The sequence below is a fragment of the Microbacterium sp. CFH 31415 genome (genome assembly GCF_022538185.1).
Lineage (GTDB): Bacteria > Actinomycetota > Actinomycetes > Actinomycetales > Microbacteriaceae > Microbacterium.
The window spans coordinates 1-56126 of record NZ_JAKYXC010000017.1; the positions used below are offsets into that span (position 1 = coordinate 1).

General features: G+C 70.4%; 56 protein-coding genes (1 of these 56 running past the window's edge). 9 read left to right on the plus strand and 47 right to left on the minus strand.

Features of this window, described 5'->3' with window-relative positions:
- Positions 1-459: 459 nt before the first annotated feature.
- From MK786_RS14955 to MK786_RS14965, 3 genes are read right to left on the minus strand one after another with little or no spacing between them, the layout of a single operon-like run.
- On the minus strand, positions 460-1302 hold the full coding sequence (locus tag MK786_RS14955) for a DUF4184 family protein (protein ID WP_241113038.1): 843 nt from the start codon (positions 1300-1302) through the stop codon (positions 460-462).
- Between the two features lie 12 nt (positions 1303-1314).
- Positions 1315-2616 (minus strand): tyrosine--tRNA ligase, encoded by a 1302-nt coding sequence (tyrS, locus tag MK786_RS14960; RefSeq protein ID WP_241113039.1) that lies wholly within the window; start codon positions 2614-2616, stop codon positions 1315-1317.
- 38 nt (positions 2617-2654) lie between these two features.
- Complete coding sequence (locus tag MK786_RS14965) at positions 2655-3602, minus strand: aldo/keto reductase (RefSeq protein ID WP_241113040.1); 948 nt, start codon at positions 3600-3602, stop codon at positions 2655-2657.
- A gap of 112 nt (positions 3603-3714) precedes the next feature.
- Here MK786_RS14965 and MK786_RS14970 point away from each other — a divergent pair, with 112 nt between their 5' ends.
- Complete coding sequence (locus MK786_RS14970) at positions 3715-3867, plus strand: hypothetical protein (RefSeq protein WP_241113041.1); 153 nt, start codon at positions 3715-3717, stop codon at positions 3865-3867.
- On the opposite strand, the gene MK786_RS14975 is transcribed toward MK786_RS14970, so the two are convergent.
- Positions 3843-4193 carry a VOC family protein gene (locus tag MK786_RS14975; protein ID WP_241113042.1) on the minus strand — a complete coding sequence of 117 codons (351 nt, stop codon included), beginning with the start codon at positions 4191-4193 and terminating at the stop codon, positions 3843-3845. The genes MK786_RS14970 and MK786_RS14975 overlap by 25 nt on opposite strands.
- 156 nt (positions 4194-4349) lie before the next feature.
- Here MK786_RS14975 and MK786_RS14980 point away from each other — a divergent pair, with 156 nt between their 5' ends.
- Complete coding sequence (locus tag MK786_RS14980; protein ID WP_241113043.1) at positions 4350-4946, plus strand: SatD family protein; 597 nt, start codon at positions 4350-4352, stop codon at positions 4944-4946.
- A gap of 134 nt (positions 4947-5080) precedes the next feature.
- Positions 5081-5680, plus strand: coding sequence for a hypothetical protein (locus tag MK786_RS14985; protein ID WP_241113044.1), 600 nt, complete (start codon positions 5081-5083; stop codon positions 5678-5680).
- Between the two features lie 16 nt (positions 5681-5696).
- On the opposite strand, the gene argH is transcribed toward MK786_RS14985, so the two are convergent.
- The 8 genes from argH to MK786_RS15025 form a co-directional block, all read right to left on the minus strand.
- Positions 5697-7127 carry an argininosuccinate lyase gene (gene argH / locus MK786_RS14990; protein WP_241113045.1) on the minus strand — a complete coding sequence of 477 codons (1431 nt, stop codon included), beginning with the start codon at positions 7125-7127 and terminating at the stop codon, positions 5697-5699.
- Between the two features lie 9 nt (positions 7128-7136).
- Entirely contained in the window at positions 7137-8237 is a 1101-nt protein-coding gene (locus MK786_RS14995; RefSeq protein WP_241113046.1) for a heparan-alpha-glucosaminide N-acetyltransferase domain-containing protein, read from the minus strand.
- A gap of 112 nt (positions 8238-8349) precedes the next feature.
- A complete protein-coding gene (gene argF / locus MK786_RS15000; protein WP_241113047.1) occupies positions 8350-9273 on the minus strand; it encodes an ornithine carbamoyltransferase in 924 nt (307 codons plus the stop codon).
- Positions 9270-10484, minus strand: a complete 1215-nt coding sequence (locus MK786_RS15005) for an acetylornithine transaminase (RefSeq protein WP_241113048.1) — start codon at positions 10482-10484, stop codon at positions 9270-9272. The genes argF and MK786_RS15005 overlap by 4 nt, the downstream gene beginning before the upstream one ends.
- A complete protein-coding gene (gene argB, locus MK786_RS15010) occupies positions 10481-11380 on the minus strand; it encodes an acetylglutamate kinase (RefSeq protein ID WP_241113049.1) in 900 nt (299 codons plus the stop codon). The genes MK786_RS15005 and argB overlap by 4 nt, the downstream gene beginning before the upstream one ends.
- Complete coding sequence (gene argJ / locus MK786_RS15015) at positions 11377-12534, minus strand: bifunctional glutamate N-acetyltransferase/amino-acid acetyltransferase ArgJ (protein ID WP_241113050.1); 1158 nt, start codon at positions 12532-12534, stop codon at positions 11377-11379. Before argJ ends, argB begins: the two co-directional genes overlap by 4 nt.
- 55 nt (positions 12535-12589) lie before the next feature.
- Positions 12590-13639, minus strand: a complete 1050-nt coding sequence (gene argC, locus MK786_RS15020; protein ID WP_241113051.1) for an N-acetyl-gamma-glutamyl-phosphate reductase — start codon at positions 13637-13639, stop codon at positions 12590-12592.
- A gap of 347 nt (positions 13640-13986) precedes the next feature.
- A complete protein-coding gene (locus MK786_RS15025) occupies positions 13987-14964 on the minus strand; it encodes an NAD-dependent epimerase/dehydratase family protein (RefSeq protein WP_241113052.1) in 978 nt (325 codons plus the stop codon).
- Between the two features lie 249 nt (positions 14965-15213).
- Here MK786_RS15025 and MK786_RS15030 point away from each other — a divergent pair, with 249 nt between their 5' ends.
- Positions 15214-16344 carry an AAA family ATPase gene (locus MK786_RS15030; RefSeq protein ID WP_241113053.1) on the plus strand — a complete coding sequence of 377 codons (1131 nt, stop codon included), beginning with the start codon at positions 15214-15216 and terminating at the stop codon, positions 16342-16344.
- A 71-nt stretch (positions 16345-16415) separates the two neighbouring features.
- Here the strand turns inward: MK786_RS15030 and pheT are convergent, their stop codons facing one another.
- The 10 genes from pheT to infC form a co-directional block, all read right to left on the minus strand.
- Positions 16416-18947: a phenylalanine--tRNA ligase subunit beta gene (gene pheT / locus MK786_RS15035; RefSeq protein ID WP_241113054.1), complete on the minus strand. Its 2532-nt coding sequence runs from the start codon at positions 18945-18947 to the stop codon at positions 16416-16418.
- The gene (gene pheS / locus MK786_RS15040) at positions 18947-19987 is read right to left on the minus strand and encodes a phenylalanine--tRNA ligase subunit alpha (protein ID WP_241113055.1); all 1041 of its coding nucleotides are present in this window, start codon (positions 19985-19987) and stop codon (positions 18947-18949) included. The genes pheT and pheS overlap by 1 nt, the downstream gene beginning before the upstream one ends.
- A 46-nt stretch (positions 19988-20033) precedes the next feature.
- Entirely contained in the window at positions 20034-20972 is a 939-nt protein-coding gene (locus MK786_RS15045) for an amino acid ABC transporter permease (protein WP_241113056.1), read from the minus strand.
- Positions 20969-21616, minus strand: coding sequence for an amino acid ABC transporter permease (locus MK786_RS15050; protein ID WP_241113057.1), 648 nt, complete (start codon positions 21614-21616; stop codon positions 20969-20971). Before MK786_RS15050 ends, MK786_RS15045 begins: the two co-directional genes overlap by 4 nt.
- A 77-nt stretch (positions 21617-21693) precedes the next feature.
- Positions 21694-22605: a glutamate ABC transporter substrate-binding protein gene (locus MK786_RS15055; protein WP_241113058.1), complete on the minus strand. Its 912-nt coding sequence runs from the start codon at positions 22603-22605 to the stop codon at positions 21694-21696.
- Between the two features lie 122 nt (positions 22606-22727).
- Complete coding sequence (locus MK786_RS15060; RefSeq protein ID WP_374200491.1) at positions 22728-23519, minus strand: amino acid ABC transporter ATP-binding protein; 792 nt, start codon at positions 23517-23519, stop codon at positions 22728-22730.
- 88 nt (positions 23520-23607) lie between these two features.
- Positions 23608-24408: an RNA methyltransferase gene (locus MK786_RS15065; RefSeq protein WP_241113059.1), complete on the minus strand. Its 801-nt coding sequence runs from the start codon at positions 24406-24408 to the stop codon at positions 23608-23610.
- A 200-nt stretch (positions 24409-24608) separates the two neighbouring features.
- On the minus strand, positions 24609-24992 hold the full coding sequence (gene rplT / locus MK786_RS15070; protein WP_191763017.1) for a 50S ribosomal protein L20: 384 nt from the start codon (positions 24990-24992) through the stop codon (positions 24609-24611).
- 29 nt (positions 24993-25021) lie between these two features.
- Positions 25022-25216: a 50S ribosomal protein L35 gene (gene rpmI / locus MK786_RS15075; protein WP_191763019.1), complete on the minus strand. Its 195-nt coding sequence runs from the start codon at positions 25214-25216 to the stop codon at positions 25022-25024.
- A gap of 68 nt (positions 25217-25284) precedes the next feature.
- Positions 25285-25992 carry a translation initiation factor IF-3 gene (gene infC / locus MK786_RS15080; RefSeq protein WP_241113060.1) on the minus strand — a complete coding sequence of 236 codons (708 nt, stop codon included), beginning with the start codon at positions 25990-25992 and terminating at the stop codon, positions 25285-25287.
- A 204-nt stretch (positions 25993-26196) separates the two neighbouring features.
- Here infC and MK786_RS15085 point away from each other — a divergent pair, with 204 nt between their 5' ends.
- Positions 26197-26574, plus strand: a complete 378-nt coding sequence (locus tag MK786_RS15085) for a DUF1844 domain-containing protein (protein WP_374200493.1) — start codon at positions 26197-26199, stop codon at positions 26572-26574.
- A 16-nt stretch (positions 26575-26590) separates the two neighbouring features.
- Here MK786_RS15085 and MK786_RS15090 read toward each other — a convergent pair whose 3' ends face one another.
- From MK786_RS15090 to MK786_RS15120, 7 genes are all read right to left on the minus strand, one after another.
- Positions 26591-27979 carry a pyridoxal-dependent decarboxylase gene (locus tag MK786_RS15090; protein ID WP_241113062.1) on the minus strand — a complete coding sequence of 463 codons (1389 nt, stop codon included), beginning with the start codon at positions 27977-27979 and terminating at the stop codon, positions 26591-26593.
- A 79-nt stretch (positions 27980-28058) separates the two neighbouring features.
- Positions 28059-28862 carry an SseB family protein gene (locus MK786_RS15095; protein ID WP_241113063.1) on the minus strand — a complete coding sequence of 268 codons (804 nt, stop codon included), beginning with the start codon at positions 28860-28862 and terminating at the stop codon, positions 28059-28061.
- Positions 28846-29592: a bifunctional 1-(5-phosphoribosyl)-5-((5-phosphoribosylamino)methylideneamino)imidazole-4-carboxamide isomerase/phosphoribosylanthranilate isomerase PriA gene (priA, locus tag MK786_RS15100; RefSeq protein ID WP_241113064.1), complete on the minus strand. Its 747-nt coding sequence runs from the start codon at positions 29590-29592 to the stop codon at positions 28846-28848. The genes MK786_RS15095 and priA overlap by 17 nt, the downstream gene beginning before the upstream one ends.
- A gap of 55 nt (positions 29593-29647) precedes the next feature.
- Positions 29648-30298: an imidazole glycerol phosphate synthase subunit HisH gene (gene hisH, locus MK786_RS15105; protein WP_241113065.1), complete on the minus strand. Its 651-nt coding sequence runs from the start codon at positions 30296-30298 to the stop codon at positions 29648-29650.
- Complete coding sequence (gene hisB / locus MK786_RS15110) at positions 30295-30903, minus strand: imidazoleglycerol-phosphate dehydratase HisB (protein ID WP_241113066.1); 609 nt, start codon at positions 30901-30903, stop codon at positions 30295-30297. Before hisB ends, hisH begins: the two co-directional genes overlap by 4 nt.
- Positions 30900-31994: a histidinol-phosphate transaminase gene (locus MK786_RS15115; RefSeq protein WP_241113067.1), complete on the minus strand. Its 1095-nt coding sequence runs from the start codon at positions 31992-31994 to the stop codon at positions 30900-30902. Before MK786_RS15115 ends, hisB begins: the two co-directional genes overlap by 4 nt.
- A 106-nt stretch (positions 31995-32100) precedes the next feature.
- Positions 32101-32487, minus strand: a complete 387-nt coding sequence (locus MK786_RS15120; protein ID WP_241113068.1) for a LysM peptidoglycan-binding domain-containing protein — start codon at positions 32485-32487, stop codon at positions 32101-32103.
- Between the two features lie 272 nt (positions 32488-32759).
- On the opposite strand from MK786_RS15120, the gene lexA reads away from it, so the two are divergent.
- Together lexA and MK786_RS15130 are read left to right on the plus strand one after the other, a co-directional pair.
- Positions 32760-33440 (plus strand): transcriptional repressor LexA, encoded by a 681-nt coding sequence (gene lexA / locus MK786_RS15125; protein ID WP_241113069.1) that lies wholly within the window; start codon positions 32760-32762, stop codon positions 33438-33440.
- A 57-nt stretch (positions 33441-33497) separates the two neighbouring features.
- Positions 33498-34928, plus strand: a complete 1431-nt coding sequence (locus tag MK786_RS15130; protein ID WP_241113070.1) for a hypothetical protein — start codon at positions 33498-33500, stop codon at positions 34926-34928.
- Here MK786_RS15130 and metE read toward each other — a convergent pair.
- Together metE and MK786_RS15140 are read right to left on the minus strand one after the other, a co-directional pair.
- The gene (metE, locus tag MK786_RS15135) at positions 34925-37261 is read right to left on the minus strand and encodes a 5-methyltetrahydropteroyltriglutamate--homocysteine S-methyltransferase (RefSeq protein WP_241113071.1); all 2337 of its coding nucleotides are present in this window, start codon (positions 37259-37261) and stop codon (positions 34925-34927) included. The two genes, MK786_RS15130 and metE, sit on opposite strands and share 4 nt — an antisense overlap.
- A complete protein-coding gene (locus MK786_RS15140; protein WP_241113072.1) occupies positions 37258-38217 on the minus strand; it encodes a methylenetetrahydrofolate reductase in 960 nt (319 codons plus the stop codon). Before MK786_RS15140 ends, metE begins: the two co-directional genes overlap by 4 nt.
- Positions 38218-38464: 247 nt before the next feature.
- Here MK786_RS15140 and MK786_RS15145 point away from each other — a divergent pair, with 247 nt between their 5' ends.
- Positions 38465-40387, plus strand: a complete 1923-nt coding sequence (locus tag MK786_RS15145) for a prolyl oligopeptidase family serine peptidase (RefSeq protein ID WP_241113073.1) — start codon at positions 38465-38467, stop codon at positions 40385-40387.
- A gap of 62 nt (positions 40388-40449) precedes the next feature.
- Here the strand turns inward: MK786_RS15145 and hflX are convergent, their stop codons facing one another.
- A complete protein-coding gene (hflX, locus tag MK786_RS15150; protein ID WP_241113074.1) occupies positions 40450-41967 on the minus strand; it encodes a GTPase HflX in 1518 nt (505 codons plus the stop codon).
- Between the two features lie 91 nt (positions 41968-42058).
- Here hflX and MK786_RS15155 point away from each other — a divergent pair, with 91 nt between their 5' ends.
- A complete protein-coding gene (locus MK786_RS15155; protein WP_241113075.1) occupies positions 42059-42700 on the plus strand; it encodes a class I SAM-dependent methyltransferase in 642 nt (213 codons plus the stop codon).
- Between the two features lie 6 nt (positions 42701-42706).
- On the opposite strand, the gene dapF is transcribed toward MK786_RS15155, so the two are convergent.
- From dapF to MK786_RS15230, 15 genes are all read right to left on the minus strand, one after another.
- Positions 42707-43618 (minus strand): diaminopimelate epimerase, encoded by a 912-nt coding sequence (gene dapF, locus MK786_RS15160; RefSeq protein WP_241113076.1) that lies wholly within the window; start codon positions 43616-43618, stop codon positions 42707-42709.
- A gap of 30 nt (positions 43619-43648) precedes the next feature.
- Positions 43649-44071, minus strand: a complete 423-nt coding sequence (locus MK786_RS15165; RefSeq protein ID WP_191763057.1) for a GNAT family acetyltransferase — start codon at positions 44069-44071, stop codon at positions 43649-43651.
- The gene (gene miaA, locus MK786_RS15170; protein ID WP_241113077.1) at positions 44068-45003 is read right to left on the minus strand and encodes a tRNA (adenosine(37)-N6)-dimethylallyltransferase MiaA; all 936 of its coding nucleotides are present in this window, start codon (positions 45001-45003) and stop codon (positions 44068-44070) included. Before miaA ends, MK786_RS15165 begins: the two co-directional genes overlap by 4 nt.
- Positions 45000-46550: a tRNA (N6-isopentenyl adenosine(37)-C2)-methylthiotransferase MiaB gene (gene miaB / locus MK786_RS15175; protein WP_241113078.1), complete on the minus strand. Its 1551-nt coding sequence runs from the start codon at positions 46548-46550 to the stop codon at positions 45000-45002. Before miaB ends, miaA begins: the two co-directional genes overlap by 4 nt.
- 60 nt (positions 46551-46610) lie before the next feature.
- The gene (locus MK786_RS15180) at positions 46611-47489 is read right to left on the minus strand and encodes an ABC transporter permease (RefSeq protein WP_241113079.1); all 879 of its coding nucleotides are present in this window, start codon (positions 47487-47489) and stop codon (positions 46611-46613) included.
- On the minus strand, positions 47486-48406 hold the full coding sequence (locus MK786_RS15185; RefSeq protein WP_241113080.1) for an ABC transporter ATP-binding protein: 921 nt from the start codon (positions 48404-48406) through the stop codon (positions 47486-47488). The genes MK786_RS15180 and MK786_RS15185 overlap by 4 nt, the downstream gene beginning before the upstream one ends.
- Positions 48407-48504: 98 nt before the next feature.
- Positions 48505-49107 carry a regulatory protein RecX gene (locus MK786_RS15190; protein ID WP_241113081.1) on the minus strand — a complete coding sequence of 201 codons (603 nt, stop codon included), beginning with the start codon at positions 49105-49107 and terminating at the stop codon, positions 48505-48507.
- Positions 49108-49237: 130 nt separating this feature from the next.
- Positions 49238-50287 carry a recombinase RecA gene (recA, locus tag MK786_RS15195; RefSeq protein ID WP_191763067.1) on the minus strand — a complete coding sequence of 350 codons (1050 nt, stop codon included), beginning with the start codon at positions 50285-50287 and terminating at the stop codon, positions 49238-49240.
- 245 nt (positions 50288-50532) lie between these two features.
- Positions 50533-50757 carry a DUF3046 domain-containing protein gene (locus MK786_RS15200; RefSeq protein ID WP_241113082.1) on the minus strand — a complete coding sequence of 75 codons (225 nt, stop codon included), beginning with the start codon at positions 50755-50757 and terminating at the stop codon, positions 50533-50535.
- 21 nt (positions 50758-50778) lie between these two features.
- Entirely contained in the window at positions 50779-51087 is a 309-nt protein-coding gene (locus tag MK786_RS15205; protein ID WP_191763071.1) for a helix-turn-helix domain-containing protein, read from the minus strand.
- 144 nt (positions 51088-51231) lie between these two features.
- Positions 51232-51714 carry a CinA family protein gene (locus tag MK786_RS15210; RefSeq protein ID WP_374200494.1) on the minus strand — a complete coding sequence of 161 codons (483 nt, stop codon included), beginning with the start codon at positions 51712-51714 and terminating at the stop codon, positions 51232-51234.
- Positions 51705-52277 carry a CDP-diacylglycerol--glycerol-3-phosphate 3-phosphatidyltransferase gene (gene pgsA, locus MK786_RS15215; RefSeq protein ID WP_241113084.1) on the minus strand — a complete coding sequence of 191 codons (573 nt, stop codon included), beginning with the start codon at positions 52275-52277 and terminating at the stop codon, positions 51705-51707. Before pgsA ends, MK786_RS15210 begins: the two co-directional genes overlap by 10 nt.
- Positions 52278-52330: 53 nt before the next feature.
- Positions 52331-55024, minus strand: coding sequence for a DNA translocase FtsK (locus MK786_RS15220; RefSeq protein ID WP_241113085.1), 2694 nt, complete (start codon positions 55022-55024; stop codon positions 52331-52333).
- A 64-nt stretch (positions 55025-55088) separates the two neighbouring features.
- Positions 55089-55586 carry a GNAT family N-acetyltransferase gene (locus tag MK786_RS15225; protein WP_241113086.1) on the minus strand — a complete coding sequence of 166 codons (498 nt, stop codon included), beginning with the start codon at positions 55584-55586 and terminating at the stop codon, positions 55089-55091.
- 74 nt (positions 55587-55660) lie between these two features.
- Positions 55661-56126, minus strand: partial view of a ribonuclease J gene (locus MK786_RS15230; protein ID WP_241113087.1) — the final stretch only. It continues 1211 nt past the right edge of the window; 466 of the gene's 1677 nt are visible here — the last part of the coding sequence; its start codon lies off the right edge, out of view; it ends in the stop codon at positions 55661-55663.

Genomic DNA, 56126 nt, shown 5'->3' on the forward strand with positions numbered 1-56126 from the left:
CATACGCCAACCCCAAAAAGAGGCTGGACTTGATCCAAAGGAATCTCAAACGATCAAAAAATGACCGACGAGGTTAATTGGCATTTGACAAGTGCACGCTGTTGAGTTCTCAAGGATCGGACGCTCCAGCGCACGACGGATCTCTGACCCGCCGCACCAACTGGGCAACTTCACAATCTTATCTCGCCGTCGCGATCGCGTCAACTTGACAGGATCCCTCGGAGCGAGGCTCCCACCGGTCCGGCGAGCCGGAGATCTGCCGAAGCGGATCATGGTGGTGGGGGTGGTTCGCTGCTTGAGGGGAGCCAGGCCTTCCGGCCTTCCGCTCTACCCTTTGGGGCGAACAACAAGAACATTACGCGAGCCCCGCCCGCACGTCGAATCGGCGGCGCAGCCCGGGCGTGTCGCGCGTGGACGCGCTCACGTGCGCGCGAGAAGAACCCCTGATCGCCCGGCGGTTCAGTTCGGGACGGCCGAACGACGGCGCCGTGCTCGCCCCAGCTGAACCACCACGCAGAGCACGACGGTCAGCACCCCCCACACCGCACACGCCGGCGGCAGCACCCGGTACGCCAGGTGCTGCATCGTGAACTCCGTCGTGAGTGGTCCGAGCATTGCGAGTCCGGCGAACCACGCGCCGACGAGCACGATCGGAAGCGAGGCCCACCACGTCGCCCGCAGCCATGACGGCAGCGCGCGATCGACCGCGGGCGCGGCATCCGCTCTCTTCAGCCAGAGCAGTCCCCACACACCGATGATCGAGAGCCCCACGACGCTCGATCCGTGCTGGAGCCACTTGAGCCCGAGCAGCGGGCCCCACTGCTCGGCGAGCGCGGGGATCGCCGCCACTCCCCCGCGTCCTTCGTGGGTGAACAGGTCCCACACGATGTGGGTCACCACGCCGATGACCAGCGACAGCACGAGGAGCAGGATGCCGGCCCAGCGCACCCGCCAGCGCGCCCCGCGGGCGTCGGAGTCCACCCGCGTCACAGCGAACGTCTCGCGAACGCCGTCGAGCGCGCCCCGATCCCACACCGCGGGCAGACGCGAGGCGAGCCCACCCGGCGAGAGCTCACGCGCTGCCGGCCGCAGCACCGATCGCCAGACCAGCAGCAGAAAGAGCGCGAGCAGCACCGTCGCCGGGAGCCACATGAGGTCGTGCGTCACGCCGTAGTGGAGCGGCAGCCCGCGCACGAAGAGCGGCAGGTCGGGTGCCATCGCACCGATCGCGATCGCGGCCGGCACCAGCGGCGTGCGGATGAACGGCAGCGCGACGACCGCATGGCTCGGCGTGAAGGGCATGCCGCTGCGGGATCAGCCGTTCACGAAGACGCCGGCGAGCGTCTTCTTGCCGCGGCGCAGCACCGACACCCCGCCGGGCAGGTCACCGGTCACGAGAGCCGACTCGTCGACCTTCACACCGTCGAGCGACACGCCGCCCTGGGCGATCGCCCGCCGCCCTTCGGAGAGGCTCGAGACGAGTCCGGTGTCGACGAGTGCCTGCAGCACGCCGGTGCCCGATGCGACCGTGGCGTTCGGCAGCTCCTCGAGCGCCTCGCGCAGCGTCCCGGCGTCGAGAACCGTCAGGTCGCCTTGACCGAACAGCGCCTCGGATGCCGCGATGACCGCGGCTGCGGCATCCACTCCGTGAACGAACGTCGTGACCTCGCGGGCCAGGCGGCGCTGAGCCTCGCGCCGGAACGGCTCGGCCGCGACCAGTCGCTCGTACTCCTCGATCTCGTCGCGCGTGAGGAACGTGAAGATCTTGAGCCGCGCGATCACGTCGGCGTCGTCGGTGTTCAACCAGAACTGGTACATCCGGTACGGGCTGCACATCGCGGGGTCGAGCCAGATGGCGTTGCCCTCGCTCTTGCCGAACTTGGTGCCGTCGCTGTTCGTGATCAGCGGCGTGCCGATCGCGTGGACGTGCACGCCCTCGACGCGATGGATCAGGTCGGTCCCGCTCGTGAGGTTGCCCCACTGGTCGCTGCCGCCGGTCTGCAGCACGCAGCCGTACTGACGGTACAGCTCGAGGTAGTCCATGCCCTGCAGGATCTGGTAGCTGAACTCGGTGTAGCTGATGCCGGCCTCGGAGTTGAGGCGTGCGGCCACGGCGTCCTTCTTGATCATCGTGCCGACGCGGTAGTGCTTGCCGATCTCGCGCAGGAAGTCGAGCGCCGAGAGGGGCGCCGTCCAGTCGAGGTTGTTCACGATGCGGGCGGCGTTCTCGCCCTCGAAGCTCAGGAACCGCTCGACCTGTGCCCGCAGGTAGCCGACCCACTCCTCGACGGTCTCGCGCTCATTGAGCGTGCGCTCCGCCGTCGGGCGGGGATCGCCGATGAGCCCGGTCGAACCGCCGACGAGACCGAGCGGCTTGTGTCCGGCGAGCTGCAGCCGGCGCATCGTGAGCAGCTGCACGAGGTTCCCCAGGTGCAGGCTCGGCGCGGTCGGGTCGAAGCCGCAGTAATACGTGATCGGGTCGCCGGCGAGAAGGGCGCGCAGCGCCTCCTGATCGGTGGACACATGCACGAGTCCGCGCCACACCAGCTCATCCCAGACGTTCTCGAACGACGGGTCGTTGGCGGGGGCGGTCGCGCTCACAGAGCTGTTCGACACGCGTGCCAGGCTATCAGCGCGGCGCCCCCGTCCCGTTCTCAGACGGGCTCGTCGAGGCGCGCGAGCTGCTCGGGCGAGAGCTCGATCCGCACGGCGTCCATCGCGACATCGAGCTGCTCGAGCTTGCTGCCGCCGAGCATGGGACGGATGCCGCGAGCGACGTGCCACGCCAGCACCGTCTGTCCGCGCGAGGCGCCGAGCTCGGCCGCCACCTCGTCGAGGGCTTCGAGCCGCGCCGTCGTGCCCGGGTGGTCGTAGATGTCGGAGATCGGCTTGGTCGGGTTGTCGTAGGCACCCGAGAGCAGCGGCGTGTAGGCCCACACCTCTAGCCCGTGCGTCTGGGCATAGTCGCGCTGCTCGTCGCTCAGCACGCCGAACGGGTGATTGGTCGGGTTCGTGCCGGGACGCGGCCGCAGGTACGTGCTGTTGTGCTGCAGGGCGTCGATGGGCGACGCGCCGAGGTGCCGCGCGTGGGCGCGAGCGCGCTCGACCCGCCAGGCGGGGTGATTGGATGCTCCCACCCGCGCGACGCGTCCGCTCTCGGTCAGTTCGGCCAGCGCCTCGACTGTCTCCTCGATCGGCGTCGCGCGGTCTTCCATGTGCAACCACAGCAGATCGACCGACTCGAGTCCGAGTCGTTCGCGGCTGCCGGCGAACGCCTCGCGCACCGCGCGCCTCGACAGACCCTCACGGCGCAGTGGGAAGGCATCCGCCCACAGCGGTTCGGCACCGAGCTTGGTCGCGATCTTCACGCGCTCGCGCACACCCGGCCGCCCGGCCAGCCAGCGCCCGAGGACACGCTCGCTCGCCCCGCCCCGCCCATCGTCGGATGCCCAGAAGGCATAGCAGTCAGCGGTGTCGATCCAGACGCCGCCGCGCTCGACGAAGCGGTCGAGAAGCGCGAAGGACGTCTTCTCGTCGACGGCGGTGCCGAACATCATGGCGCCGAGGACGAGTGCGGAGGTGGGGGAGGCCGAAGGGGTCATGAATCCAGCCTGCAACCTGGAGTCCACTCCAGGTCAAGTCCTACCCTGGGATCCATGACGACCGATCGGCAAGCTGCGGCGCTATGGCGAGCTCTGCCGTGACGAGACCACCGTGCCCGACCGCGTCGCCCTCCTCGAGGAGCACGCTGCTGCGGTCCAGCACGAGCTCGACGCCTTGCTGGCCCAGCAGGCCAGACTCGCCGAGAAGCTCGCCTGGTACCGCGGCGAGCTCGCCGCGCGTCAGGCAGCGGAGATCTCGTCGTAGAGGCCGATGATGTTGCCCTCGGAGTCCTTGAGGTAGACGTATCGTGCCGTCTCGCCCATCGGCTCGATCTCGCCGAGCTGCTCTCCGCCGTGGGAGACCGCCAGAGCGACGGCATCCTCGATCTTGTCGACAGTGAACACAACGGTCGGGTGCGGAGTCGGGCCGCGCATGTGGAGGTCGCCGTTCACGCCTTCACCATCGGGCTGTCGCAGCAGGCCCATCTCGTCGCCCCACGGCTCCCACTCGTACCCCAGGACACTCCGATAGAAGGCCTGCGCTCGCGCGATGTCATCGACCGGGATCTCGAAGTGCTCCATCTTCGCCATGGCGACCACGCTCCCACGAGCATCGGACAGAGGGAAGACCGATTCCCAGGATAAGCACTCACACTTAATCAATCACTTTTTAGCATGGGAGCTTATGTAAATCATGCGCACAGGCTAAACTGATCTCACTTCAGCCCTGAGGCAAAAGGAGAAGTCATGTTCGTGGTGACGGCGGACCAGCGAGACAGTCAGGCGAACGACGACCTCGTTCCCGCAGGCCTCCACGCGATCAGCGCCGCGGCCGGGCCGCGACTCTCGCTCGCCCCCGAACGGACCGCGGGCGACGAGATCCAGACCGCGATCGCCGATGCCGCCGGCGCCCTCGAGATCGTCCTGCAGCTCACCCGGCTGGGCACGTGGAGTGTGGGGATCGGGGTCGGCGCGGTCGAGGAGCCGCTGCCGGCGAACGTCCGCGCCGCGCGCGGTCCGGCCTTCGTCGACGCGCGCGATGCGGTGGACCGCGCGAAGCGCGCACCCACCCGTGTCGCGCTCACCGCCGGCTCGGAAGGACAGGATCCCGAGGCCCTGCTCCGTCTCCTCATCGAACTGCGAGACCGCCGCACCGCCGAAGGCTGGGAAGTGCACGATCTGCTGGCGGAGGGCCTGAACCAGCGCGATGCGGCGCGGCGACTCGGCATCTCGGAGGGCGCGGTCAGCCTGCGCGCACGCAACGCGGGGCTCCGTACGGAGGAGGCCGCCGTGCCTGCGGTGCGACGACTCCTCGCACGGCTCGACGACCAGGTCAGCCGGTAGCGCGTCGACCATGTCGAGGAGCCCATCGTCCGCCGATGCTGACGCGGGACGTCGTCCTCGGCGAACCTCCAGAGGCGCGCTCACGTCCTCGAATCGCCGGTCGGCCGTCCGACCCGCGTGCGAGACTGAGCGGCATGGTCATCCCCCCCGATCTGCTCCTCCCCCTCGCGCTGTCGCTGTTCCTCTTCGTCACCCTGAGCGTCGCTCTGATCCTCGTCGTGCTCACCACCCGCCGCCCACGCGAGATCCCGCTGCTGATCGCGGGGGGACTCGTCATCCTCGCCCTGCTGGTGGTCGTGGTCGCACCGTTCAACGTGCCGCCGTTCATCGCGGTGTTCATCGCGCTTCTCGGCACGGCCCTCGCGGCCGCGGGCGGAAGCCCCGTGACCCGGCGCGTGCTCGAGGTCGCGACGCACGGGCGGGTGCCCGAGGGCGATAACGGCGGAATCCTGCTGCGCCCTGCGACCGTGGCGGGGATCGTCGCCGACGACGCCCCCGCGCGCGAGGTGCTCCGCGGCGGCACGACGATCGGCTACCTCGAGCGACTCGGCGTTGCGATCGCGATCATCGTCGGCTTTCCCGAGGCGCTCGCCGTGGTCGTCGCCGTGAAGGGCATCGGACGCTTCTCCGAACTCGCCGCCGCCGAGGCGCGGGAGCGTTTCATCATCGGCACCCTCGCGAGTCTGCTCTGGGCATGCGTCGTGGGCGGCCTCGTGCGCCTCGCGATCTGGTGACCGCGGCTCGTCGGTACTAGATGCCGAGCACGTGTGCGGCGGACTGGATCCGCTCGACCAGTTCCGCGCGCTGCTCGGCGACTCGCACCGGAGCCGTGCCGCCCGCACCTGTGCGGCTCGCGACCGAGCCCTCGACGGTGAGCACCTCGCGTACTTCCGGAGTCAGCATCGGCGAGACGCCGGTGAGCTGGGCGTCGGTGACCTCGTGCAGCTCGATGCCGTGCTGCTCGCAGACGCGCACCAGGTGGCCTGAGATCTCGTGCGCATCGCGGAACGGCACGCCCCGCTTCACGAGCCACTCTGCCACGTCGGTCGCCAGCGAGAATCCCTGCGGGGCGAGCTCGGCCATGCGCTCGGTGTGGAACCGCAGCGTCGCGATCATGCCCGCGAACGCCGGCAGCAGCGCCTCGAGCGTGCGGACGGAGTCGAACACCGGCTCCTTGTCCTCCTGGAGATCGCGGTTGTACGCGAGCGGCAAGGCCTTGAGCGTCGCGAGCAGGCCGGTCAGGTTGCCGATGAGCCGGCCGGACTTGCCGCGCGCAAGCTCGGCGATGTCGGGGTTCTTCTTCTGCGGCATGATGCTGGAGCCCGTCGAGTAGCCGTCGTCGAGCGTGACGAAGCGGAACTCGCGGGTGTTCCAGAGGATGATCTCCTCGGCGAGCCGCGACACGTCGATGCCGATCATCGCCGTGATGAAGGCGAACTCCGCGACGACGTCGCGGGCGGCGGTGCCGTCGAGCGAGTTCTCGGCCGGACGCGCGAGACCGAGCTCGCGGGCGACCAGCTGCGGGTCGAGGCCGAGAGTCGATCCGGCGAGCGCGCCGCCGCCGTACGGCGACACGGCAGCACGGACGGACCAGTCCCCCAGTCGCTCGAGATCTCGCACGAGCGGCCAGGCGTGTGCCTGGAGGTGGTGCGCGAGCAGCACGGGCTGCGCGTGCTGAAGGTGCGTGCGTCCCGGCATGACGGCATCCGGGTGCGCTTCGGCCTGCGCGACCAGGGCGTCGACGAGGCGGAGGATGTCGCGCGCGATGGTGCGCGAGTGGTCGAGCAGGTACATCCGCACGAGCGTCGCGATCTGGTCGTTGCGGCTCCGGCCGGCGCGAAGCTTTCCGCCGAGCTCAGCCCCGACCTCGCCGATCAGTGCCTGCTCGAGCGCGCCGTGCACGTCTTCGTCCGACTCGGCGGGGCGCAGCGTGCCGTCGGTGACCGACCGCGCGAGGGCGTCGAGGCCGTCGTGCATCGCGCGCTCCTCCTCGGCCGTGAGGTACCCCGCTGCCGCGAGCGCCTTGGCGTGGGCGTGCGAACCCGCGATGTCGTAGAGCGCGAGGTCCCAGTCGAAGTGCGTGGAGCGGCTCAGCTCGGCCAGCTCCGGCGACGGCCCCGTCGCGAATCGGGCGCCCCACAGCGCGCCCTCGTTGGTCCCGTCGCCCTTGGTGTCGCTCACCGGACCAGCCTACCGAGGCCTCAGGTCGTCGCCCCGCGGCGTGACGTCGGCGACGAGGCGTGCGGAACGGTCGACGACCCACTCCAGCGGACCCCGCCCGACCAGCAGAGCCCACACGGTGCACACGACGACGGTCGTGATCGCGAGCGGCCAGAAGGGCTCGAGCGCACGGAAGCCGGCCAGATCTCCCGGCCGGTCGAGCACGGCGAGCGCGACCAGCCACCACACCACGAGCTGGCCGACGTACGCCGTGAGCGGCATGGCGCCGACCGCGCGCAGCGGCAGCACCAGCCAGACGAGCGCCGTGTGGCACAGCAGCAGGCACGCCGCGATCACGGCGAGCGCGAACCCGCCCGACCCGATGACCTCCAGCAACCCGGTCGAGTGCGGTTCGGCCGTCCACAGCGCCTCGGCGAACGACGCCGGATCGGCGTCGTCGCCTGCGCTAGCGGCATCCGCTCCATATCCGATGAGGGCGAGCGCGGCACCGGCGCCGAGCATCCACAGCTGGACGGAGGTGCGCAGGATGCCGGCGCGTGCGACTCCGAGCCCGGCGAGGAGGAACACGATCCAGGTCGTGAACGGGTAGTGCCAGCCGATCGCACGGGACAGCGCGACGCCGGACATCGTCTGCCACAGCGGAAGATCGTCGATCGCGACCTGCACGACGGGCATGACGACGGCGAGCACCGCTGCCACGAGCAGGAGCGTCCGCGTGCGGAGGGTCAGCAGCGGGACGGCGAGGAAGAAGAGCAGCGCGTACGTGGGCAGGATCACGTACACCGGCACGCCGGTGAGGACGAGGAAGATGCCGATCAGCCAGATGAGGATCGCGCGTACGACGAGCCGCAGTCGCGCCTTCCGCAGCTGCTCGCCTGCTGGCGGCGTACGGCCGCCCGTCGCGAGTCCGATCGACACCCCCGCGAGCGTGGCGAACAGGATCGACGAGCGCCCGTCGACGACGGCGATCCAGGTCGTGGCATCCGCCCAGTCGAAGGGCTCGGTGATCCAGAGCAGGTGCGCCGCCAACATGCCGAGCACGGCCAGACCGCGCGCGAGATCGACCCCCGCGATGCGCTGCGGTCCGTTCAGGCGCTCCCACCGGGACACCAGCCAGCCGCGCGATGCGGTGTCGGGCCGGCGTTCGGACGCATCCCGCGCGCTCGGTTCGCGCTGCTGACGCTGTTCGTTCGGCGACCCGGCGCCCTCCACCGCGACGCGCTCAGTCCTGGCGGAGCAGCCAGACGAGCAGGGCCTTCTGGGCGTGGAGCCGGTTCTCGGCCTCGTCCCACACGACGCTCTGCGGTCCGTCGATCACCTCGGCGTCGACCTCGTACCCGCGGTCGGCGGGGAGGCAGTGGATGAAGATCGCGTCGTCCTCGGCCAGCGCCATGAGCTCCTGCGTCACCTTGTACCCGCCGAGGTCGCGCAGGCGCGCCAGCTTCTCCTCCTCCTTGCCCATCGACACCCAGGTGTCGGTCACGACGACGTCGGCACCGGCCGCAGCCTCGTTGGGGTCGGTGTAGAGCGTGACCGATCCGCCGGTCTCGGCGGCGCGACGGTCGGCGTCGGCGATCACGTCGTCGCGCGGCGCGTACGATTCGGGCGACGCGACGCGCACGTGCATGCCCGCCGTGACACCGGCCAGCACGTACGAGTGCGCCATGTTCGACATCCCGTCGCCGAAGAACGCGAGCGTCAGTCCCTTCAGCTCGCCCTTGTGCTCCTTGATGGTGAGGAGATCGGCGAGCAGCTGGCATGGATGGAAGTCGTCGCTCAGCGCGTTGATGACGGGCACGCGGGTGCCCTCCGCCATCTGCTCGAGCCCCGACTGGGCGTAGGTGCGCCACACGATCGCTGCGACCTGGCGCTCGAGCACGCGCGCGGTGTCGGCGGGGGTCTCCTTGCCACCGAGCTGGCTGTTGGCCGTCGAGATGATGAGCGGCGAGCCGCCGAGGTCGGCGATGCCGACGGCGAACGACACGCGCGTGCGCGTCGACGACTTGTCGAAGATCACGGCGACGGTCTGCGGGCCCTCGAGCGTCTTGAGCTTCCAGCGGTCCTTCTTGAGTGCGACCGCCAGGTCGAGGATCTCGTCCTGCTCGGCCTGGCTCAGATCGTCGTCGCGCAGCAGGTGGCGGGTCATGCGTGGACCTCCGTGGGGGTCTCGAGCAGCAGGGTGTCCTCGACGGTGCGCACCGACGCCGTGAACAGCTCGACGAACTCGTCGAGCTCGACATCGCCGATCGTGAGGGCCGGCACGAGGCGGATCGTCTCGTCGTTCGGGGCGTTGATCACGAGGCCGTGCTCCTGGGCCGCGGCCACGACGGCCTTGGCGACCGGATGCGTGAGCGCGATGCCGAGCAGCAGACCGCGTCCGCGCACCGATCCGATCAGCGCCGAGTCGATGCCGAGGATCGCCGCGCGCAGCTGTTCGCCGCGCTCGGCTGCGTTCGCCACGAGTCCGGCCCGCTCGATCTCGGCCAGCACCGCGCCGGCAACGGCCGTGCCCAGCGCGTTGCCGCCGAACGTCGACCCGTGCGTGCCCGGGTAGAACAGCTCGCTCGCGGCGCCGGACGTGATGAGCGCGCCGATCGGGAACCCGCCGCCGATGCCCTTGGCGACCGTGATCGCGTCGGGGGTGATGCCGGCGTGCTGGAACGCGAACCAGGCGCCGGTGCGGCCCGCACCGGTCTGGATCTCGTCGACGATGAGCAGCGCCCCGTGACGCTCGGTGATCTCGCGCGCGGCTTGGAGGTAGCCTTCGGGAAGGTCGATCACACCGGCCTCGCCCTTGACGGGTTCGACGAACAGCGCGGCCACGCGATCGTCGATCGCGGCCTCGAGCGCCTCGATCGTGGAGTCGATGAACTCGACGCCGGGGGTCATCGGCAGGAAGGGCTCCTGCATGTACGGCTTGCCGGTCAGCGCCAGTGTGCCCATCGTGCGGCCGTGGAACGCGTCTTTCAGTGCGAGGATGCGCGGCCGCTCGGCGCCACCATGCAGACGTGCCAGCTTGAACGCCGCTTCGTTGGCCTCGGCACCGGAGTTGCCGAAGTACACGCGGCCGGAGTCGCCGGTCCCCGCGAGGCGCTTCAGCTGGGCTGCGAGGGCGAGCTGCGGCGGCGTCGCGAAGTAGTTCGACACGTGCGCGAGCGTCGCCGCCTGGCGGCTGATCGCGTCGACGAACACCGGGTGGGCATGGCCGAGCGAGTCGACCGCGATGCCCGCGAGGAAGTCGAGGTACCGCTTGTCGTCGGCGTCCCACAGGTAAGAGCCCTCGCCGCGGACGAACATCGCCATCCGCTCGCCGAAACTCCGGACGAGGTCGCGCCCCGCGTCATCCTGCCACGTCATCCGAGGACCACCTCTGTTCCGATTCCCTTGCTGGTGAAGATCTCCACGAGAACCGAGTGCGGCACGCGCCCGTCGATGATCGCGGCCGTCTCGACGCCGCCCTCGACGGCTTCCAGGCAGGCCTGCATCTTCGGGATCATTCCCGACTCGAGCGAGGGCAGCATCGCCCGGAGCTCGGTCGAGGTCAGGTGCGACACGAGCGAGTCGCGGTTCGGCCAGTCGGCGTAGAGGCCGGGGACATCGGTGAGGACGACGAGCTTCGCGGCGCCGAGAGCGACGGCGAGGGCGGATGCCGCGGCATCCGCGTTCACGTTCAGCGAGTGCCCCGGGTGGTCGAGGTCGGGCGCGATGCTCGACACCACGGGGATCCGCCCCGCGGCGAGCTGATCGAGCACGGGCTGCGGGTCGACCTCGACGACGTCCCCCACACGCCCGAGGTCGTGCTCGACGCCCTCGATGACGACCCCGCGACGGCGGCCGCCGAAGAGGCCGGCGTCCTCGCCGCTGAGCCCGGCGGCGTGCGGGCCGTGCGCGTTGATCTTGGCGACGAGCTGCGGATTGATCTGCCCGGTCAGCACCATGCGCACGACCGAGATCGCCTCGGTCGAGGTGACGCGGTAGCCGCCCTTGAACTCGCTCGGGATCGCCAGGCGGTCGAGCATCGACGAGATCTGCGGGCCGCCGCCGTGCACTACGACGGGTTTGACGCCGACGTATCGCAGGTACGCGATGTCGGCGGCGAAGGCGTCCTGCAGCTCGTCGGACACCATCGCGTTGCCGCCGTACTTGATGACGACGACCTGGTCGCTGAAGCGCTGCAGCCACGGCAGCGACTCGATGAGCGTGGCGGCCTTGACGCTCGCCTCGTCGGGATCGGTGTCCTGGATCTGGGTCATGAGGAGTACGCGCTGTTCTCGTGGACGTAGTCGTGGGTGAGGTCGTTCGTCAGGATCGTCGCGGTCGCATCGCCAACCTTGAGGTCGATCACCAGATCCGTGGCCCGCGGGGTGAGATCGACGTCCTCGCGCGGCGCATCCGGACCGCCCTGCGAGCACACGCGCACGCCGTTCATCCAGACGTCGACGTCGTAGGGGTCGAACGCCGCGGCCGTCGTGCCGATCGCGGCGAGCACGCGCCCCCAGTTCGGGTCGTTGCCGAATATCGCCGCCTTGAAGAGGTTGTTGCGGGCGACCGACCGCCCGACCTCGACCGCATCCTCCTCGGACGCAGCGCCGCGCACCTCGATCGTGATGTCGTGGCTCGCGCCCTCGGCGTCGCCCTGCAGCTGCTTCGCCAGGTCGGCGCTCACCTCGGCGAGCGCTGCCGCGAAGTCGTCCAGGTCGGGTGCGATGCCCGAGGCTCCGCTCACGAGCAGCGTGACCTGGTCGTTCGTCGACATGCAGCCGTCCGAGTCCAGGCGGTCGAAGGTGCGGCCCGTCGCCGCCCGCAGTGCGGCGTCGGCCTGGGCCGCGTCGAGCACGGCGTCGGTCGTGATGACCACGAGCATGGTGGCGAGGCCGGGCGCCAGCATCCCGGCCCCCTTCGCCATTCCCCCGATGGACCATCCGTCACGAGTGACGGCGGCTCGTTTGGGACGCGAGTCGGTGGTCATGATGGCGAGGGATGCCGCCTCCCCGCCGTGCGCGGACAGCTCGGCGATGCCCTGCTCGGTGCCTGCGAGCACCTTCGCGCGGAACGTCTCGTCGCCGGTGCCGATGAGGCCCGTCGAGCAGACCAGCACGTCGCCGGCGCTCACTCCGAGCAGTTCGGCGGCCTTCTCGGCCGTCTGGTGCGTGGTCTGGAAGCCGAACGAGCCGGTGAAGCAGTTGGCGCCGCCCGAGTTCAGGACGATGGCCTCGACGACGCCGTCCTTGACGGCCTGCTCCGACCAGATGATCGGGTTGGCCTTCGCGCGGTTCGACGTGAACACCGCCGCGCCGACCTTGAGCGGTCCGCGGTTGACGACGACCGCGACGTCGGGCTTGCCGGTCGACTTCAGGCCGACGGCGACGCCGGCCGCCTCGAATCCCTGTGCTGCGGTTACACTCACGGCGCGATTCCCTTCGAGCCTCGTACGCCGGACCGAGTCTGTCGGCTCACGATGGTCACGGGGCCACCCCGTTCACGCTGAGCGCGGTGCCCTCGGCGAGTCCCAGCGCGATGTTCATGGACTGCACGGCGGCCCCGGCCGTGCCCTTCACGAGGTTGTCGACGGCGGTGACGACCACGACACGGTTCGCCGCGCGGTCGATCGCGAGGCCCATCAGCGCGGTGTTGGCTCCGAGGACGTCCGCCGTGCGGGGGAACTCGCCCGCGGGCAGCAGCTGCACGAACGTCTCGTCGCCGTACGCCGACTGCCACGCGGCGCGGATCTCGGCATCCGTCGCGTCGTTCGCGATCGGGGCGGTCGAGGTGGCGAGGATTCCGCGGGCCATCGGCACGAGGACGGGCGTGAACGAGATGCGGATGCCGTCGGCCGGCGCGCCGGCGGCGGCGAGCGCCTGCCGGATCTCGGGGATGTGCCGGTGCGTGCCGCCGACCGCGTACGGGTTGGCAGTGCCGAGGATCTCGCTCGCGAGGAGGTTCGGCTTGAGGGCCTTGCCGGCGCCCGACGGTCCGACCGCGAGCACCGTGACGATGTCGCCGGCGTCGATGACGCCTGCGGCGACGCCCGGCGCGAGGCTCAGCGACACGGTCGACGCGTTGCAGCCGGGGGCGGCGATGCGGGTTGCCCCGACCAGCCGCTCGCGCTGCTTGGCGCCGCCTGTCAGGAGCTCCGGCACACCGTACACCCAGGGCTCGTGGAAGTCGCCGCCGTAGAAGGTGTCCCAGTCGGCGGCCGACTCGAGGCGGTGGTCGGCGCCCGCATCGATCACGAGGGCCGCGTCGCCGAGTGCGTCGGTGTACTGCCCCGACTGCCCGTGCGGGAGCGCCAGGAACACGATGTCGTGCCCGGCCAGGATCTCGGGCGTCGTCTCGGTGAGCGTGAGGTGCGCGAGCGAGCGGAGGTGGGGCTGGTGCTGGATGAGCGGCTGTCCCGCGTTCGAGTGCGCGGTGACGGTGCGGATCTCGACGTCGGGATGCGCGGCGAGGATCCGCAGGATCTCGCCGCCCGCATAGCCGGATGCGCCGGAGACGGCGACCGAATATGTCATGGATTCCACCTTAGAGTCTGGGTGCGGGGGCCGGAGACGGCGACGCCCGCTCGCAGACGTCCGGGAGGACGGCGTGCAGGGTCGCCTACAGTCGGCGCTCGCCCAGACGGCGTCGGCGCGCAGGGGCGGCGCTCGGAGCGAGCGTCACGAGTCCCTGGGCGACCGAAGGCATGCCGCGACGATAGCCGCCGGGCCGCGGCATCCGCAAATCCGGTGTCACCGCGTGACACGACGTCGCTGCGACCTGACGAGGCGCCACGGGTGGCACCCGTCGCGAGACGACGTTTCTGCGACGAGACGACCCGCGGCTGGCGACGTCTCGTCGCAGACGCGCCGTCTCGCGCTCGCTACCCCATCTCGGCGAGCAGGGCGAGCTCGTCGTCGCGCGAAAGCCCGGAGCTCCGCTCGCGGTCGAGGCCGCGCTTGCGCTCGTCGTCCAGCGTGCGCCGCAGCGTCTCGGTGAGGGGGCGCACGCGGCCGCCGAGCAGGCGGTACGCCGCGTTCGAGCGCGTCCAGAAGCCCGGCATGCCTGCGGGCAGCCATAGCGGGAGCGAGCGCGGGCCCATCCAGTACGCGACGCCGTGCGCCTCGAGCCAGTCGTCCGTCGCCGTCACGAGACGCCCCGAATGCCCGGCGACCTCCCGCGCTTCGGAGAGCAGACGATCGAGCGGCACCGGATCCCCCACCGCGTTCGCGACGCCCGTCCACCGCTCCCGCCCGACGCCCTGGACGAACTCGGCCAGGTCGTCGACGTCGATGACCTGCTCCCCGCGGCCCGCGGCATCGGGGACGAGCACATCGTCGCCTTCGGCGAGCGCGAACCGCCCGACCCAGTACCCGAACCGGTCGGTCGGGTCGCCCGGCCCGACGATGAGGCCGGGTCGCACGATCGCCGCGCGGTGTCCCATGACGGAACGGACGGATGCCTCGGCCCGCGCCTTCGCGCGACCGTAGTCCTCCTCCTCGTCGGGTCCTGCGGGCGCCAGCACGTCGGCCGACTCGTCCGCGCCCGGCTCGTCGTTCTCGGCGTACACCGACACCGTCGAGATGTACGTCCAGTGCTTGCCGCGCTCGGCGAGGGCGTCGAGCGCGGCGGCGACGTGGACCGGCTTCGACGAGACGTCGACGACCTCGTCCCAGTCGCGCGACGCCACCTCGTCGTACGCGCCCGGTTCGTCGCGGTCTGCAGTCACGAGGTGCGTGCCGTACGGTGCGGGTCGCGCGCCTCGGGCGAGGCAGGTGACGGATGCCCCCGCATCCGTCCACTTCTCCGCGATGCGCCCGCTCAGCCAGCCCGTGCCACCCAGCACCAGTACGTCGGTCATGGTCCCACCCAATCAGAGCGGACCCCGCGCGGCACCCGTTCCGCTGTCAGCGTCGCCTCGGCGCGACTCCTCTCCGGCTGCCCTATCGGTGCGCAGAGCGGCCGGGTCCGCGGGGCCGGCGAGGTGTTGTGCACAACGTCGGCGATCCGGGTGCCATCCGGCGCCGTACCGGCCCGGCGGCCGATCGGCGACGCGGATCACCGACGCTGTGCACACCGGCGCGTCGGAGGCCCCTGCCAGGATGGCGGGATGCTGACCACCGTCGCCGTCTCGGGCTACCGCTCGCTCCGCGACGTCGTGCTGCCGCTCGGCGCGCTGACCGTGATCACCGGGCCGAACGGGTCGGGCAAGTCGAACCTCTACCGCTCCCTGCGGCTCCTCGCCGCCACGGCGACCGGATCGCTGGTGGCCTCGGTCGCCCGTGAGGGTGGACTGCCGTCGCTGCTCTGGGCCGGCCCCGAACACGGCGGCACACAGGGCACTGTGCGGTCGGGCCCGATCGCGGTGCGACTGGGGTTCGCCTCGGATGAACTGGGGTACCTCGTCGACCTCGGCATCCCGCAGGTCGACCAGCGCAGCCTGTTCGCTCGCGATCCCGAGCTCAAGCGCGAGCAGGTGTTCGCCGGGCCCGTGGCGAAGCCGGCGACGTTGCTCATCGACCGCCTGCGCGGTGCGACCCGCGTCAGGGACGGCACCTGGGTCGCCCTCGCCCAGCAGCTCGCGCCATTCGAGAGCATCGTCACCGACCTCGCCGACGGCGACACGGCACCCGAGCTGCTGTCGCTGCGACGCACGCTCGGCGGCTGGCGGTTCTACGACCACTTCCGCGTCGACGTCGACGCGCCGGCTCGCCAGCCGCAGGTCGGCACCCGCTCCCCCACGCTGGCGCACGGCGGCGAGAACATCGCCGCGGTCTGGGCCACGATCCACGACGCCGGGCACGGCCGAGCCCTCGACGCCGCGGTCGCTCGGGCTTTCCCGGGCGCACAGATCAGCGTCGAGGCCTCCGACGGGCGGTTCCGCCTCGTGATGCGCCAGCCGGGCCTGCTGCGGCCGCTCGAGACCGGCGAGCTGTCCGATGGCACACTGCGCTACCTCCTGCTGTGCGCGGCGCTGCTCCCGGCACGCCCGGCCCCACTCATGGTCCTGAACGAGCCCGAGGCCAGCCTGCACCCCGACCTGCTCGACCCGCTCGCCGAGCTCGTGGCCGAAGCATCCGCTCGCTCTCAAGTGCTCGTGGTGACGCACGCCGAGGGACTCTCGGCGCCGTTGGAGCGCGCCGGAGCGCTCACGCACCGCCTCGAACCGCACCCCGACGGCACGCGCATCGCCGGTCAGGGTGTGCTCGACCGCCCGGCGTGGAACTGGGGCAGCCGCTGATGCCTCCACCCGACGCCGCGTGAAACTGGGGCAGCCCCTGACTCGGCCGGACCCTCACGCGAGGGCACCGGCTACTCGCGCAGCGTCGCTCCGAAGCGCTCGGCGGCCGCGGCGACGCCCGCGAGCTTCGCCTCGGTCGCCTCAGCGGCGGTGAGCGTGCGGTCGGCAGCACGGAAGCGCAGCGCGAACGTGAGGCTCTTCGTGCCCGCCTCGATGCCCTGACCGCGGTAGTCGTCGACGAGGCGCAGCGACTCGAGCAGCTCGCCCGCTCCCTCCAGGAGTGCCGCGCGCACCTCGGAGGCCGGCAGGTCGGCGGCGACCACGAGGGAGACGTCCTGCGTGGCGGCCGGGTATCCCGACAGCGACGCCGCGACGACACGCTCGCCGGCGAGGGAGAGGATCAGATCCAGGTCGAGTTCGGCGACGATCACGCGACCGGGCAGATCGGATGCCTCTGCCACAGCGGGCAGCAGCTCGCCGACGTAGCCCACCTCGGTGCCCGCGACCGACAGCGCTCCGGTGCGTCCCGGGTGCAGCGCGGCGCGCTGCCCCTGGGCGACGTCGATCGACACGCCGGCCGCGGCGCCGATGGCGCGCACCGCGTCGAGCGCGTCGCCGAGCTCCGCGGCGACGGGCGCGGTGCCGGGCTGCTTCGCGACGACGTTGCCCGCGAGGAGGACGGCGACGAAGCGGTGCTGCGGCGGGATCGACGCATCGAGTTCGGCCAGGGTCGCGGCATCCGGTCGCACCGCCAGCGGCGGCACGTGGGTCGTGCCGTACGCGACGCCCGGCTTCGGCAGGAAGACGACGCCGGTCTCGAAGAGTGCGAGGTCGGTGAGGCCGCGTGCGACATTGCGGTGAGCGACCTGAAGCAGGCCGGGCACGAGCGATCGGCGCAGGAACGGCGCCTGCCCGTCGAGGGGGTTGGCGAGCTTCACGCTGGGCAGCTTGTCGCCCGAGGCCGAGCCGTGCAGGTCGTTGAGCTCCTCGGTCGTGAAGCCGAACGACGGCGTCTCGACGTAGCCGGCGGCCGCGAGCGCGTTCGCGACGCGACGGCGCCCCTGCTGGGTGTGCGTCAGACCGCGGCCCGACGGCGGTGTGGGCAGGATCGACGGGATGCGGTCGTAGCCCTCGATGCGGGCGACCTCTTCGGCGAGCGTCCACTTGTCGGTGAGGTCGGGGCGCCACGACGGCGGGTGCACGGACCAATGGTCGCCGGTGTCGTAGACCTCGCAGCCGATCATCTCGAGCGCGGCGACGATCTCGCCGGTCGTGTAGTCGACCCCGATGAGCGTCTCGACGAATCCGCGCGGCAGGTCGATGCCTGCGATCTCGACGGTGGTGAACAGAGCGCCGCCCATCTCGGTATCGAGCGTGCCGCCCGCGTACTCGACCATGAGGTCGGCCACGCGGCGGGCCGCGACGAACGGGATGAGCGGGTCGACGCCGCGCTCGAAGCGACGGGAGGCCTCGCTGGGCAGCTTGTGCCGTCGGGCGGTGCGCGCGATCGAGACGGTGTCGAAGACCGCCGCCTCGATGAGAACGTTGCGCGTCGCATCGCTCATCTCGGTCGTGCCGCCGCCCATGACCCCCGCGAGGCCGATCGGCCCCGACTCGTCGGTGATGAGGAGGTCCTCGGCGTGGAGCGTGCGCACCTTGCCGTCCAGGGTCTCGAGATTCTCGCCCGCGGTCGCGCGGCGCACCGTGATGCCGCCCTGCAGCTTGTCGAGGTCGTAGCCGTGGATCGGCTGGCCCAGTTCGAGCATCACATAGTTGGTGATGTCGATCAGGATGCCGAGCGAGCGCACGCCCGCCAGATTCAACCGCGCGATCATCCAAGCCGGCGTGGGCTTGGTGGGGTCGACGTCTCGCACGATGCGCACGGCGAACTCCGATGCGCCCACACGGCCGCGGATCGGGTGGGCGTCGTCGACGGCGACGGCGAAGCCGGAAGCGGGATGCTGCAGCTCGCCCCACTCGCGCTCGCCCGGGTCGCGGAACGCGGCGCCGGTGGCGTGGGAGTACTCGCGGGCCACACCGCGCACCGACAGGGCGTAGCCGCGGTCGGGCGTGACATTGATCTCGACGGCGACGTCGTCCAGCCCGAGGAGCGTGATGGCGTCGGTGCCGACCGGAGCGTCGATGCCGAGCTCGACGAGGCGCAGGATGCCGTTGTGCTCGTCGCCCAGGCCCAGTTCACGCGCCGAGGCGATCATGCCGTCCGACACGTGGCCGTAGGTCTTGCGCGCGGCGATCGGGAACGGCCCGGGCAGCACGGCGCCGGGCAGCGTCACGACGACCTTGTCGCCGGCGAAGAAGTTGCGGGCGCCGCAGACGATGCCGTGCACGGCGTCACCGCCGTCGGCCGCGATCTCGCCTTCGGGCGCGACCCGCACCTGGCACCAGCGGATCGTCTTGCCGTTGGACTGCGGCTCCTCGACGAAGTCGAGCACCTCTCCCACGACGATCGGCCCCTGCAGCTCGAAGCGGTGCACGTCCTCCTCTTCGAAGCCGACGCTCACGAGCGCCGCGAGGACATCCTCGGGCGTCGCATCCGCCGGGACGTCGACGTACTCACGCAACCACGAAAGCGGGACGCGCATCAGACCACCATTCCGAACTGCTCGCTGAAGCGGACATCGCCTTCGGCCATGTCGCGCATGTCCTGGACGTCGCTGCGGAACATGAGCGTCCGCTCGATGCCCATGCCGAACGCGAAGCCCGAGTACTCCTCTGGGTCGATCCCCGCTGCGCGCAGCACGTTGGGGTTGATCATGCCGCAGCCGCCCCACTCGATCCATCGCGCGCCGCCCTTGAAGGTCGGATGCCACAGGTCGAGCTCGGCGGACGGCTCGGTGAAGGGGAAGTAGTTGGCCCGGAACCGCGTCTTCGCCTCGGCGCCGAACAGCACCTTGGCGGCGTGGTCGAGGGTTCCCTTGAGGTGCGCCATCGTGATGCCCTTGTCGACGACGATGCCCTCGAACTGCGTGAAGACGGGCAGGTGCGTCGCGTCGAACTCGTCGGTGCGGTACACACGCCCCGGGCACAGCACGTACAGCGGCAGATCGCGCTCGAGCATCGAGCGCACCTGGACCGGGCTGGTGTGCGTCCGCATCACGAGATGACGCTCCACCGGGTCGACGAAGAACGTGTCCTGCATCTGGCGCGCCGGGTGGTCCTCGTCGAAGTTCAGGGCATCGAAGTTGAACCACTCGTGCTCGAGCTCGGGGCCTTCCGCGATCTCCCACCCCATGCCGACGAAGATGTCGGAGATCTGCTCCTGCAGGAGGGAGATCGGATGCCGCGCCCCCACGCGCGCCCGCTGGGCCAGCGCCGTGATGTCGACCCGCTCGGCCTCGAGCCGGGCGGCGGTCTCGGCCTCGGCGAGCTCGGCCTCGCGCGCGGCGAAGGCCTGGTTCACACGACCGCGAGCCTGGCCCACGAGCTTGCCGAACTCGGCCTTCTTCTCGTTCGGCACGCTGCGCAGCTGCGCGTTGAGCTGCGCGAGCGGCGACCCCTCAGCACTGTGGGCGGAGCGGGCGGCCTTCAGAGCGGCCGTGTCACCGGCCGCGGCGACGGCGTCGAGCGCCGCCTGCACGGCGGCATCCACCGCCTCGGGAGTGATCTCGTGAGCATCAGACACGAGAACCGAGTCTACCGAGAGCGGATGCCTCGCCCTGCCGTGGCGATCATCGGACTCCGCCGAGGCCACTCCCGCCCTGGTCGTACGTGCGAGCTGCGTCTGATCCCCGCTGCGTGACGATGAGCTCGGTGTCGGTGATCTCCTGCGCGGGCTGGTTCGCCTCAGCGACCCGCGGCGTCCTCGCGTCGCTGCGCAACCGCTTCTCGACCGTATTGGCGACGAACGAGAGAATGAGACAGAGCGCGATGTAGATTGCGCCCGCGACGATCGTGGCCGGGATGATCGGCGAATCGAGCTGGGACTGGCTGCCGAGGCTCTTTGCGGTGAAGAGCAGCTCGGGGTAGGTGATGATGAACCCAAGAGCTGTGTCCTTGAGGGTCACCACCAGCTGCGCGATGATGACCGGCATCATGGCCCTGATCGCCTGGGGCAAGAGGATCAGTCGCATCACGCCGGACTTGCGCAGACCGATCGCGTAACCCGCTTCCTTCTGGCCACGCGGCAAGGCCTCGACGCCGGCGCGGATCACCTCGGCGAGCACTGAACCGTTGTACGCGACGAGGGCGATGACGACCGCCCAGTAGGGCGACATCTTCACGCCGATCACGGGCAGGCCGTAGTACAGCAGGAACATGAAGACGAGCACTGGCACGGCGCGGAAGAATTCGACGATGACCGTGAAGGGCCAGCGGATCCACGCGTGATCGGACATGCGCCCGATGGCCAGCACGAAGCCGAGGATCAGCGCACCGACCGCGGCGGCGCCGAACGCGGCGAGCGTGCGCAGGGTTGCGAGCCCGAACTGCACCCACACGTTCGTGAAAGTGAAGGCGTACCACTTCTCAGCGCTGAGCTGGCCGGTATCCCACAGCCGCCACACGAGCCAGCCGAGAACGGCAACCACGACCAGGACGGTGAGCACCCCGAGGATCCGGTTGCGTGCGATCGCACGCGGCCCGGGGACGTCGTAAAGAACGGAGCTCATCGGGCGACCCTCCAGCGGTTCTCGAAGACGCGCTGCACCCACGAGAGCACGAGCACGAGTGCGACGAAGATCACCATGACCCAGAGGATCACGACCATCTGATCGGCCCCGCGCTCGCTCAGGTAGTTGCGGACGGAGCCGAGATTCACCACCGAGAATCCGGCGGCTACGGTGGTGTTCTTGAGCAGCGCGATGAACACGCTCATCATCGGCGGGATGACGGATCGGAAGGCCTGGGGCAGCACCACCAGGGTCATGACCTGCCCGAACGGCAGACCGAGCGCGCGGGCGGCCTCGGCCTGCCCGACCGGCACGGTGTTGATGCCGGAGCGAATGGTCTCGGCGACGTACGTTGCGGTGTACATGCCCAGCGCGATGATGCCGAGCGTCAAGAAAGAGATCCGCATCTGGAGCAGGATCGGCACCGCGAACGCGAAGGCGAAGAAGACGAGAGTGAGCGGCGTGTTCCGGACGATGTTCACGTAGGTCGTGCCCACGGCCCGCGCCACCGGAATGGGCGAGACGCGCATGGCTCCGACGATGAACCCGAGGATCAGGGCGATCACTCCCCCGCCGAAGAAGAGGGCCAGTGTGCCGCCGAGAGCCTCCGCCCAGATGTCCCAGTTGTCGGTGATGACGTTCAACCGGAGCTCCTCCTTGGTGTCGCGTGTGCCGAGTGGTGAGCGGTCCCCGGGCGCTCGCGCGCCCGGGGACCGAGCTGTCAGTCGACCGCGGGCTGCTCGCCCGAGATGCCGGATTCTGCGAGGTTGGCGTCGAAGATCGCCTGCCAGATGTCGCCGCCGTCAGTGAACAGCGTGTTGATGTGCTCCTGCAGCGCGGTGTCGCCCTTGGCGATCCCGACGCCGTAGCGCTCTTCGCTGAAGGGCTCACCGGCCAGCTTGAGCTCTTCCGGGTCCTGCTGCACGTAGCCGGCGAGGATCGCCTCGTCGGTCGTGATGGCGTCGACCTGGCCGTTCTTCAGCTGCTCGATGCAGGCCGAGTACGTCTCGAACTCCGTGGTCTCCGCGTCCGGATACTCGTCCCGGATGCGCTGCAGCGACGTCGATCCCGTCACCGAGCAGACAACCTTGCCTCCGAGGTCGTCGGGACCGTTGATGTCTTCGTTGTCGGCAGCGACCAGCAGGCCCTGACCGGTGATGAAGTACGGACCGGCGAAGTCGATCTGCTCCTTGCGGGAGTCGGTGATCGAGTAGGTGCCGACGTAGTAATCGATGTCGCCGTTCACCAGCGCCTGCTCGCGGTTCGCCGAAGGGATCGTGACGTACTCGATCTGGTCCTCGTCGAATCCGAGCGACGCGGCGATCCACCGCGCGATGTCCACGTCGAAGCCGGAGCGCTCGCCCGTGGTCGCGTCCTCGAAGCCGAGGTTGGGCTGGTCGTTCTTGACGCCGATCACGACGCCGTCGCGCTCTGTCATCGCGTCGAACGTGGGGCTTCCCTCGAGCGACACGTCGGTGGCGACCTCCCAGGCCTGACCGCTGGTCGCGCCGTCATCGCCTCCGTCTCCGCCGTCGCTGGGGTCGGCGCCCGGCGCACCGCTGTTGCACGCGGTGAGGGCGAGGATGGCGATGGCAGAAATGCCGATGCCGGTGATGATCCGTGACTTACGCATGGTTCCTCCTGGTTGCTGTGCGTACTGGTTCCGTATGTCCGACGTTTCGGGTCCGTGCGGAGTGCTCGTGCGTGTGGTGGTGGTGCGGGTTTCCTCCCTGGGTGACGCGGTCCGACCCGGGATCAGTGGGTCAGGAGCTTCGAGAGGAAGTCCTTCGCTCGGTCGCTCTTCGGATGGGTGAAGAACTCCTCCGGCGTGTCCTCCTCGACGATCTGCCCGTCCGCCATGAAGACCACGCGGTCAGCCGCCTTGCGGGCGAATCCCATCTCGTGCGTGACGACGATCATCGTCATGCCGTCCTGCGCGAGGCCGACCATGACGTCGAGCACCTCGTTGATCATCTCGGGGTCGAGGGCGCTGGTCGGCTCGTCGAAGAGCATGACCTTGGGCTGCATCGCGAGCGCGCGGGCGATCGCGACGCGCTGCTGCTGGCCGCCCGAGAGCTGAGCCGGGAGCTTGGATGCCTGGTGACCCACGCCCACGCGGTCGAGCAGCTGCTTTCCGAGCTTCTCGGCCTCGGCCTTCTTCATGCCTTTCACCTTGATCGGGCCCAGCGTGACGTTGTCGAGGATCGTCAGGTGCGAGAAGAGGTTGAAGGACTGGAACACCATCCCGACGTCGGCGCGAAGCACCGCGAGCTCTTTACCCTCCTTGGGCAGCTCTTTGCCGTCGATCGTGATGGTGCCGCTCGTGATCGTCTCGAGCCGGTTGATCGTCCGGCAGAGGGTCGACTTGCCCGATCCAGACGGCCCGATGACCACGACCACCTCGCCACGGTTGACCGTGAGGTCGATGTCCTTCAGCGCCTGGAACTCGCCGTAGTGCTTCTGCACATCGCTGATCTGCACGAGGGGATCGCCGCGACGGACGTTGATGTTCGACGTCTTCGGCGCACTGTCTTCCGGCATCGTCATAGCGCCACCCTAGGACCGGCGACGACCGCTCTGCCACCGAACGCGCCGCGTCTTTACCGTGTTGTAACAGCGCGGGAACACCGAGTGGTCAGCGGGCGGCGCGCTGGGCGAACGCCGTCTCGTACAGGCACACGCTGGCGGCGGTCGCGAGGTTGAGCGACTCGGCCGCGCCGTAGATCGGCAGTCGCAGCGACATGTCGGCGAGCGCCAGCGCCGTCTCGTCGAGACCGCGCGCCTCATTCCCGAACAGCCACGCGGTCGGCTCGGCGAGCAGCTCGCGCGAAGCCAGGAAGTCGCCGCCGCCGACGTCGGCCGCGATGACGCGCACGCCGGCCGCGTGCGCCTTCTCGACCGCCGACGCCAGATCGACGCCCACGGCGACCGGAAGGTGGAACAGCGAGCCGGTCGTGGCGCGCACGACCTTGGGGTTGTACGGGTCGACGGTGCGGCCGGTGAGCACGACCGCGTCGGCGCCCGCGGCATCCGCTGCCCGGATGATCGTGCCGAGGTTGCCCGGATCGCGCACCTCCTCGCAGATCGCGACCAGGCGGGGCGAGGCGGCGAAGACGTCGCGCAGCGAGGTGGGCGACTGCCGGGCCACCGCCACGATGCCCTGCGGCGTCACGGTGTCGGCCATCGCGTCGAGCACATCCTCGGTCGTGAAGACGACCTCGAGGCCGGCGTCGCGTGCCGCGTCGCGCACGTCGACGTGGCGCTCCATGGCGGTCGGGGTCGCGAAGATCTCCACCAGCGTGTCGGGCCGGTAGGCCAGCGCCTCACGGGCCGCCTGGGGACCCTCCAGCAGGAACAGTCCGGTCTCCTGGCGCGCGCTGCGCTTCGTCAGCTTCGCGACGGCGCGGACGCGCGGCGAGCGAGGGTTCTCGAGCACGGATTCAGTCTAGGGTCGCGGCATCCCACCCACGCGCTCCCCCACCCCTACATCGCGAGACTGCATCCGCGCGCCGAGACAGCGTCCCGTGGCGGCAGTCTCGGTGCGCTGATGCAGTCTCGCGGGAAGGGTAAGGCCGGGAGACGCGAAAGGGGCGTCCTCCCGGAGGAGGACGCCCCTTTCGTGAACCTGTTCGAGAGTCAGGCGCTCTTCGGAGCGTTGACGTTCTCGGGCAGCGCCTTCTTGGCCGTCTCGACGAGCGAGGCGAACACGGCGGGCTCGTTGACCGCGAGCTCGGCGAGCATGCGACGGTCGACCTGAACGCCCGCGAGGCCGAGGCCCTGCATGAAGCGGTTGTACGTGATGCCGTTCTGGCGGCTCGCAGCGTTGATGCGCTGGATCCACAGGCGGCGGAAGTCGCCCTTGCGCTTGCGACGGTCGCGGTACGCGTAGACGAGCGAGTGGGTGACCTGCTCCTTCGCCTTGCGGTACAGGCGCGAACGCTGTCCGCGGTAACCGGAGGCGCGCTCGAGGATGACGCGACGCTTCTTGTGGGCGTTTACCGCCCGCTTGACTCTAGCCATTTCTACTGTTTCCTATCGTGCGTCGGCGCTCAGAGGCCGAGGAGCTTCTTGGCGACCTTGGCGTCACCCGGGGCCAGGACCTGCTCCTGGTTGAGGCGACGCGTGCGGCGCGACGACTTGCCCTCGAGGTTGTGGCGCATGTTCGCCTGCTGCTTCATCAGCTTTCCCTTACCGGTGAGCTTGAAGCGCTTCTTGGCACCCGAGTGGGTCTTCTGCTTCGGCATCTCTTCTTCCTTCGTTTCCATCCCGCGCAGCGGGAGTCGGTGTCCCGCGGTGCGGGAGTCTGTGGGTCCTACTCGGCCGTGGCCGGCTCGGACGGAGCTTCGGTCTCGTCGTCGGAGACGGGGGCGCCGGTGCGGGCGGACCGCGCGGCTTCCTTGTTCGCAGCGCGCTGGGCGTTCTGCTCCGTCTTGACCTCGGACTTGTTCTTGTGCGGCGCAACCACCATCACCATGTTGCGACCGTCGATCGTGGGGTTCGACTCGACCGTGCCGAACTCGGCGACATCCTCTGCGAACTTGCGGAGGAGGCGCACACCCTGCTCGGGACGCGACTGCTCGCGTCCGCGGAAGAGGATCATCGCCTTGACCTTGTCGCCCGCCTGCAGGAAGCCCTCCGCGCGCTTGAGCTTGGTGATGTAGTCGTGGGCCTCGATCTTCAGACGGAACCGGACCTCTTTGAGGACGGTGTTGGCCTGATTGCGACGCGCTTCCTTGGCCTTCTGCGCAGCCTCGTACTTGAACTTGCCGTAGTCCATGATCTTGACCACGGGGGGCTTCGAGTTCGGGGCCACCTCGACGAGATCGAGGTCGGCTTCCTGAGCCAGGCGCAGCGCCACCTCGATGCGGACGACGCCGACCTGCTCTCCGTTCGGGCCGACGAGGCGAACCTCGGGCACGCGGATGCGGTCGTTGGTGCGGGGATCGCTGATGCGGAGCTCCTTCGTGCGGGTGATGGCCACCGCGACACGGGGTGCGTCGCGGGTGGAAGAGTCACTCATTCCACCCGGCACGACGCTCGAACGCCGGCCTTCTGCACCCTGTTCCCGCTTCAAGCGGCTACCCCGGCCGCAGAACGGTCGGGGCGGAGTGCGTGACCCGGTAGCCTTGAACGGCAAGCGCGGGTGGGATGTGATCCTCTTTCAATCCGGTGCAGAACGCACCGGAGCCCGCACGAGTCTAGCAGAGAGAAACGCGTGACCACGATTCCGCCCTCCGACGACGACCGCCACGCCCGCTGGGAGGAACAGGAGCGAGCCGCCTCGGCCGCCACCCGCGACATCGCCGACGTCCCCGCGGTCGAGGTCATCACGACCGCCGCCGTGCACCTCATGAGCGCCGCTGCCGTCAAGGTCGGACTCGCCGACGACCCCGCGACGCAGACCGACCTCGACGAGGCCCGCAAGCTCATCAATGCCCTCGCCGGCCTCATCACGGCCGGCGCACCCGAGATCAGCGACATGCACGCGCGCTCCCTGCGCGACGGGCTCCGGTCGCTGCAGCTCGCGTTCCGCGAGGCCTCGGCCATTCCCGATCCGATCGGCAAGGGTCCCGGCGAGAAGTGGACCGGTCCGGTCAACTGACCGGGGCTCGTGCTCCTCAGCTGCTGATCCCCACCGCGGCGGCCCCGCGTGCCACCGCGTCGACGGTGCGGCTCACGGCCGCGGCATCCGTCCCCCGATTGCTCACCGCGAAGCGCACCACCGCGCGATCCTGCCATTGCGAAGAGGATGCCCACACGGTCCCCTCGTCGCGCAGCCACTCCCCCAGCGCGACGGTCGCGCCGTCGTCGCGTGCGGCGAGGCACACCTGCGTGAACACGACGTCGTTGAGCACCTCCAGCCCGTCGATCGCGCGGAATCCCTCCGCGAGGCCGGTCGCGGCATCCGCCAGTCCGTCGACCAGGTCGACGACGCCCTTCCGGCCGAGCGAGCGCAGTGCTGCCCACACCGGCACTCCCCGCGCCCGGCGGGAGAGCTCGGCAACGCGGTCGTAGGGGTCGGAGACGCTGGCCACGGCGGGCAGGTAGGACGCGTGCGCGCCGAGGGATGCCGTCATCGCCGCCTCATCGCGCACGATCGCCACCCCGCAGTCGTACGGCACGTTCAAGGTCTTGTGCGCGTCGGTCGCCCACGAGTCGGCGTGGGAGAGACCCACGGTCAGCGCGGCGAAGCGCGGGCTCACTGCCGCCCACAGTCCGAACGCGCCGTCGACGTGAACCCAGGCGCCCGCCTCGCGCGCGACGGCGATCGCCGACGTGAAGTCGTCGAACGCGCCCGAGTGCACGTCGCCGGCCTGGAGGGCCACCACCGTCGGCACGTCCTCCTCGGCGAGGGCACGGCGGAGCCCGTCGACGTCGATGCGCCCCTCGGCGTCGGCTCCGACGGTCTGGGGCGCACCCATGCCCGAGAGTCGTCCGCCGAGCACGACCGAGGTGTGCACGGCGCCGCCGGCGAGGAAGCGCACACGCAGCGCAGCGCGCACCTCCGACACCGGGTCGAATCCGCGGGCGCGCAGCACCGCGTCGCGGCCGGTGACGAGGCAGGAGAGGTTCGCGCTCGTGGCGCCGGTGGCGAAGCCGACGCCGCTGCCGCCGGGCAGCCCGAGAAGATCGAGCAGCCAGGCCGCGGCGACCTCCTCGACAGCCGCGGTCGCCGGCGTCGGCTGGCGCGAGCCGGTGTTCTGATCCCACGCCGACACGAGCCAGTCCGCGGCGAGCGCCGCGGGGTAGGCGCCCCCGATCACGAAACCGTAGAACCGCGGCGACCCCATGGCCATGAGGCCGGGCTCGGCCGCCTCGGCGAGCTCGTCGACCACGGCCGCGGCATCCAGCCCCTCCTCGGGAAGCTCGCGGCGCAGCCGCCCGAGCATGCCCTCTGCGTCGAGATCGGGGCGTATGGGCCGCTCCGCCGTCGACGCGAGCCACTCGAGGGCGTGGCGGTGCGCGGCGTCGAGCGCCCCCCGGTATTCGTCCGCCGTCCCGTCCATGGGCACCTCCGGTGCCGATCCTCCGCCGCCCCGCTGCGCTCCGCAAGTATGGGCGGAGTCACGGCACCGGTCCCGACCCTCAGGCTCGGACGAGCTTGACCGTGAGCGAGTCGACCAAGACCGCGATGCGGTCGTCGGCCGCCCAGCGCGACGCGAGGCGCGACAGCACGGCGTCGAGCTCGGCCCGGTCGAGGCCGTGAATGAGCTGCAGGCGCACGACCAGCTCCGGGCCGCGCAGCCGCGCGTCGGGGTCGCCGGGTTCGATGGTGAGGTCGATCACGGCCAGCTCGCCGCCGATGCTCTGCTGCAGCCCCGAGAAGACCTCCGGCGATGCGAAGCTCGGCTCCCACGCATGCCCCTGGGCGATCGCCCAGACCGCGGGGCGCCGGATCACGAACTCCGTGGGCGAACCCGGGTCGATGACGATGAGGTCGGTGTCGTCGGCGGATGCCGCGGCCGCGGTGCGCGGACCGTCGGCCGGCACCGGCCGGGCCGAGGCATCCCACCGCCCCATCGCCTGCACCGACGTGAACACCGGCAGCACCCGGCGGCCGTCGGGAGCTGCGACCGTGACGATCGACAGCTCCTGGGTCTTGTCGACCGCGAGCCCGTGGGCGCCGATGCCCTCGTCGCCCTTCTCTGCCAGCAGCGGGATCAGCAGGCGCGCCGAGCGGTAGGCGTCGACGACCGCGGCCTGACTGCCCGTGCCGTCGCGGAAGGCGAGCAGCGCGGCGAGGAGCGCCGGGTCGGCCGAGCCGTCGTCGCCGGAGTGGGGGTTGGAGTGGAAGCTCCGCCCTTCCCACGGCACACCGGCGGAATCGGCATGGGCGGCGTCACCCGCCTGCGAGTGCGCGTGACCGAGCGGGTCAGTGTCCGGCGACATCCAGCGCCTCGGCCAGCGTGAACGCGCCGGCGTAGAGGGCCTTTCCGACGATGGCGCCTTCGACGCCGAGCGGCACGAGCTCGCGCAGCGCCGCGATGTCGTCGAGGCTCGACACGCCGCCCGAGGCGACGATCGGCTTCGGGGTGCGCGTGGTCATCTCGCGGAGGAGGTCGACGTTGGGGCCCTGCAGCGTGCCGTCCTTGGTGACGTCGGTCACGACGTAGCGGCTGCAGCCGGCCGCCTCGAGGCGGTCGAGCACGGTCCACAGGTCGCCGCCGTCGCGCGTCCAGCCGCGGGCAGCGAGCGTCGTGCCGCGGACGTCGAGACCGACCGCGATGACGTCGCCGTATCGGCCGATCACGTCGGCGGCCCATTCCGGGTTCTCGAGCGCCGCGGTGCCGAGGTTGATGCGCGCCGCGCCGCTGTCGAGGGCGGCCTCGAGGGTGCGGTCATCGCGGATGCCGCCCGAGAGCTCGACCTGCACGCCCTTGACCTGCTTGATGACCTTGCGCATGACGCCGGCGTTGCTGCCGCGTCCGAAGGCGGCGTCGAGGTCGACGAGGTGGATCCACTGTGCGCCCTGGCGTGCGAAGTCGAGCGCCGCGTCGACGGGGTCGCCGTAGCTCGTCTCGGTCCCCGCCTCCCCCTGGGTGAGGCGCACGGCCTTGCCGCCGGCGACGTCGACCGCGGGCAGCAGGATCAATTCAGGCATTGAGGCGAAATCGTTCATGGCTCCTTGTGCGGGAAGGTCTCGGAAGGAGTTCGCTCCCGCAGACGGCACGGTTTCAGAGGGTAGCCCCGCCGAGCCCGTCGATCCAATTCGCGAGAAGCCGGATGCCGGCATCCCCCGACTTCTCGGGGTGGAACTGGGTCGCCGACAGCGGGCCGTTCTCGACCGCCGCGAGGAACGGCCGTCCATAGGTGCACCACGTGAGCGTGGGCTCGGGGAAGGGCGGCTGCACGTCGAGCAGCCATTTCTGCGCCCCGTACGAGTGGACGAAGTAGAACCGCTCGTCCTCGATGCCGCGGAAGAGACGGGAACCCTCGCCCGCGTCGACGGTGTTCCACCCCATGTGCGGCAGCACCGGCGCATCGAGCTCTGTGACGGCTCCCGGCCACTCCCCCATGCCCGCGGTGTCGACGCCGCGCTCGACGCCGTGCTCGAACAGCACCTGCATGCCGACGCAGATGCCGAGCACCGGGCGCCCGCCCGACAACCGGCGGCCGATCAGCTCGTCGCCGCGGCTCGCCTTGAGCGACCCCATCACCGCACGGAAGGCGCCGACGCCGGGCACCACGAGCCCGTCGGCCTCGAGGACGAGGTCGCGGTCGGACGTCAGGCGTGCGTCCGCACCGGCGGCAGCCAGCGCCTTGACGGCCGAGTGCACGTTGCCCGATCCGTAGTCGAGGACCGCGACCAGGGGCTGCGAGCTCACAGAGCGCCCTTGGTGCTGGGGATGCCTTCGACCAGCGGGTCGAGCGCCTTGGCCTGGCGGAACGCACGGGCGAACGCCTTGTACTCCGCTTCGGCGATGTGATGCGGATCGCGGCCCGAGATCACACGCACGTGCACCGTGAGGGCGGCGTTGAACGTGATCGCCTCGAATGTGTGACGCACGAGCGAGCCGGTGAAGTGGCCGCCGATGAGGTGGTGCTCGAAACCGGCCGGCTCCCCTTCGTGGACGAGGTAGGGGCGGCCGCTGATGTCGACGACCGCCTGCGCGAGGGCCTCGTCGAGAGGCACCAGCGCGTCGCCGTAGCGCGAGATTCCCGACTTGTCGCCGAGGGCTTCGCGGATCGCCTGCCCGAGCACGATCGAGATGTCTTCGACGGTGTGGTGCGCGTCGATCTCGGTGTCACCCGATGCACGGACGGTGAGATCGGTCAGCGAGTGCTTCGCGAACGCCGTCAGCATGTGGTCGAAGAACGGCACCGTCGTGTCGATCCGGCTGCGGCCGGTGCCGTCGAGGTCGAGCTCGAGCTCGACGGTCGATTCACTGGTGGAGCGTCGCAGGGACGCGGTACGCGGAGCGGCGCTCATGATGTCGATTCTATCGAGGCCAGTGCGTCGAGGAACGCGGTGGTCTCCTCTTCGGTGCCGGCGGTCACACGCAGGTGGCTGGGGATCCCGACGTCGCGGATCAGTACGCCGCGATCGTAGAGCGCCTGCCACGTCGTCGCAGGGTCGGCCACCCCACCGAACAGGACGAAGTTCGTCCACGTCTCGTGCGGCGTATAGCCGAGCGCTTCGACGGTGGCGCTGATGCGGTCGCGCTGCGCGACGATCTCGTCGACCATCCGCAGCATCGTGGGAGCGTGACGAAGAGCAGCGGATGCCGCGGCCTGCGTCAGCGCGCTCAGGTGATACGGCAGTCGCACCAGGCGCAGGGCGTCGATCACCGTGGGGTCGGCGGCGAGGTACCCGACGCGCGCGCCGGCGAAGGCGAAGGCCTTGCTCATCGTGCGCGACACGACGAGCCGCTCCCGGCCGGGAAGGAGGGTGAGGGCGGACCGCTCCTCGCGCGGCGCGAACTCGAAGTACGCCTCGTCGACGACGACCACGCCCGCGGTCGCGTCGTAGACCGCCTCGATCACCTCGAGGCCGAGCGGAGTGCCGGTCGGGTTGTTGGGCGCGCACAGGAAGACGACGTCGGGGGCGACATCCGCCACCTGCGCCGCCGCGTCCGCGGCGTCGACGCTGTAGTCGGGGGCGCGGGTACCGGCGACCCAGGTCGCGCCGGTCGCGCGAGTGAGCAGCGGGTACATCGAGTACGTCGGCGCGAACCCGAACGCGGTGCGCCCCGGTCCGGCGAACGCCTGCAGGACGTGCTGGAGCACCTCATTGGAACCGTTCGCCGCCCAGATCTGCTCGCGCGTCAGTCCGTGGCCGAGGTAGTCGGCGAAGCCCTCGCGCAGTGCCGTGAACTCCCGGTCGGGGTAGCGATTGACGTCCCGCAGAGCGAGTGCGATCGAGTCCATGATGTCGTCGGCCACGTCCTGCGGGACGGGATGCGTGTTCTCGTTGACGTTCAGCGCGACGGGAAGCGGCGCCTGCGGAGCGCCATACGGCGTCATTCCGCGGAGGTCGTCGCGTAAGGGAAGGTCTTCGAGACGTGGACTCACCCCTCCCATGGTACGGGGGCGATACCGCTCACCTTCCGCGTGTGTCGGAGCGAGACGGCCCCGGATGCCGGGTTCCCCCCACCATGCTCCGGCGACCAGCACCGCCGGATCGAGGTCAGCGACTCGAGTCGTACTCGGCCGGGATCGCCAGACTCTGCCCCGCTTCGAGCGAGACGCCCTCGAGCGCGTTGAGGCGGACGATCGCATCGATCACGTCGCGGGGGTCCGACTCGGGGGCCACGGTCTCGGCGATGGACCACAGCGTGTCGCCGAAGGAGACGGTGACGGTGGAGAACGACTCCGCAGGGGCGCCCGCGTCGCGGCTGGCGAGAGCACTGCCGCCCGAGATCATCGCGAGACTGATCGCGACCACGGCGGGGATGGAAGCGAGCGCAGCGAGCACGCGACGACCGCGGAGGGTGAGACGCAGCCGCGTCGAAGGTGCGGGGCGCGTGAAGGCGGAGCCCGGGAAAGCGGGCGATGTGATGCCGACGGTGCTCATGGTCTGCTCCTCCTGCTGGGGAGAGATTCGCACCCGCCGCTCGGCCGGGAGCGGAGGATGCGAATCTCTGTACCGAAGTTATCTTCGATGTTCTAGGATGTCAAGGGGCCGATTCGGGTGCGATCTCTCGAACGCGACACGCGGTCGCGGTGTTCCCTTCGAGCGCCGGATCCGGATACGGTTTCGATACGAGAACCCCACCACGGGCCTCCGACATTCGAAGACCGCTGCACTCCCGGAGCCCCTCCGGGGCGGCGAGACAGGAGCCGGACATGAGCGACGCCACCGGGCGCGAGAGGCCGCAGACGCGACGCCGCAAGAGCCTCAGCGACAAGCAGCTCGCGATCCTCGAGGTCATCCAGCGCTCGATCGCGCGCCACGGCTATCCGCCGAGCATGCGCGAGATCGGCGACGCGGTCGGGCTGAAGTCGCTCTCGAGCGTGACGCACCAGCTCAATCAGCTGGAGCTGAGCGGCTACCTGCGGCGCGACGCGGGCAAGACGCGCGCGATGGAGGTGCTCATCGACCTGCCGGGTGCCTCCACCGAGAACCCCGACGACGCAGCCCCCGCGGTGGGCGACGCAGCCCTCGTCCCCCTCGTCGGCCGGATCGCCGCCGGCGTCCCGATCACGGCCGAGCAGCAGGTCGAGGAGATCTTCCCGCTCCCCCGCCAGCTGGTGGGAAAGGGCGACCTGTTCATGCTGAAGGTGTCGGGCGACTCGATGATCGATGCCGCCATCTGCGATGGAGACTGGGTCGTCGTGCGCTCGCAGGCCACGGCGGACAACGGCGAGATCGTCGCCGCGATGCTCGACGGCGAGGCGACGGTGAAGACGTTCCGTCAGCGCGACGGGCACACGTGGCTGCTTCCACGCAACTCGGCCTTCGAGCCGATCCTGGGCGACGAGGCCGTCGTGCTCGGCAAGGTCGTGGCGGTCCTCCGCGCCGTCTGATCACCCCCGGCGGGTGAAACTCCGGCGCGATGAGCCGGCGTCCGCCACAATGGCGGCATGAGCGACATCGACACCGCTGACGCGCACACCCTCGAAGGACGCATCCGCGAGCTCGAACGGGAGAACGCACGGCTCGCGGCCGCGAGTGCCGCCGCAACGCGGTCCCCTTCGGGCGGACGATGGCGGGCCTGGGTCTCGGCGCTGTGCATCGTCATCGCCGCCATCCTCGTGCCGGTGTCGATCGTCACGGCGTGGGCGCGCGTCCAGCTCGTCGAGGAAGATGCGTTCGTCGCGACCCTTGCTCCGCTGGTCGACGACCGCGCGGTACAGGAGATGGTCATCGACGAGGCGATGGAGGCGATCAACGACCAGGTCGACTTCCAGGCCCTGACGGCCAGCGTGTTCGACGGAATCGCCGATCTCGGGCTCCCGCCCCGGGCCGCCCAGGCCCTCGGCCTCCTGGAGGCCCCGGCGGCAAGCGGGCTCGAGAACCTGGTCAACGAGGCGGTCACCCGCGTGGTGGAGTCCGATGCATTCGCCGACGTGTGGGCCACCGCGACCCGCGCCGCCCATCGCGCCCTCACCACGGCGGCGACATCGGACGGCGGAGGCCTGGTCGTGCGCACCGATGAGGGCGTCGGCATCCAGCTCGGCGCCGTCGTCGATGCCGTCAAGCAGCGTCTGGTCGACCGGGGCGTGAGCGCCGCTCAGCTCATCCCCGAGATCGACCGGGTCGTCATCGTGGGCAAGGGCGACAACCTCGCCGCCATCCGCACCGGCTACGCCCTCGCGACGTCACTCGGCTGGTGGCTCCCGGTCCTCACCCTCGTGCTCTTCGGGCTCGGCATCGCCGTGGCGCGCAGGCGCAGCCTCGCCGTGCTCGGCACGGGACTCGCCATCGCGATCGGCGCCGGCGCGCTCGCGGTCGGCCTCTCCGTGGGCGATACCGCGATGGGCACGGTGGCCTCCGACCTCGGCCTCTCCCCCGACGGGCTCGGCGTGATCTACGCTCAGGTCGTCGGCGCGATGACGCAGACGGCGATCGTGCTGAGCGTCCTCGGCGTGTTCGTCGCGCTGCTGGGTTGGGCGATGGGGCGCTCCGCCGCCGCGCAGGGCGCGCGCAGTGCGGTCCGCTCCGTCAACTCCTCGGCCCGCCGCCAGCTCGCCGCCCGCGGCCTCGACACCCGCGGCTTCGGCGCGTGGCTCGCACGCTCGCGTGTGCTCGTGCGCACGATCATCGCCGTCCTCGCGGTGCTGTGGCTCTTCGCCCTGCGGCCGCTGTCGTTCGGCGACGTCGTGCTGGTGATCGTGGTGGCCTTCGCCGTCGCGTGGATCCTCGAGCTGCTGCAGCGCCGCGACGAGGAGCACTTCGTCGATGGCGACATCGTGGTCGAGAGCGACATCATCCAGCCCGAGCCGGTGAGCACGGATGCCGCGACCGAGGTGGCCGCGGCATCCGATCCGCTCTCGCAGGACACGAAGAACTAGACCGCCGCACCCACCTTCGCGCGGATCGTGCGCGTCGCCTCGATGATGTTGCGCAGCGACTCGACGGTCTCGTCGTAGCCGCGGGTCTTCAGACCGCAGTCCGGGTTCACCCACACCTGCCGCAGCGGCAGCTCGGTCGCGGCGCGGTCGAGCAGCTCGGCGACCTCGCCTGCCGACGGAACGCGCGGAGAGTGGATGTCGTAGACGCCCGGGCCGACGCCGTGCGTGAAGCCCGACTCGGCGATGTCGCCGATCACCTCGCCGCGGCTGCGCGCCGCCTCGATCGACGTCACGTCGGCGTCGAGCGCCGCGATCGCGTCGATGACGACGTCGAACTCCGAGTAGCAGAGGTGCGTGTGCACCTGGGTCGCCTCGGCCGCGCCCGCCGTCGACAGCCGGAACGAGCCGACCGACCACTCGAGGTAGGCCGGCTGGTCGGCCTTCTTCAGCGGCAGCAGCTCGCGCAGGGCCGGCTCGTCGACCTGGATCACCCCGATGCCGGCGGCTTCGAGGTCGGCGATCTCGTCGCGCAGCGCCAGGGCCACCTGATTGGCGGTGTCGGCCAGCGGCTGGTCGTCGCGCACGAACGACCACGCCAGAATCGTGACCGGCCCGGTCAGCATGCCCTTCATCGGCTTGTCGGTGAGCGACTGGGCGAACGTCGACCAGGCCACCGTGATCGGGGCGGGTCGTGACACGTCGCCCCACAGGATCGACGGACGCGTCGCCCGCGAGCCGTACGACTGAACCCAGCCGTTCTGCGTCACGTCGAACCCGTCGAGGTTCTCTGCGAAGTACTGCACCATGTCGTTGCGCTCGGCCTCGCCGTGCACCAGCACGTCGAGCCCGAGGTCCTCCTGCAGCGTCACGACGCGGGCGATCTCGTCGCGGAGGAACTGCTCGTACTCCTCCGTGGTGATCTCGCCCTTGGCGTGCCTCGCACGCGCGCGGCGGATGTCGCCGGTCTGCGGGAACGAGCCGATCGTGGTGGTCGGCAGCACGGGCAGGCCGAGCGCGGCCTCCTGAGCGGCGACCCGTGCCTCGTAGTCACCGCGGTCGAAGTCCGCCGGGGTCAGGGCGGCGGCGCGCACGCGCACGGCGCCGTCGCGCACGCCGGGCGCGCTCTGCCGGTCGGCGAGGGCAGCGGATGCCGCGGTCACCTCGTCGGCGATCGACTCGGCCCCCTCGGCGAGGCCGCGCGCCAGCGTGACGACCTGCCCGGTCTTCTGGTCGGCGAAAGCCAGCCACGACACGAGGCGGGGGTCGAGCGCCGTCTCGTCGTCGACGTCGTGCGGGACATGCTGCAGCGACGTCGACGTGCCGGCCGCGATCTGCGCCGCGCCGAGCGCCTCGAGGGCCGCGAGCTTCGTCCACGCGGCGGCGAGGTCTCCGCGCCAGATGTTGCGGCCGTCGATCACACCGCCGACGAGGGTCTTGCCGGCCAGACCGACGGCGGCCGCCGGTGCCGAGCCGCGCGTCAGGTCGATCGCGAGCGCCTCGACGGGCGCGGCGGCGAGCGCCGTCCACGCCTCGGGCGAGAGCTGCGCGTACCCGGCGGCCACGAGGATCGACGGACGGTCCGCGGCGCCGCCGAGCACGGCATATGCGCGTGCGGCCGCATCAGCGAGCGCCGCCGGCGACGCCGGCAGGCTCTCGCTGACGAGTGCGGGCTCGTCGAGCTGCACCCACTCTGCGCCGGCAGCGCGCAGGGCGGTGAGGAGCTCGGCGTACACGGGAAGAAGGTCGTCGAGACGGCGGAGCGGGTCGAAGCCCTCGGGCGCGGCATCCGTCGCCTTCGCCAGCGCGAGCAGCGTGACCGGGCCCACGATGACCGGGCGCACGGTGAAGCCGTCGGCCTTGGCCTCAGAGACCTGGGTCGAGAAGCGATCGCTCGACAGGGCGAACACCGTCTCGGGGCCGATCTCGGGAACGAGGTAGTGGTAGTTGGTGTCGAACCACTTCGTCATCTCGAGGGGCGCGTTCTCACCGGCGCCCCGCGCGGCGGTGAAGTACGCGTCGAGGCCGATCGTGCCGTCGGCGTCGCGCAGGTCGGCGAACCGCTCCGGCAGCGCACCGACGGCGACCGCGGCGTCGAGCACCTGGTCGTAGTACGAGAACGACTCCGGGATCGACGAGTCGTCACGACCGAGACCGAGCTCCGCGAGGCGCTCGCGCGTCGCGCGGCGGAGGTCGGCGGCGGTCCGTTCGAGCGTGGCCGCATCGGTCGTGCCGGCCCAGTGGGCCTCGACGGCGCGCTTGAGCTCGCGACGTCGGCCGATCCGGGGGTAGCCGAGGATCGTGCCGCGGGGGAAGGCGGGTGTGGTGTCGGTCATCGTGCGACTTCCTTTTCGAGGGGGTGGGTGAGGATCCCGGCGTCGCGCAGCACCGCGAGCACCGTTTCGTGGCTGTTGAAGGCGTACAGGTGGACGCCGGGAGCGCCCCCGGCGACGACGTCGCGGGCGAGGCCGGCGGCGTACTCGATGCCGAGCGCGCGCTGCCCGTCGACGGTGGGCTCGACCTCGAGTGCGATCGCGAGCTCGGCGGGCAGCTCCTCGCCGCTGAGCTCGAGCACGCGGCGCAGCCGTGACGGCGAGGTGATCGGCATGATGCCCGGGAGGATGGGGATGGTCACGCCGGCATCGCGCGAACGCTGCACGAACGCGAGGTAGTCGTCGGCGTGGAAGAAGAGCTGCGTGATCGCGAGCGTCGCGCCGGCCGCCTGCTTCGCGAGCAGCGCGTCGATGTGCTCGCGCGGATGCCGCGACCGCGGGTGCCCGTTGGGGAAGGCCGCGACGGCGATGTCCACCTTGGTGCGCGGCTCGACCTGCACGGCGCCGGGAACGCCCGGGATCTCGCGCTCGGTGTACGGCGCGCGCTCCGCCTGCACTCGGTCGATGAGCTGCACCAGCTGTGCCGAGCTCTCGAGGTCGCCGAGGAACGTCTCGTCCTCGCGGACGCCGGCGGGCGGGTCGCCGCGCAGAGCGAGGAAGCTCGCGACCCCGGCATCCAGGAACTCCCGGATCAGCGCATTGGCACCCGCGTACGTGTTGCCGACGCACGTGAGGTGGGCGAGCGGGGACGCCTCGGTCTCGGTGAGGATGAAGCGCAGCAGGTCGAGCGAGCGCCCGCCGGTGGATCCGCCGGCGCCATAGGTGACCGAGATGAACCGTGGGCGCGCAGCCGCCAGCTGCCGGATGGTGTCGTGGAGGGCGAGGGTTCCCGCCGCGGACTTGGGCGGGTAGACCTCGAACGAGAACGGCACCGGAGGTGTGCTGAGATCGATCGACATATCGTGCTTCTCGGATCGGGGCGGACGGGATGGCCGGGCGGCCGCGGACCCGCGCACGCTCGGGGTCTCCGGCGGCGCGGCGTCATCGCGGGCGGGTGCCGGGCTCGGCTGTCGCTCCCTGCCCGGCCCCGTGATCTCTCTCGGGGACCGTCCGATTCGGACGACCGGGCGACGATGGGTCCAAGCTAGCCGAGCGCCGCACGCAACCCCCTCCCTGTGACCTTCTGTTTCGCCGTAGCGTGGTCTCGTGACGACGGAACTGCCCTACGGATCCTGGCCCTCCCCGCTGTCGGCCGAGGCGGTGTCAGCCGCATCGCCCCGCATCGAGGGGGCGCGGTTCGTGGGCGACGAGGTGTGGTGGGGCGAATCCGTACCCGAGGAGGCCGGCCGCACCGCCGTGCGCAGAAAGGCGCCATCCGGTGAGGTCTCCGACGTGATCGACGCACCGTGGAGCGCGCGCTCGCGCGTGCACGAGTACGGCGGCGGCGCCTGGACCACCGTCGTCGGTGACGCGCTCGTCTTCGTCGAGAAGGCGGATCAGCGCGTGTGGAAGGCCGCCCCCGGCGAGCGCCCGAGAGCGCTCACCCCCCTGGCCGGCGACATGCGCTTCGGCGGACTCACCTGGGAGGGCGGACGTCTGCTCGCCGTGCGCGAGACGCATCGCGACGGGGCGGCTCCGCATCGTGACATCGTCGAGATCCCCGTCGACGGAAGCGCGGTGGAGGATGCGGCGCGCCTCCGCTCGCTCGTCGAGGACAGCGACTTCCTCGCCCATCCCGCTCTGTCGCCCGACGGCACCCGACTGGCCTGGGTCGCGTGGAATCATCCCGACATGCCATGGGACCGCGCGGAGCTGCGCGTCGGACGCCTCGAAGGCGGTCTCGTCGCCGAGTGGACGACCGTCACCTCGGGCGCCACCGCGCCGCTCCAGCCCATCTGGGTGAGCGACGACGACATCGTGTTCAGCGACGACCCGACGGGCCGGTGGAACCTGACACGGCTGCGGCTGACCGCCGACCTGCACTGCGAGGACGTCGCCTCCGCCGACGCCGACACGGGAGGCCCGCTGTGGGTGCTCGGCCAGCGGTGGTTCGCCGTCCTCGACGATGGCCGCATCGTCGCGGTGCGCACGAACGGCTCGGACGAGCTCGTCCTGATCGGGACCGATGGCGAGGTGCGGCCCCTTGCCGTCGATGCCGTGGCCGGCATGTCGATCGAAGACATCCGAGGCAGCAGACTCCTGCTCAGCGGCGCAGGAGCGGCGGGAGCCGGCCTGTGGGACATCGACGTCGACGACCCCGGCGCCGCCCGGCTGCTCGTCGGCGGCCGCACGGCGTGGGGCGAGGAGTGGATGCCGCGCCCCCGCGCGGTCACGGTCGACGGCCCGCGCGGCCCGGTGCATGCCTTCGACTACCCGCCCACGAACCCCGGCGTCACTGCGGGCGCCAACGAGCGCCCGCCGTACGTGGTCTTCGTGCACGGTGGGCCGACGTCGCACGTGGGGGGCGCGGCATCCACCAAGATCGCGTACTTCACGAGCCGCGGGATCGGCGTGCTCGACGTCAACTACGGCGGCTCGAGCGGATACGGGCGCCCGTACCGCGAGCGCCTGCTCGGACAGTGGGGCGTCGTCGACGTCGACGACGTGATCGCCGCCGCACGAGGTCTCGCCGCCGAGGGCGCTGCCGACGCGGATCGCCTCGCGATCGCGGGCGGGTCCGCCGGCGGCTGGACCGTGCTGTGCGCGCTGACCCTGTCCGACGCCTTCGCCGCCGGGATCAGCCGCTACGGCGTCGCCGACTTGCGGCGACTGGCGGAAGACACCCACGACTTCGAGGCGCGCTACCTCGACAGCATGGTCGGCCCGCTGCCCGAGGCCGAGGCGCTGTACGTCGCCCGCTCGCCGCTGTCACGGCTCGACCGGCTGCGCACGCCGCTGCTGATCGAGCAGGGGCTGGACGACCGCGTCGTGCCGCCCTCGCAGTCCGAGGCCGTGCGCGACGCCCTCCGCCGGAACGGCGTGCCGCACGCATACCTCGCGTTCGAAGGCGAGGGGCACGGGTTCCGCCGCGCCGAGACCGTCGTGCGCCAGCTCGAAGCCGAGGTGGCGTTCCTCGGCCGGGTGCTCGGGTTCAAGCCCGACGGCCTGCCCGCGCTCGAGCTCGACTGAGCACGTGTCGTCGCGCTGCGCCCCGTCGTCGAGCGAGGAGCGGAGCAGCACGACGAGACGCGTCAGCGTACGAACGGCGCGAGCCGTGCGGCGAGGTGCTCGCCGACCCGGGCACGCACCGCGGTGCCGCCCTCCTCGTGCTGCTGCTCGAGGATCATCCCCTGCTCGTGGATCGCCGAGACCAGGTCGCCGCGGTCGTAGGGCACGAGCACGTCGATCTCGACAGCGGGAAGTGGCAGCGCCGCCTCGATCGCCGCACGCAGCTCGTCGATCCCCTCACCGGTGCGCGACGACGCGAAGAGCGCCTTCGGCTCGAGGCCGCGCAGCAGCAGGCGCTCGTCGTCACCGATCAGGTCGGCTTTGTTGAAGACGACGAGTTCCGGGATGTCGCGCCCGCCGACATCGCCGATGACATCGCGCACGGTCGCCAGCTGCGCAGCCGGGTCGGGGTGCGAGCCGTCGACGACGTGCACGATGACGTCGGCCTCGCCGACCTCCTCGAGCGTCGAGCGGAACGCCTCGACGAGCTGGTGCGGCAGGTTGCGCACGAACCCGACCGTGTCGGTGAGCGTGTAGACGCGGCCGTCGGTCGTCTCGGAGCGGCGGACCGTGGCATCGAGCGTCGCGAACAGAGCGTTCTCGACCAGCACGCCGGCGCTCGTGAGCCGGTTGAGCAGGCTCGACTTGCCGGCGTTGGTGTAGCCGGCGATCGCGACCGAGGGGATGGTGTGGCGCTTGCGCTCGGCGCGCTTGGCGTCGCGCGCGGGCGCGAACTCGCGGATCTGGCGGCGCAGCTGCGCCATCTTGGTGCGGATGCGACGGCGGTCGAGTTCGATCTTCGTCTCACCGGGTCCGCGTGAGCCCATGCCGGCGCCGCCGGCGCCGACCTGGCCGCCGGCCTGGCGGCTCATCGAGTCTCCCCAACCACGCAGACGCGGCAGCAGGTACTCGAGCTGCGCGAGCTCGACCTGAGCCTTGCCCTCGCGGCTCTTGGCGTGCTGGCTGAAGATGTCGAGGATGACCGTGGTGCGGTCGATGACCTTGACCTTCACGACGTCCTCGAGCGCACGCCTCTGGCTGGGTGCCAGCTCGGTGTCGGCGATGACCGTGTCGGCACCCACGGCGGCGACGATGTCACGCAGCTCCTGGGCCTTGCCCCGGCCCACGTAGGTCGCGGGGTCGGGGTGCGGTCGCCGCTGCAGCACGCCGTCGAGCACGACGGCGCCGGCGGTCTCGGCGAGCGCGGCGAGCTCGCGCAGCGAGTTCTCGGCGTCCTCCTGCTCACCCTGCGCGTGCACGCCGACCAGCACGACGTTCTCGAGTCGCAGCTGCCGGTACTCGACCTCGGTGACGTCCTCGAGCTCGGTGGACAGTCCGGGCACGCGGCGCAGTGCGGCGCGCTCCTCGCGATCCCACTGCTCGCCGTCGGTGTCGGCGGTGGCGACCGTCGCCTCGTCCTGGAGCGCCTGCGCGGCGCCGAACACACGCACCCCCGAGCGCGCTTCAGCGCGCGCCAGCACGCGATCCACCGGGTCCGCCGGCGTCTCATCCGTGCTCCGAGGTGTTGTCGTATCCGTCATGTGTTCCTTCCGGGATGCCGTTTCCAGCGCTCATCGGCCAGTTCGAGGCATCCGTGAATTCTAGTCTGGTCCTCCGCTAGGCTCGTCAGCCATGGGCAGCGACCACTACTTCAGTGCCACGCCCGCCAGTCCAGAGAATCTTCGTCGCGTCCGCGTCACGCTCGCCGGCCGCGAGGTCGAGGTGACGACCGCGGGCGGCGTGTTCAGCCCCGACCATGTGGACTCGGGCACCGGTGTGCTGCTGTCGAACACGCCTCCGCCGCCACCCGGCGGGCACCTGCTCGATCTCGGGTCCGGTTGGGGACCGATCGCATTGAGCCTCGCGCTGGAGTCCCCGCACGCGACCGTGTGGGCCGTCGATGTGAACGAACGCGCTCTCGATCTGGTGCGACGCAACGCCGAGGCGCTGAGCCTCTCGAACATCAACGCCGCGCTGCCCGACGATGTTCCCGACGACGTCGCGTTCCGCACGATCCGCTCCAATCCGCCGATCCGCGTCGGCAAGCACGAGCTGCACGGCCTGCTCGAGCGCTGGATCCCCCGACTCGACGAGCGCGCCGACGCGTGGCTCGTCGTGCAGCGCAATCTGGGGTCCGACTCGCTGCAGCGCTGGCTCGCCGCGACCTTCGAGCGGGGCTACAGTGTGCAGCGCGCGGCGACCGGCCGCGGTTTCCGCGTGATCAAGGTGCGGCGCCACGGCTCGCCGCCGAGCGAGCCGATCGACCTGCCCTGAACCGCTTCAGGCGAGGGCGACCTCGCCCGAGTACACGAGCGTCGCCGGTCCGGAGAGCAGCACGTGCTGCTCGCCGTCGACATCCGGCCGCTGGATCGAGTGCTCGCGAAGCGAGTGTATCGAGATCATCCGCACCCCGAGAGTTCCCCCGGGCACCTCGACGGTCCAGTGGTCGGGAGCCGCAGGCCCCGCCCAGTGCCGCACCGCGAGCGCAGCGGCCGCGACGCCGGTGCCACAGCTGAGCGTCTCGCCCACGCCGCGCTCGAAGACACGCATGCGGATCGAGCCGACGCCGTCGCGCACGAGCGGGTCGCTCGGCACGACGAACTCGACGTTCGCGCCGTGCGGCGGCTCGGGGTGAAGCTGCGGGAGCACTCCGAGGTCGAGGGCCTCCAGCTCGCGATGGTCGGGCAGGGCCACCACGATGTGGGGGTTGCCGACGTCGACGCCGAGGCCCGGACGGGGCGCGCCGATGCCTCGCGCGCGGACGAGCACATCGTCCGATTCGATGCGCCACGGTCCGAGATCGACCTCGAAACCGAGGTCGCTGCGGGTGAGGGTCTTCACGCCGGCGCGTGTGGCGATCCGAAGCGGACCGTCGTCCAGCGACGCCCAGCCGACCTCGGCCAGATAGCGGGCGAACACGCGGATGCCGTTGCCGCACATCTCGGCGCGGGAACCGTCGGCGTTGCGGTAGTCCATGAACCACTCGACACCGGACGCCGCAGCCTCGGCACCCTCATCGACGGCGGCAGCGCGCACGACGCGCAGGATCCCGTCGCCGCCGATGCCGAACCTTCGATCGCACAGCACGGCGACCTGGTCGTCGGAGAGATCGAGTTCACCGTCGCGATCGGGCACGATCACGAAGTCGTTGCCGGTGCCGTGACCCTTGGTGAACGCGATAGTCTGCGGCATCGTGCCAGTCTATGGGCGCGCAGCTGCGGTTCAGTCGGCGATGAGGCGCTTTCCCGTCGCCCAGGTCTCGAACGTCTCGAAGCCGAGCGCCTCGTAGAAGCCCTGCGCGATGTCGTTGTCGGGCCGCACCATGAGCTGCACCTTAGGGCATCCCATGTCGAGCAGCAGCGCCTCCGCCCGCTCCACGAGCGAACGCGCGATGCCCTGCCCGCGCCGGGCCGGATCGCTCGCGAGGTAGTAGAGCCAGCCGCGGTGTCCGTCGTAGCCGGCCATCACGGTGCCGACCATGTCGGCGCCGTCGACTGCGACGAGGAACAGCTCGGGCTGGACCTTCAGCTTGCGGCTGATGTCCTGGTACGGGTTGTTCCACGGCCGGGTGAGTTTCGTCGCCTGCCACAGCGAGACGACTGCTTCGGTGTCGGGAAGTTGGAAGGCCCGGATCGCGACAGTCATGCTGTCGAGTCTGCCAGGTCCGCGGCATTCGCTCCCGGAGTCGTCCACAAGACGCCGGCATAGCGCCTGAACCACGAGACCTGCCGACGCGCGTAGCGGCGCGTGAGCGCCTGCGTCTCGGCGATCGCCTCGGCCTCGGTCATCCCACCCTGCAGCTGGGTCAAAGCCTGCGCGTAGCCGATCGCCCGTCGTGCCGTGACGCCGCGCTCGAGCCCGGCATCGCGCAGCGACTCGACCTCCGCGAGGAGGCCGTCGCGCCACATCCCCAGCACCCGCTCGTCGAGGCGTGCGACGAGTTCGTCGCGGGGAACGGCGACGCCGATGATCACGGTGTCCTCGCGCCAGAGGACGGGCTCGTCAGGCAGCGCAGCGCCGTGCGTGCGCTCCCCCATCTCGAGGACCTCCAGCGCGCGGACGATCCTGCGCCCGTTGCGGGGGTCGACGCGTTCCGCCGTGGCCGCGTCGAGTTCGCGCAGCCGGGCGAACAGCGCTCCCGGGCCCTGCGCCTCGAGCTCGGCCTCGAGACGCTCGCGCACGGCCCGGTCCCGCGGTGGGAACCGGAAGTCGAACAGCACGCTCGAGACGTACAGGCCAGAGCCGCCGACCAGGACGGCGTCGGCACCGCGGCCGTGGATCTCGTCGATCGCGGCTCGGGCCGTCGTCTGATACCAGGCGACCGCCGCGTCCTCGGTCGGATCGAGGGCGTCGAAGAGGTGATGAGGGATGCCGCGCCGCTCCGATTCCGGCAGCTTGGCGGTGCCGATGTCCATGCCGCGGTACAGCTGCATCGCGTCGGCATTGACGATCTCGGCTCGACCGCCGCGTGCGACGATCGCCTCGGCGAGGTCGAGCGACAGCGAGGTCTTGCCCGTTCCCGTCGCGCCGACGACCGCCCACAGGCGCGGCGCGCGGGGGCGCGTGGCGGCGGTCACACTCCGATGCGCAGCGTCGGAAGCCCCAGCGAGACGGCGCGCGGCGCGCCGGTCTCGCCGGCGGGAGCCGGGACACCGCACGACTCGGCCTGCGTGCGGTCCCACGCGTCGCCGGAGCGCGTGCGCCGGATGCGCAGCGGCGCCCCGTCGGGGCTGTCGGCGAGCAGGTGGAAGGGCGCGGCGTGCGTCACGACCACCGAGACGACGTCGCCTGGACGCGGGAGGTCGGATCCCTCGGGCACCTCGAAGTGCACGAGCCGGTTGTCTTCGGCGCGGCCGGTGAGGCGGTGGGTCGCGGCATCCTTCTTGCCTTCGCCGGTCGAGACGAGCACCTGCAGCCCGCGCCCCACCTGCTTCTGGTTCTCCTCGAGCGAGATGCGCTCCTGCAACGCGACGAGTCGCTCGTAGCGCTCCTGAACGACGGCCTTCGGCACCTGGTCGGGCATGGTCGCGGCCGGGGTGCCCTCGCGGATCGAGTACTGGAACGTGAACGCGCTCGCGAACCGCGCCTGCTCGACGACCCGCATGGTGTCTTCGAAGTCCTCGTCGGTCTCGCCCGGGAAGCCGACGATGATGTCGGTCGAGATGGCCGCGTTCGGGATGCGCGCGCGCACTCGGTCGAGGATGCCGAGGAACCTCTCGCTGCGGTACGAGCGGCGCATGGCCTTCAGGATGCGGTCGCTGCCCGACTGGAGCGGCATGTGCAGCTGCGGCATGACGGCGGGCGTCTCGGCCATCGCGTCGATGACGTCGTCGGTGAAGGCTGCGGGATGAGGACTGGTGAAGCGGATGCGCTCGAGGCCACGGATCTCGCCGGCCGCGCGCAGCAGCTTGCCGAACGCCTGACGGTCTCCGAACTCCACCCCGTACGAATTGACGTTCTGGCCGAGAAGGGTGACCTCCATCGCGCCGTCTTCGACGAGGAGACGGATCTCGTTGAGGATGTCGCCGGGGCGACGGTCCTTCTCCTTGCCGCGGAGGCTCGGCACTATGCAGAACGTGCAGGTGTTGTTGCACCCGACGGAGATCGACACCCAGCCGCTGTAGACGCTGTCGCGCTTGGCGGGGAGGGTCGACGGGAAGATCTCGAGCGACTCGAGGATCTCGAGCTCGGCCTCGCCGTTGTGACGGGCGCGCTCGAGCAGGCTCGGGAGCGACCCCATGTTGTGCGTGCCGAAGACGACATCGACCCACGGCGCCTTCTCCTGGACCGTGTCTTTGTCCATCTGGGCGAGGCAGCCGCCGACGGCGATCTGCATCCCCTCGTGCTTGTCTTTGCGCGACTTCAGGTGGCCGAGCGTCCCGTAGAGCTTGCCGGCCGCGTTGTCACGCACCGCACAGGTGTTGATGACGACGACGTCGGCTTCCTCGCCGACCTCGGCGCGCACGTAACCCGCGCTCTCGAGCGAGCCGGAGAGCCGCTCGGAATCGTGCACGTTCATCTGGCAGCCGAAGGTGCGCACTTCATAGGTGCGGGCCTTGCCGTCGGCGTCGCGCGCCGCGTCGGAGGGCGCGATGAGGGTCGGGAGTGGGGACGGCATGGTCATGATGCGTGCCATTCTACGATCCGCCGATGGGAGGCCGTCCCGTCCGGTCGGTGCGCGGCCTCAGCGAATGCGTCGGCGCATGCGTCCGGCGGACACCGCCGTGCACACGACCGAGATTCCGATCAGGACGACGATCACGACCCATCCGGGGACCTCCCAGTCCCCGATGGAGAGATCCAGCCCGTACATGGCACGCAGCGGTTCCTCCGCACCGGGGGCATCGGCGGTGATCACGGCCAGCGTCTCGTCTGAGAACTCTCGGCGCAGCAGCATTCCCGCCTGCGCGAACGGCAGCGCCGCAACCACGTTGGCGACGCCCTCGGGGAAGACTCCGATCGGGATGTATGCCGCGGCGATGAAACCGAGCACCGTGCCGACGATCGTGGCGAGCCCCGAAAACGCACCGTTGGTACGGACGAACGACACGATGAGTGCCGAGAACGCCGTGAAGGCGACGCACGAGAGCGCGACGATCGCAAAGCTGCGCGCGATGGCTGCGGCGCCGAGCCACGTCCCGCGCAGCACCCCGAGGTAGAGGATGCTGATCACCAGGACGAACACCGACAGCACGAGCGCGACGGCCACAGCGGACAGGAGGTAGCCGAGCACGAACTGACTGGGCCGGAGCGGCGAAACGAGGAAGTCGCGGAACCGGCCGGACTGGTCATCGTCGACGAGCACCGCGAGGCCGCCGAGGCCCGTCGTCACGGTCGTGATGAGAAGGATGCCCGCGAACATCCAGCTGTCGACGAAGGCCTGCACGTCGGCCGTCGACGCCCCGGGCAGCGAGTCGGCGAGTCCTGCAGTCTGGAGGTTGCCGAGGAACAGCGTGTAGAGGCCGAACAGGATGACCGCGCCCAGGAGCGAGAAGAACACGTTCAGGCGATCTCGGAAGAAGAGCCGAAGGTTGCGGTGGACGATCGCCCATACGACGCTCATGCCGCGTCCCCTCCCGCGGTCGACTTTCCCGTCAGCGTCAGGAAGACGTCGTCCATGCGGCCGTGCCGGAACTCGAAGTCGCGGACTCGGTCACCGTGGGCGGCGAGCAGGGCGCGGGCCACATCGGCATCGGGGACGCCGATCACCACGACATCGCGGTGACGGACGGGCTCGGCGCCGGCCGCGCGTGCTGATGCGACCAGCGCTTCGGGATCGTTCGTGGTGATGCTCAGGATGCTGCGGCTGTGGCGAGCCCGCAGTCGCGAGGGGGTGTCGTCGGCGACGATACGGCCCTCGTCGATGATGCAGACGCGCGCCGCCTCTTCGGTCTCTTCGAGATAGTGCGTGGTCAGGAAGATGGTGAGATCGCCACGGGCGCTCAGCTCATGGAGCGTCCGCCAGACGAGCGCACGACTGCCGGGGTCGAGCCCCGCGGTGGGCTCGTCGAGGAACAGCACCGCGGGCTCGTGGAGGAGCGCGCGTGCGATGTCGACGCGCCGGCGCTGGCCACCGGACAGCCGCCCGTACCGCTGATCGAGGAATCCATCGAGCCCGATGAGAGCGGATACGTAGCCGATCCGGGTGTCGAGCGGCTCGCGCGCGATGCGCGACAGGCGCCCGCGCAGCCGCAGATTCTCTCGGGCGGTCAGCAGCGGATCGAGCAGCGACTCCTGGAAGACGACGCCGATCGACTCACGCACGCGGTCGCCTTCACGGCGTACGTCGTAGCCGTTCACGACGACGGTCCCCGCGTCGAAGGGGAGCACCGTCGTGAGGCATCCGATCGTTGTCGACTTGCCCGCGCCGTTCGTGCCGACGAACGCGAAGACCCCGCCGTCCGCCACCGAGAACGAGATGTCGTCGACGGCGACCTTCTCGCGGTAGCGCTTGGTCAGGCCGCGGACCTCGACCGCCATGCCGACTCCCTCCGCCTCCGGTCCGAACATACCGTCATCCCGCTCCGGCCCGTGCCCGGAGTGTGCGTTGCCCTCGCGAGGGCGCCGCGTCGGCCCGCTCAGCGGAAGCGAACGCCGCGCGACCCGCCAGGAGCGTCGTCGAGCGCCGCACGCGCGGCGGACAGCGCGATCGAGCCGCCGTACCCGCGCCGTGCAAGCTGACCGGTCAGCCGCCGCACGGCGGTGTCGCGGTCGAGGCCCTGCAGCGACCGCGCCTTGCCGCGCGCGAACTCGAGCGCGCGTTCGAAGTCATCGTCGGGCAGCGACGACAGCGCCGCGTCTGCGACATCGCGCGGGATGCCCCGCTTCGCGAGCGTCTGCGCGATCGCCTGCCGACCCTGGCCCTTGCGCTCGGCGCCGGCATGGACCAACTGCTCGGCCAGCGCTCCGTCATCGAGGTAGCCGTACTCGTCCATCAGCGCGATCAGGTGCTCGACCGCATCGGGGCGGAGGGAGTACTCACGCAGGACTCCTCGGGCCTCCGAGACCGACAGCGACCGGGTGCGCAGCTTCTTCAGCAGCGCCTTCTCGGCGAGCTCGACTTCGCCCGCGCCAGCACGGTCATCCGCCTGGTCGAGCTGGGGTCGGTCGTCGGCCCATGTCGGGTGCCACGCCTCGGGATCATCCCCGACAATGTCGTCGGCATCTCGCTCAGCGGCCACGATATCGTCGCGCTCTGTGGCGTCGGTCGCCGAGGCTTCCGAGCGCGTAGGGGCGGAAGGCGGCGGCCCGCCGAACAGCGGGATCACGGGGGCGAGCGTCTCGTGCTCGCCCCCGTCATCGTGACGCATGTCAGGCCGGACGGCGCGCGGCCAGATCGTCAGCCGGCGCCTCGACGGCCTTCGGCTGGCCGATGCCGAGCTTCGCCTTGATCTTCGACTCGATCTCGGCCGCAGTGTCGGCATTCTTGATCAGGAAGTTACGGGCGTTCTCCTTGCCCTGACCGAGCTGCTCGCCGTCATAGGTGTACCAGGCACCCGACTTCTTGACGATGCCGTGCTCGACCCCGAAGTCGATGAGGCTGCCTTCCCTCGAGATGCCGACGCCGTAGAGGATGTCGAACTCGGCCTGCTTGAACGGCGGGGCCATCTTGTTCTTGACGACCTTGACGCGCGTGCGGTTTCCGACTGCGTCGGTGCCGTCCTTCAGGGTCTCGATGCGGCGGATGTCGAGGCGGACCGAAGCGTAGAACTTCAGCGCCTTTCCACCGGCGGTGGTCTCGGGCGAGCCGAAGAAGACGCCGATCTTCTCACGCAGCTGGTTGATGAAGATCATGGTGGTGTTGGTCTGGTTGAGACCACCGGTGAGCTTGCGGAGCGCCTGCGACATGAGACGCGCCTGCAGACCGACGTGGGAGTCACCCATCTCGCCCTCGATCTCGGCCTTCGGCACCAGGGCTGCGACGGAGTCGATCACGACGAGGTCGATCGCACCCGAGCGCACGAGCATGTCCGCGATCTCGAGCGCCTGCTCACCCGTGTCGGGCTGCGACACGAGCAGCGAGTCGATGTCGACGCCGAGCTTCTGCGCGTAGTCGGGGTCGAGCGCGTGCTCAGCGTCGATGAAGGCGGCGATGCCGCCGGCACGCTGCACGTTCGCGATGGCGTGAAGCGTGAGCGTCGTCTTACCCGACGACTCCGGGCCGTAGATCTCAATGATGCGGCCGCGGGGAAGCCCGCCGATGCCGAGGGCGACGTCGAGGGCGATCGACCCGGTGGGGACGACCTCGACGGGAGCGCGCTCGTCGCTGCCCAGCCGCATGACCGAGCCCTTTCCGAACTGCCGGTCGATCTGGGCGAGGGCGGACTCGAGGGCCTTCTCGCGGTCAACTGCTGAGGGCATGACGTGCTCTTTCTGCTCGCGTTCCGTCGCCTGTAGGCTGTCGCGCTCCGGCCCCGGTGGGACGGATGCTGCGACAAGGCGTGAGGTGTCGTTCGACGGTGTTCACGCTAGGGCTGGGCTCCGACATCCGTCTTCGCTCGTCCGCCGACGTGAACAGACATCCTTCGACACCTGCTGTGCAGGAGCCTACGCCGGTATCGAACAGACATTCGACAACACGCCGCGAAGCGTGGTGCCCGCGCAGGTCAGCGGCGCTTGGGCTCGAGGCGTCCGACTCCGTAACGGCGATCGGCGGGCACGTCCGTCTCCTCGCACAGGGCGAGCCAGACCTCGCGCGGCGGCACACCGGCGGCGAGAGCCTCCGCTGCCGTGCGCGAGCCGACGCCGGAGAGCACCAGATCCGCGATCAGTGCGCTCCCCCGGCTGCCGAACTCATCGCGCACGGCGCGTTCGAACTCACTGCGCCTCATGCGTCGGGGAATCCGCAGCGCTCAGCGCAGCGACAGCTCGGCGTCGACAGCCGCGACCAGGTCGTCGGGCACGACGTCTGGGAAGGTCTGCAGACCCTCGAGCACGGAGATGCGGTCGCCGACCTCGCGCATGATGGTCGAGATGGGGACGTCCAGCGCCTCGGCCACGGACGCGAGGATCTCGCTGGAGGCTTCTTTCTGACCGCGCTCCACCTCGCTCAGATAGCCGAGGGCGACACTCGCGCGACTCGCGACCTGACGGAGGGTGCGACCCTTCTGCTGGCGGAAATCACGAAGCACTTCGCCGATCTCTTGACGTACCAGGATCATGGTGGGCCCCCTCCTCACTTGTGATTCCGCTGTCCGGGGTGGATAACAGTACCGCACCGGATGATGCCAATCTAATCCCGCGAACTGGGGAATGGGTGGGAATCACCGAATGTAACCGAGAAGAAACCCGGTGTATTTCCGACGTCATCGACCGGTCGCGCGCAGCTCTGCGAGCACGAGTTCGAGCGCCCGACGGACCGACTCGGTCCGGATGTCGGCCCGGGATCCTTCCAGACGGAAGGCCGACACCGCGCTCCCCTCCGGCGTCTCGACGGCGACGAACACCGTGCCCACGGGGTGGTCGCCTTGCGGATCAGGCCCCGCGACTCCGGTCGTGGCCACGCCCACGTCGGCGCCGAGCACCCGCCGGGCGCCGGCGGCGAGCTGCTGCGCAACTCTCGCATCGACCGGTCCGGCGTCGGCGAGAAGCGCCTCATCGACACCGAGCGCACTGGCCTTCACATCGGTGGCGTAGGCCACCACGCCGCCGCGCACGTGCAGGGAAGCGCCGGGCACGTCGACGAGGGAGGCGACGACCAGCCCGCCGGTGAGGGACTCCGCCGTGCCGATCGTCCAGCCCCGGCGACCGAGAGTGTCGAGGACGTCGGAGGCGAGCGTCACGCCGATCCCTTGGCCTTGCGTGCGCCGCGCGCCTCGGCGACCACGTAGTCGATGCCGCTGGCGATCGTCAGCAGCACGGCGATGGTCATCGCGATGCCGTTGACCCAGAAGATCCACTCTCCGACGAGCGTCCACAGCGGCAGCAGCGCGAGCGAAAGGGCGATCCCCTGCGCGAGCGTCTTCAGCTTGCCCATCCACGCCGCCGCGACGACGTGATCGCTCGCGACGATGAGTCGATGCACTGTGATGCCGACCTCGCGGATGAGCACGATGATCGTGATCCACCACGGCAGTTCGGCAAGGATGGACAGTCCGATGAAGGCGAAACCGGTGAGCACCTTGTCGGCGATCGGATCGAGGAGCTTGCCCAGGTCGGTGACGATGTGGTGCTTGCGCGCGAGATAGCCGTCGACGCCGTCGGTGGCGATCGCGACGATGAAGAGCACCGCAGCCCACCAGCGCAGCGGGCCGTCCGTCCCACCGTCGGCAAGCAGCATCCACAGGAACACCGGCGCGCACAGGATGCGCACGATCGTGATCGTGTTGGGGAGCTGTCTCGGGATCGCCATGCGCCGAGCCTATCGCCGTGGGGCGGCGGGGCCTGTGCGCCGGGCGACGCCGATCACTCGCGGCCGGTCAGGCCCCACGCATCCTCATCGCCCTCGCTCTCGCTCTCGACGACCGGGTAGCCGTCGAACTGTGCGTCCACCGCATCGGCCCCGTACGGGTCGGCCGCGGGGCCGGCGGCGGCGGGCGCCTCGGGCACCTCGTCGCCGCGCAGGCGGGCGAGCACCGCCGGCAGCTGATCGGGCGTGACCAGCACGTCGCGCGCCTTCGAGCCTTCGGAGGGGCCCACGATCTCGCGGGACTCGAGGAGGTCCATCAGGCGTCCGGCCTTGGCGAATCCGACGCGGAGCTTGCGCTGCAGCATCGAGGTCGAGCCGAACTGGGTCGACACGATCTGCTCCGCTGCCGCCAGCAGCAGCTCGAGGTCGTCACCGATGTCGGCGTCGATCTCCTTCTTCTCGGCCGCCACCTGCACGTCGTTGCGGTACTCGGGGCGCGCCTGGGCCGTGACGTGCTTGACGACCTTCTCGATCTCCTGCTCGCTGACCCACGCACCCTGGACGCGCAGCGCCTTCGACGCCCCCATCGGAAGGAACAGGCCGTCACCCTGGCCGATCAGGCGGTCGGCGCCGGGCTGATCGAGGATGACGCGCGAGTCGGTGACGCTCGTCACCGCGAACGCGAGACGCGACGGGACATTGGCCTTGATGAGGCCGGTCACGACGTCGACCGACGGCCGCTGGGTAGCCAGCACGAGGTGGATGCCGCTGGCACGGGCCAGCTGCGTGATGCGCACGATCGAGTCCTCGACGTCGCGCGGAGCCACCATCATGAGGTCGGCGAGCTCGTCGACGACGACCAGCAGGTACGGGTACGGCTTGAGCACCCGCTCGCTGCCCGCGGGAAGCGTGATCTCGCCCGCCACGACCGCCTTGTTGAAGTCGTCGATGTGACGGAAGCCGAACGACGCGAGGTCGTCGTACCGCATGTCCATCTCCTTCACGACCCACTGCAGCGCTTCAGCCGCCTTCTTGGGGTTCGTGATGATGGGCGTGATGAGATGCGGCACGCCCGCGTACGAAGTGAGCTCGACGCGCTTGGGGTCGATGAGCACCATGCGCACGTCGGCGGGCTTCGCACGCATCAGCAGGCTCGTGATCATCGAGTTCACGAAGCTGGACTTTCCCGAGCCTGTGGAGCCGGCGACCAGAAGGTGCGGCATCTTGGCGAGGTTGGCCACGACGTAGCCGCCGCCGACGTCCTTGCCGACGCCGATCGTCATGGGGTGCGTCGACTGCTGTGCGTTCTGCGAGCGCAGCACGTCGCCGAGGGTGACGATCTCGCGGTCGGTGTTGGGGATCTCGACGCCGATCGCGCTCTTGCCCGGGATGGGCGCGAGGATGCGCACCTCGTTCGAGGCGACGGCGTACGCGATGTTGTTGGTGAGCGCCGTGATGCGCTCCACCTTCACGCCGGGGCCGAGCGCGATCTCGTACTGCGTGACAGTGGGTCCGCGCGAGAACCCGGTGACGCGCGCATCGACGGAGAATTGCTCCAGCACACTCGTGATCGCCTTGACGGTGTCGTCGTTGGCCTGCGACCGCGCCACGTGGGGCGTGCCCTGGGCGAGGGCGTTGACCGACGGCAGGCGATAGGGGGCGCTGGGCGCCGCGGGCGAGGCATCCGAGCCGATTCCCGTCAGCCCGGGCAGCACGCCGTCTTCGAGCGGATCGACGCTGTCGTCGCGGAGCGACGTGCTCGACGCCTTCGACGCCGCGGCGACGATGGAGGGATCGATGACCTCGGTGAGCGCGTCGGCCGTGACCGGCGGGACCGGCGGAGCCGGCGGCTCGAGCACCTGGTCGAAGCCGCCCTGCACGGCTCCCGGCGTCAGGAGCGCCGTGAGGTCGTCCGACCCGAGGGTGCCCTCGGGATCCTGCTCGCGTCCGGTCCTGTTGCGCCGCCACCAGGGCAGGGCAGGATCGGTGCCGTCATCGTCGGAGACGGATGCCGCGGCATCCGCGTCGGTCTGCGGGGTGCGCGGCTCGGCGTCGAACATCCACGCATAGAGCTCACCCAGACGGCGGCCGATGCGGTTCGGCGGGGTCTTGGTGATGATCAGCACGCTGAGCACGGCCAGCAGCGAGAGCGCGATGTAGGCGCCGACGTCGGTGAGGACGAAGGCGAGCGGCTCGCCCGCCATCCAGCCGAACAGGCCGCCGGCCTCGCTGAGCGCCGGCAGTCCCTGCCTCGGCTGGGGGCGGCCGCCGGCGACGTGGCAGAAGCCCGCGATCGTGACGATCAGCAGGCCGAACCCGATGCCGATGCGGCCGTTGTCGTGCACCGACGACGGGTGCCGGAACATCCAGCCCGCGAGGAACAGCAGGAGCACCGGCAGGATGAACGCCTCTCGGCCGATGAGCCCGCCGACGGAGTAGGCGCTGATCGTCGCCGCGACGTCGCTGCCGATGAAGAACCACTCGTTGACGGCACCCGCGACGGCGAGCAGCACCAGCAGGAACGGGAAGCCGTCGCGGCGCTGGTCCTTCTCGAGCGTCTCGGGGCCGAACGCCCGGAACAGCGCACCCGTGGCGTGAGCCAGGCCAAGCCACGCGCGCACGATGACGGGCGGCTTCTCGGCGTCGCCGACGTACCGCTTCGGCGCCGGTTCGGGCTTCTTGGCGCGCGACGAGGACGCCCCGCGCGCAGGCGTGCGGCCGTTCTTGGTCGGGGTGGTGCTCCTGGCCATCCCCCCACGGTAGGCGGCCGCGCCGACTTTTCCGCGGAACCACGCGGCGGAGTGGGCCGGTCGATCAGCGCAGGCGCTTGACCATCGTGTCGCGGCCGTGGCCGGCCGAGGTCACCGCGAAGCCCTCGCTGCGGTACAGCGTCGTCGCGAAGTTGCCGCGCTCCACGCTCAGGCTGATGCGGGCGAAGCCCTGGGCCCGCGCGTGGTCGCACAGCCGCTGCAGGAGGGCGCGGCCGACGCCGTGCGCGCGCCAGATCGGTCGGACTCCGATGATGAGTTCGGGCACGCCGGTGCCGACGTAGCCGAATCCAGGGTCCGTGCGCGGCAGCATCCGGTACCACGCGGCGCCGATCGGCTCGTCGTTCGCGTCGACCGCGACGAAACCGGCGTCGCCCGGCTGCTTCCACCCCGTGACGTAGCGGCTGTGATCGGAGTCGGTGATCAGCTGGTGCTTCGGCCGCGCCGCGCCCGGCCTCCAGTTCGCCGCTTCGACGACCATGTCGCCCAGGAACGTGCCGTCCGCCTGCGTGGCTTCGCGAACGCGGAAGGCAGCGGGTGGCATGACGCGAGTGTAGCGATGGTGTGCGGATGCCTCGTCCCGCCTCTGCGGCGTGGGAAGCGGCATCCGCTCGTCGTTCAGGCCTCGATGACGAGCGGCACGATCATCGGCCGGCGACGCAGCGACTGGTTCACCCAGCGGCCGATCGTGCGGCGGACGACCTGCGAGAGGGCGTGCGAGTCGCGTACGCCCGACTTCGCCGCCTCGGCGAGCGCCGCGGCGATCTTGGGCTTGACCGCGTCGAACACGGAGTCGTCCTCGGCGAAGCCGCGCGCGTGGATCTCGGGCCCGGAGATGATGTTGCCCGTCGACGCGTCCACGACGACGATGACCGAGATGAAGCCCTCCTCGCCCAGGATGCGGCGGTCCTTGAGGTCGGCGTCGGTGATCTCGCCCACCGTCGAGCCGTCGACGTAGACGAAGCCCAGATCCAGCTGACCGGCGACCTGCACGTCGCCGTTCTTGAGGTCGATGACGGTGCCGTTCTCGGCGAGGATCGTGCGGTCGGGATCGATGCCGGTGTCCTGGGCGAGCCGGGCGTTG

What these genes read in the sequence shown, in the direction of transcription:
- argC (WP_241113051.1), bottom strand. Translation starts at nt 13,639, where the DNA reads ATGACATATTCGGTCGCCGTCTCCGGCGCATCCGGCTATGCGGGCGGC.
- MK786_RS15055 (WP_241113058.1), bottom strand. Translation starts at nt 22,605, where the DNA reads ATGCGTAAGTCACGGATCATCACCGGCATCGGCATTTCTGCCATCGCC.
- priA (WP_241113064.1), bottom strand. Translation starts at nt 29,592, where the DNA reads ATGAACGATTTCGCCTCAATGCCTGAATTGATCCTGCTGCCCGCGGTC.
- MK786_RS14975 (WP_241113042.1), bottom strand. Translation starts at nt 4,193, where the DNA reads ATGGCGAAGATGGAGCACTTCGAGATCCCGGTCGATGACATCGCGCGA.
- lexA (WP_241113069.1), top strand. Translation starts at nt 32,760, where the DNA reads ATGAGCGACGCCACCGGGCGCGAGAGGCCGCAGACGCGACGCCGCAAG.
- recA (WP_191763067.1), bottom strand. Translation starts at nt 50,287, where the DNA reads ATGCCCTCAGCAGTTGACCGCGAGAAGGCCCTCGAGTCCGCCCTCGCC.
- pgsA (WP_241113084.1), bottom strand. Translation starts at nt 52,277, where the DNA reads ATGGCGATCCCGAGACAGCTCCCCAACACGATCACGATCGTGCGCATC.
- MK786_RS15120 (WP_241113068.1), bottom strand. Translation starts at nt 32,487, where the DNA reads ATGAGCACCGTCGGCATCACATCGCCCGCTTTCCCGGGCTCCGCCTTC.
- MK786_RS15185 (WP_241113080.1), bottom strand. Translation starts at nt 48,406, where the DNA reads ATGGCGGTCGAGGTCCGCGGCCTGACCAAGCGCTACCGCGAGAAGGTC.
- infC (WP_241113060.1), bottom strand. Translation starts at nt 25,992, where the DNA reads ATGAGTGACTCTTCCACCCGCGACGCACCCCGTGTCGCGGTGGCCATC.
- MK786_RS14955 (WP_241113038.1), bottom strand. Translation starts at nt 1,302, where the DNA reads ATGCCCTTCACGCCGAGCCATGCGGTCGTCGCGCTGCCGTTCATCCGC.
- MK786_RS15155 (WP_241113075.1), top strand. Translation starts at nt 42,059, where the DNA reads ATGGGCAGCGACCACTACTTCAGTGCCACGCCCGCCAGTCCAGAGAAT.
- dapF (WP_241113076.1), bottom strand. Translation starts at nt 43,618, where the DNA reads ATGCCGCAGACTATCGCGTTCACCAAGGGTCACGGCACCGGCAACGAC.
- rpmI (WP_191763019.1), bottom strand. Translation starts at nt 25,216, where the DNA reads ATGCCGAAGCAGAAGACCCACTCGGGTGCCAAGAAGCGCTTCAAGCTC.
- MK786_RS15090 (WP_241113062.1), bottom strand. Translation starts at nt 27,979, where the DNA reads ATGGACGGGACGGCGGACGAATACCGGGGGGCGCTCGACGCCGCGCAC.
- MK786_RS15200 (WP_241113082.1), bottom strand. Translation starts at nt 50,757, where the DNA reads ATGAGGCGCAGTGAGTTCGAACGCGCCGTGCGCGATGAGTTCGGCAGC.
- hflX (WP_241113074.1), bottom strand. Translation starts at nt 41,967, where the DNA reads ATGACGGATACGACAACACCTCGGAGCACGGATGAGACGCCGGCGGAC.
- pheT (WP_241113054.1), bottom strand. Translation starts at nt 18,947, where the DNA reads ATGCGCGTCCCGCTTTCGTGGTTGCGTGAGTACGTCGACGTCCCGGCG.
- MK786_RS15140 (WP_241113072.1), bottom strand. Translation starts at nt 38,217, where the DNA reads ATGTCGATCGATCTCAGCACACCTCCGGTGCCGTTCTCGTTCGAGGTC.
- miaB (WP_241113078.1), bottom strand. Translation starts at nt 46,550, where the DNA reads ATGACCATGCCGTCCCCACTCCCGACCCTCATCGCGCCCTCCGACGCG.
- MK786_RS15005 (WP_241113048.1), bottom strand. Translation starts at nt 10,484, where the DNA reads ATGACGTGGCAGGATGACGCGGGGCGCGACCTCGTCCGGAGTTTCGGC.
- MK786_RS15115 (WP_241113067.1), bottom strand. Translation starts at nt 31,994, where the DNA reads ATGGGAGGGGTGAGTCCACGTCTCGAAGACCTTCCCTTACGCGACGAC.
- MK786_RS14980 (WP_241113043.1), top strand. Translation starts at nt 4,350, where the DNA reads ATGTTCGTGGTGACGGCGGACCAGCGAGACAGTCAGGCGAACGACGAC.
- MK786_RS15225 (WP_241113086.1), bottom strand. Translation starts at nt 55,586, where the DNA reads ATGCCACCCGCTGCCTTCCGCGTTCGCGAAGCCACGCAGGCGGACGGC.
- MK786_RS15165 (WP_191763057.1), bottom strand. Translation starts at nt 44,071, where the DNA reads ATGACTGTCGCGATCCGGGCCTTCCAACTTCCCGACACCGAAGCAGTC.
- MK786_RS15205 (WP_191763071.1), bottom strand. Translation starts at nt 51,087, where the DNA reads ATGATCCTGGTACGTCAAGAGATCGGCGAAGTGCTTCGTGATTTCCGC.
- MK786_RS14985 (WP_241113044.1), top strand. Translation starts at nt 5,081, where the DNA reads ATGGTCATCCCCCCCGATCTGCTCCTCCCCCTCGCGCTGTCGCTGTTC.
- argF (WP_241113047.1), bottom strand. Translation starts at nt 9,273, where the DNA reads ATGACCCGCCACCTGCTGCGCGACGACGATCTGAGCCAGGCCGAGCAG.
- MK786_RS15220 (WP_241113085.1), bottom strand. Translation starts at nt 55,024, where the DNA reads ATGGCCAGGAGCACCACCCCGACCAAGAACGGCCGCACGCCTGCGCGC.
- hisB (WP_241113066.1), bottom strand. Translation starts at nt 30,903, where the DNA reads ATGAGCGCCGCTCCGCGTACCGCGTCCCTGCGACGCTCCACCAGTGAA.
- metE (WP_241113071.1), bottom strand. Translation starts at nt 37,261, where the DNA reads ATGACCGACACCACACCCGCCTTCCCCCGCGGCACGATCCTCGGCTAC.
- MK786_RS15045 (WP_241113056.1), bottom strand. Translation starts at nt 20,972, where the DNA reads ATGAGCTCCGTTCTTTACGACGTCCCCGGGCCGCGTGCGATCGCACGC.
- MK786_RS15030 (WP_241113053.1), top strand. Translation starts at nt 15,214, where the DNA reads ATGCTGACCACCGTCGCCGTCTCGGGCTACCGCTCGCTCCGCGACGTC.
- MK786_RS15095 (WP_241113063.1), bottom strand. Translation starts at nt 28,862, where the DNA reads ATGTCGCCGGACACTGACCCGCTCGGTCACGCGCACTCGCAGGCGGGT.
- MK786_RS15060 (WP_374200491.1), bottom strand. Translation starts at nt 23,519, where the DNA reads ATGACGATGCCGGAAGACAGTGCGCCGAAGACGTCGAACATCAACGTC.
- MK786_RS15180 (WP_241113079.1), bottom strand. Translation starts at nt 47,489, where the DNA reads ATGAGCGTCGTATGGGCGATCGTCCACCGCAACCTTCGGCTCTTCTTC.
- rplT (WP_191763017.1), bottom strand. Translation starts at nt 24,992, where the DNA reads ATGGCTAGAGTCAAGCGGGCGGTAAACGCCCACAAGAAGCGTCGCGTC.
- MK786_RS15025 (WP_241113052.1), bottom strand. Translation starts at nt 14,964, where the DNA reads ATGACCGACGTACTGGTGCTGGGTGGCACGGGCTGGCTGAGCGGGCGC.
- MK786_RS14965 (WP_241113040.1), bottom strand. Translation starts at nt 3,602, where the DNA reads ATGACCCCTTCGGCCTCCCCCACCTCCGCACTCGTCCTCGGCGCCATG.
- MK786_RS15130 (WP_241113070.1), top strand. Translation starts at nt 33,498, where the DNA reads ATGAGCGACATCGACACCGCTGACGCGCACACCCTCGAAGGACGCATC.
- argB (WP_241113049.1), bottom strand. Translation starts at nt 11,380, where the DNA reads ATGACCCAGATCCAGGACACCGATCCCGACGAGGCGAGCGTCAAGGCC.